This is a genomic window from Muricoccus nepalensis (genome assembly GCF_006438825.1).
Taxonomy (GTDB): domain Bacteria; phylum Pseudomonadota; class Alphaproteobacteria; order Acetobacterales; family Acetobacteraceae; genus Roseomonas; species Roseomonas nepalensis.
Map to the genome: position 1 here is coordinate 1 of NZ_RCZP01000036.1, position 53,781 is coordinate 53,781.

Below are 53,781 nucleotides of genomic sequence, written 5' to 3' on the forward strand. Positions count from 1 at the left end.
CGGCGCCAACGTCCCTGACACCGTGCTGTTCGAACGCTTGTTCCTGGCCGCCTTCGCGGTCCTGGCTCGCATTGGCACGGTCCTCGCGGACAAGGGCTACGACGCCGAGCGGCACCGCGAGCTCTGCCGCAAGTTCGGTGTCAAACCGTGCATCCACAAGCGCGGACGGGCACCCGGGTCAGGTCTGGGCAAGTGGCGCTGGCCAGTGGAGCGCACCAACGCCTGGCTGCTGGAGAACAGGCGACTGGCCCTGCGCTACGACCGCTGCGGCTTCATCATCCAGTCCCTGCTCCAGACCRCATGCATATTCCTGGTTGCAGGACGCCTCGCTCAGGAATTCTGAAAACCGCCCCTAAGGATCGCGGTGCGGCCAGCGTGCTGGTTGCCGGACGCGTCGCGACAGACCGGACACGCTGCCCGCCGCAGCGACGCGCGAGGGAGCGAACAATTCAAGGAAGCGCTGAACCATGATGCTGCTCCAACTTCTAAGTACCTAAATTAAATCACCATATTGTTATCTATCGGTCAGCATCCCATGCACCACCGGAACATTGTCGAATACACAACTTACGGTTTGTAGATCCGAATGTTCTCATCTTCTCCCACAACCCACGAACACATCTCCGCCTAGATACATCCTATTCTAAGAGTAATTTTCACCTATTTTCTCATAAATTGGATTAGTTGCCCGAGCAACCACTCTAAGTAGTAATTCTAAATTGTTGTCTCAAAATTTGGTTAAGCTACAACTCCCCGAAGACGCAGCCAGCACAACTGCAGGACTGATTCGGGAAGCCACAATGAACAGGTTCGCTGTACTTGCCTCTGCTTGTCTTTTGTTAGGCTTCACGGCGACGCATCAAGTCCTCGCACGCGACCTCGTCTACCAGCCGGTCAATCCCTCATTCGGCGGCAGCCCGCTGAACGGATCCTATCTCCTTGGGCAAGCTTCCGCGAACAACGCCCGCTTCAACGAAAGCCCCGACGCTAAACGCCAGCGCCGGCAGCAGGAGGCCTTCAGCCTCTCCAACGACCCGGCGGCGCAGTTCCAGCGGCAGATCACGTCCAGCCTCCTGAGCCAGATCGCCTCCACCGTCGGCCAGCAGATCCTCGGCGAGAACGCCCGCGACAGCGGCCAGTTCTCCGTCGGCGGGACCTCCGTGGTGTTCAACCGGGTCGGCGGCCAGATCGTCATCGACATCAACGAGGGAGCGACCGGCGGGCAGACGCGCGTGACCCTGCCGGTGCCGAACTTCTGATCCATGGCGACGCTCCGTTCCTTCGCGGCGGCCTCGTGCCTGCTCGCGCTCGCCGCCTGCGGCACCGCCCCCGCCACGATGCTCGCCGAAAGCCCCACCCTGGGGCGGCGGACGGAGACGGTGGACAGCCTGCGCTCCCTCCCCGGGCCGAAGAGCCAGCTTGACGTCGCGGTGTTCAGCTTCCTCGACCAGACGGGGCAGCACCGGCCGAACAACAACTTCGCCGAGTACTCCTTCGCGGTCACGCAAGGCGGGGCCTCGATCCTTATCAACGCCCTCATGGAAGCCGGCCGCGGCAGCCGCCCCTGGTTCCGCGTGGTCGAGCGCAACCGCGTCGCCGACCTCTTCCAGGAGCGACAGATCATCCGCGCCAACCGCGCGGAGAACATGGGTCCGGACGGACGCCCCCTGCCGCCCATCGGCCCCCTCCGCAACGCGGGCCTGATCGTGACGGGCGGCATCATCGCTTACGACAGCAACGTCCTGACCAGCGGCTTCGGCGCCAGCTACCTCGGCATCGGCGCCTCCACGGAGTACCGCCGCGACAGTGTCTCGGTCTTCCTCCGCGTCGTCTCCGTGCTGACCGGCGAGGTGCTGGTCAGCGTCACCACGGACAAGACGATCTACAGTGTCGGCCTGCAGGGCGGCGCCAACCGCTACGTCGGCTTCAACCGCCTGCTGCAGATCGAGGGCGGCGTCACCACCAACGAGCCCCGCCAGCTCGCTGTCCGCCAGGCCATCGAAAAGGCCGTCCACGCCATGATCGTGGAGGGCGCGAGCAGAGGCTTCTGGGGCTTTGAGGACGAAGCACAGGGTCGCGAGCTGGTCCGTGAGTACGAGACCACGCGCGACGGACAGATCCCACCACGGGCCACCGCCGACTCTCCTCCCGGCGGAGCAACAGCCCGTGGCGGTGCATGACAGGAGGAAATGTGAAATGTCCAAAACGAAAGACCCCAGAATGAAGAAGATCCTTCTCGCCGGCGTGGCCGCGTTCGGCCTGTCCTTCGGCGCCATGGCGGCGGACAACTACGCCTCGATCGACCAGGTCGGCACCTCGAACAACAACGTCCAGTCGCAGACCGGGATCAACGGCCGCTTCGAGGCGACGCAGAACGGCACCTCGAACAACAACAACCAGCAGCAGACCGGCAACAACAACCGTGGCCGGGTCGAGCAGACCGGCACGAATAACTTTGCGGGTCAGACGCAGTCCGGGTCGAGCAACAACGGCAACGGCACCGGCTTCGGGTGGGGTGCCTTCGTCCGGCAGAACGGCGTAAGCAACGTCGCCGTGCAGAATCAGAGCGGCAACGCCAACCAGGCCCGCGGCTACCAGAGCGGTGACCGCCAGTCCCTGTCGCAGACCCAGAGCGGCAGCGAGAACAACGCCTACTCCGATCAGGCCAACTCGACGAACAGCAGCGTGACGCAGAGCCAGAGCGGCACGGCCAGCCGCGCCATCGCCTACCAGGGATCGGCGACCAACAGCAGCATCTCGCAGACCCAGAACGCCGGCTCGAACAACTACGCCTACAGCCAGCAGTACTTCGGCAACAACATGCAGGCGTCCATCACGCAGACGGGCAGCAATCACGTCGCCGTCACCGATCAGAGCGGCAGCAACCTGACGGCCATCGCGACCCAGAGCGGTGTCGCCAACTTCTCCAGGCAGACCCAGCGCTGAGTCCTGGCAATCGGCGGGGGAGGGGAATACCCTCCCCCGTCATCTACGCGGAGGTTGTCATGAAGAAGCTCCTGCTCATGCTGGCCTCTGGCCTGGCAGGACCGGCCGTGGCTGCCGATACCCCCGTCTCCACCGACCAAGCCACCCAGCGCATCATCTCCCGCGCCGGCGGCGGGCAGGTCTCCGACATTACTCAGCAGGGCACGGGCAACTGGGGCGAGACGAACCAGAACGGCACCAACAACACCGCCCGCATCCTCCAGCAGGGCGCGGGGAACACGTCCATCATCACGCAGAGCGGCAGCAACCTCTCGGCCGAGAGCCTGCAGACCAACGGCGCCGGGGTGCGGATCGACCAGTCGGGCTCGGCCGGCGGCATCCGCGTGCAGCAGAGCGGACCAGGCGCCGGCGCCGCCTCCATCTTTTCCTCCGGAGCCCCCGCCACTGTCACCGTTCGCTAGGGCCGCGCTCGCCCTCCTCCTCGCGCTTCCCGCGGGCACGGCTGCCGCCCAGGCCAGCCGCGAGCCGACGGACAGCCGCCGCCTCGCGCCCGCCGCCCGCCCGGCCCCTGCCGCCACGCCCCGCGGCGGCGGCGATGTCGCGCCGCAGCGCTTCATCCCGCCGGGCATCCGGCAGTTCCTGAACGACCGGCGGATCGACCCCCTCACCCGCGCCTTCCTGATGGACCTCGCGGGCAAGCGGCAGGAGGACTGGACCTTCGCGGACTACCAGCGCGTCATCGTCGTGGTGCCCAGCCTCACCGAACTGATGATCCCGACCCGCGTGCTGAGCGAGTTCTACGAGTTCATCAACCTCGACCCCACCAGCCTCTTCGACCCCCAGCTCGGCGCCTCCTGGCAGGCGACCTCTACGGCCTTCGACCCGCGCAACCTGCGCAACCGCCGCTGCTTCTACCTCCGCAACCTCGCGCAGTCAGACCCGGAATCGGTGAAGCTCACCGACCTCCTGAACTGCGGCGACGCGCGGGACGACTGAGCGCCGCGCCCGGCTACCCGAAGAGGAAGTCCCCCGCGCCGAGCGAGGCCAGCGACAGGCCCGCCACCGTCAGCACGTCCCCGGCGGGGGAGGTGATCACCACGTCCGCCCCCACCTGAGCGCTAGCCGCCAGCAGCGACGCCAGGTCGGCGAAGCTTCCGGCCTGGAACTGGATCACGTCCCGGTTCCCCGCCACCCGCCCGAAGTCCTGGATCACGTCCGCCCCCCATCCCGCCCCGAAGACGAAGCGGTCGTTCCCGGCTTCCCCGAAGAGCCGGTCGTTCCCCGCCCCGCCCAGGATCACGTCGGCCCCCGCCCCGCCGGCGAGAAGGTCGTCGCCGTCGCCCCCCTCGAGGATGTCGTTGCCGGCGTCGCCGCGCAGCACGTCGCGGCCCTCCTCCCCCCGCAGGAGGTCGTCGCCCTCGCCGCCGAAGAGCAGGTCGTTGCCCACGCCGCCGAGGAGGGTGTCGGCGCCGCCCCCGCCCGCGAGCGTGTCGTCGCCGGCCTCGCCGCGGAGGTAGTCGTCGCCGGCCTGCGCGTCGAAGAGGTCGGGGCCGCCGCCGAAGAGCAGGTCGTCCCCGTCGCCGCCCAGAAGGGTGTCGCCCCCCTCCCCTCCCGTGAGCACGTCGCGCCCCGCCCCGCCGTTGGCGATGTCGTCCCCCGCGCCGGCGTGGATGACGTCAGCCCCGTCGCCGCCCGTCAGCAGGTCCCCGCCCTCCCCGCCGGCGAGGAGGTCGTCCCCGGCCTCCCCTGCCAGCATGTCGTCCCCCGCCTCCCCCCGCAGGTGGTCGTTGCCGTCGCCCCCGAAGGCGACGTCGGCGCCGTCGCCGCCGAGGAGCTGGTCGTGGCCCACGCCGCCGCGGAGGGTGTCGCCGCCCGCGCCGCCGCTCAGCGTGTCGTTGCCGTCGCCGCCGTCGGCCACGTCGTCCCCGTCGCCCGCCTCGATCAGGTCCGCCCCGTCGCCGCCGTCAATCCGGTCGGCCCCCACGCCCCCGGCGAGGAAGTCCGCCCCCGCGCCGCCGGACAGGCTGTCGTCGCCCCCGCCGCCGAACAGCGTGTTCGCGCCCGCGTCCCCCGCCAGCGCATCCGCGAAACCCGAGCCGACGACCCGCTCGACGCCCGCGAGGGCATCGCCCGCCGCGTCGCCCCCGCTCCCCGTGCCCGCGAGCAGGTCCACCGCGACGGCGGCGGGGGAGGCGCCGTAATCCGCGGTGTCGGTCCCGCTACCGCCGTCCAGAAGGTCCGCCCCGGCGCCGCCCGCCAGCGTGTCGTCGCCCGCGCCGCCGGCCAGCGTGTCGTCGCCACCCCCGCCCGAGAGGAGGTCGCCGCCGCCGCCGCCGTCGAGCCGGTTCGCCGCCGCGTCCCCGGTGAGGGTGTCCGCGAGCGCGGTGCCGACGATGTTCTCGACGCCCACAAGCTCGTCGCCCGCCGCATCGCCGCCGCTCCCCGTGCCCGCGAGCAGGTCCACGGCGACGTCGGAGAGGGAGGCGGCGTAGTCCACGGTGTCCGATCCCGCGCCGCCGTCGAGCCGGTCCGCCCCCGCGCCACCCACCAGCCGGTCGTCGCCCGCGCCGCCCGAGAGGGTGTCGTCACCCTCGCCGCCGAGCAGCGCGTTCGCGTCGGCATCCCCTGTCAGCACGTCCCCGAAGGCCGAGCCCAGCAGGTCCTCTATGCCGACCAGCACGTCGCCCGCCGCCTCGCCGCCGCTCCCCGTGCCGGCGAGCAGGTCCACCACCACCCCCGCTGGGGCCGTGCGGTAGTCCGCCGCGTCGATGCCGCCGCCGCCGTCCAGGAGGTCCGCCCCCGCGCCACCCGCCAAGGTATCGTTCCCAGCACCGCCGGACAGGCTGTCGTCCCCGCCGTAGCCGCGAAGCACGTCGTTCCCGCTGCCGGTCGCCAACGCGTCGCCGAGCGTGCCGCCCGCCATCAATTGGTTCCCGGTTCCCGCCGAGAAGTCGAACTTCACGCTGATCAGCGAGGGCTGGGCGGGGCCGGTGACGTCGAGCGAGATGCCCAGCACACCGGTGCCGAGGATGTAGGAGAAGCGGTCAAGGCCCCGCAGCGCCTCGTTCTGGAGCACGTCGGCCACATCGCCGAGCACGAAGGCGTCCGACAGCCCGAAGCGGTTCGCAAGGAGCACGCCCAGGTTCATCAGGTTGCCGCCACTGGCCGGGTCGAAGTCGCGGCCGATCGTGTAGCGGAAGGTGCCAGGCATGGGTCGTTCTGTCCTCTCGCCCGGCGTTCTTGCCGGGGCGCGCCCGCGGCACGGGTGCCGCCGGGGGAGGCTAGCCGCCCAATGGTAAACATTCCGCCCACGCTCCGCCGGTGCAGGCCGCCCCGCTCAGGGCGCGCGGCAGGCGAAGCTCTCGGCCCGCGCGGGGTCGCCGCCCCCGAAATGCGGGTAGGCTGGGTAGCGGCAGAGGGGACGCGACGCCGCGCCGTCCGCCGTGGTTTGAACCAGCGGCCCCGGCGGCGTGCCCCCCTCCACCCAGGCGTCGAGCACGCCGAGCAGGTCCACGAAGCCCGGCAGCGCCCGGCCCGTCGCCACGTCGGTCGCAATGCCCGAGTGGTTCGCGCCGTGGTGCAGGTAGAAGCGCGCGATGCCGTCCACCGCCTCGCCGCCCAGGCGCGCGCGCACCGCCTCCCAGTAGGCCATGCCCGCGCCGGGAGACTGGGCGTAGTCGGCCATGTGCTCCTTCAGCAGCAGCCGCCCGCCGCGGCGCGCGAAGGCGGAGAGGTCCGGGTCGGTCGCGTCCATCACGGCGGAGAGGCGCCGCGCCCCCTCCGCGAAGTCGGCCATCGCGAAGCGGGCGGGGTCGTAGCTCGCGTCGCGCGCCAGGAAGTACCGGATCGCGCCGTTGCCGTAGTACCACTGCCGCGACTGCACCGCGGGACTCGGCAGGGGGAAGCGCGGCGCCTCGGGGCCGGTGGTCCAGGCGTTCATCCCGTCCGGCTGCGCCTCGCCCCCGATCGGCGCGCCGGGATAGGCGGCCAGGCCGTTCGCCAGCGCCATCCCGTACTCGTAGGGCGCGCGGTGGGTCTCGAGGAAGCGCACGGACGCCTCGCCGAGGCATCCTTCCGTCGCGCCGCCGGCGCAGAGAAGGCTGCGGGGCGAGAAGGCCGCGCGGCAGGCGGGCTGGTTCGACACCACGCCGTCCGCCAGCCCGTCGAGCGCGTCGCAGGCGGCCAGCGTCGCGTCGTGCAGCCGCCGGACCGCGTCGGGCGAGAGCCAGGCGCCCTCGCGCTGCATCTGCCCGCCGCGCGTGCCGAAGCCTTGCAGCCCCACCCAGTTGATGACCGGCACGGAGGAGACCACGCCGTCGTAGCGCTCCGGGTAGCGCTGCGCGACCAGCAGCCCCTCCCGCCCGCCTTCCGAGCTGCCGTAGTAGTAGACCCGCGCCGGCGCGCGCCCGGCGACGCGCCGCATCACCGCCGCCGCCGCGTCGCGCACCTTCGGGTAGGCGGCGTGGGTGAAGTTCTCCAGCGCCTCGTCGTCTAGGGCGAAGGCCTGGATCTCGACGCCCGGCACGTTCTGGTGCCCGCTGTCCGTGCCGAAGGTGGCGAAGCCGCGCGACAGGGGATGCGGCGCCTGCGGCGGGTTCTCCCGGAGCTGCGCGAGCCCGGTGATGAGCACGCCGTTGAAGCCGCCGCCGCCGTACTGCACCGCGCGCCCGTTCCACTCCTCCGGCAGGTTCACCTGGAAGACGATGGGCGGCGAGGCCGGCTGCCGCGGCTCGACGCGGCCGAGCACCTCGCAGCGCGCCGGCAGGTCGGCGTTGCCGGCAATCGGCGACGGACCCGCGGCGATCCGCCGCGCCGCCGTGACGGTGACGCCGCCGGAGGGAAGGCCGATCTCGCCCGCGGGGATCGTCGCCCCGGCCAGCGCCTCGCAGGGCGACTGCGCCGCTGCCGCGCGCGGCGCGAGCGCCGCCAGCACCGCGAGCGCGAGCGCCATCCTTCCCGAACCCGGCCTGTCTCTCATGGTCGTCCTCCCGCCCCTTGCACGGCCGGCGCTCCGCCGCGCGGCTCCCCAGCCACGCGAAGTCTGCGGCCTCCCGCCGCCCCCGTCCATCGGGACGCCGGGCCGGGCTAGAGCGAGCTCCCCCCGCAGACGACGATCTGCTGCCCGGTGATCGCCCCCGCCTCGGGGCCGAGGAGGAAGGACGTCAGCGCCGCGATCTCCCCGGGGTCGATCAGCCGCCCGATCGGCGGCAGGCGCGGCGCGACGCTCGTGCGGCCGGGGTCGCGCAGCATCGGCGTGTCCGTCGCGGCCGGGGCCACCACGTTCACCGTGATGCCGCGCGGCGCCAGCTCCGCCGCCCAGGAGCGCGCGAGCCCGACCAGCGCCGCCTTGCTCGCCGCATACTGGCTGCGCCCCGCCGCGCCGAAGGCCGTCCGGCTGCCGACGAGCACCACCCGCCCGCCATCCGCCATCCCCGGCACGAGCGCGTCCGCCAGGCGGGAGGCGACCTCGACGTGCAGCCGCCACATCGCGCCGCCCGCCTCCGGGTCGAGCGCGCCGAGCGGCGCCGTCCGCATGAAGCCCGCCGCGTGGACGATCGCCGTCGGCCGCAGCCCCTCCAGCGCCGGCGCCAGGGCGGCGGGGTCGAGCAGGTCGACCGCCCGGTGCGAGAAGCCCGGCCCCCGCCCGCCGGGATCGGTCCGGCTGAGCCCGGTCACCGCCCATCCCTCCCGCAGCAGCCGGTCGGCGATGGCCGCGCCGATCCCGGAGCTCGCCCCCGTCACCACCGCGTGCCGCGGCCCCCCGGTCCCGTCCGTCATGCTTCCTCCTCCCTCCCGGCGCTTGCTTCGTCCTTGACACCGGTCCGGCGCCCCCCTTAGACGGACCAGCGTTTCCGAACAAGTGAACGCATTCCGATCAAACCGACCGGCGGCATCAAAAGCCGTGGGCGCAGGAGGGGGAGGACGGCTTGAGCGAACAGGCAGCCCGGCCATGGCCGGCGTCCCGAGACGCCTCCCCGGAGAACCCGAAGAACCAGGTGCAGTCGGTCGCCAAGGCCTTCGCGGTCCTGCGCGCCTTCGGCAGCGACCTGCCGGAGCTGACGGTGGCCGAGGTCGCGGCCCGCACGGGGCTCGACCGCGGCACCTCCTTCCGCCTTGTCCATACCCTGGCCGGGCTGGGCTACCTGCGCGCCGCGCTGGACGGGCGGCGCTTCCGACTGACGCTGAAATGCCTCGAGCTCGGCTTCGCCGCCCTCTCCGCCGGCGACCTCGCGGGCCACGCGACGCCCCTCCTGCGCGAGCTCGTGCCCGGCATCGCCGAGGCCGCCTCGCTCGGCACGCTCGAGCGGGGCGAGGTCGTCTACCTCGCGCGCGTCGAGGCCGGCATGGAGCGCGGCGGCCTCGTGCGGCGCCCGGGCACGCGCATCGGCGCCTACGCCACCGCCCTCGGCCAGGCGATCCTCGCCTGGCTCCCGCGCGAGGAGCAGCTCGCCGAGCTCGGGCGCGTGGAGCGCGTGAAGCTCTCCGAGCGCACGCTGACCGGCCTCGACGAGCTGCTCGACCGTCTCGCCGAGGTGCGCGCGCGCGGCTACGCGGTCTCGGACGGCGAGAACGCCTACGGCCTGCGCACCGTCGCCGCCCCGGTGCTCGACGCCGCCGGCCGCCCGGTCGCGGGCGTCAGCCTCACCGTCGGCGGCGGCCGCGTCGGCACCGCGGAGTTCATCGCCCGCGCCGCGCCGGAGGCCCGCCGCGTCGCGGCCGAGCTGGCCGAGGGGCTCCGCCTCTCCCTCGGCGCCGTCGCCGTCGCGCAGGGATCGCGATGAGCGCCCCCTCCCCCCAAGGAAAGCACCCGCGCATGAAGCCGCGTCACCTCGCGATCACCATGGGCGATCCCGCCGGCATCGGGCCGGAGATCATCGTCAAGGCCTGCCGCGCCCTCGGCCCGCGCCTGGCCGCCGGCGAGCTGCGCCTGCTGGTCATCGGCAGCGGCGCCGCCCTCGAGCGCGCCCGCGCCGCCCTCGCGCCCGAGCTGCTCATCCCGGAGGCGACGGGCGATGCCGCCGGCTGGCCGGACCTCTGCTTCCTCCAGGCGGGGCCCGAGGGCGCGCCGATCGAGCCCGGCGTCCTCTCCGCCGACGGCGGCCGCTTCGCCTATCTCGCGGTCGAGCACGGGGTGCGCCTCGCCCTGGCGGGCGAGGTCGGCGCCATCGTCACCGCGCCGCTGAACAAGGAGGCGATGAACAAGGCCGGCCACCACTACGCCGGCCACACGGAGATGCTGGCGACGCTGACGGGCGTGAAGGGCTCCGTCATGCTGCTCGCGCACGGCAACATGCGCGTCAGCCACGTCACCACGCACGTCGCGCTGCACGACGTGCCCAAGCGCCTGACGCCCGAGCGCCTGCGCCTCGTGCTCGACCTCACGCACGGGGCGCTGCGGGCGCTCGGCATCGCGGAGCCGCGGATCGCGGTCGCGGCGCTGAACCCCCATGCCGGCGAGGGCGGCCTCTTCGGGCGCGAGGACATAGACGTGTCCGAGCCCACCATCGCCCGGGCGGTCGCGGACGGCCTGCGCGTCGTCGGCCCCGTGCCCGGCGACACGGTCTTCGTGAAGCTCCGCGCCGGCCAGTACGACGCGGTCGTCGCCATGTACCACGACCAGGGGCACATCCCCGTCAAGCTCCTCGGCTTCTCCGTCGACCCCGCGACGGGGCGTTGGGAGGCGCTGTCGGGCGTGAACATCACGCTCGGCCTGCCGATCATCCGCACCTCGGTCGACCACGGCACCGCCTTCGACATCGCGGGCCGGGGCATCGCCAGCGAGCGGAGCCTCATCGAGGCCATCGAGTACGCCGAGCAGCTCGCCGCCAGCACACTCGCCACCAGCAAGGTCGCCGCATGAACAGCCTTCTCAGCCCCATCGAGATCCAGCGGCCCGCGAGCCTCGAGTTCGGCGCCGGCCTCGTCGGCGCGGTCGGCCGCTGGGCCGCGGCGCGCGGCATCGCGCGCAGCCTCGTCATCGCGACCGGCCCCACCGCCGCCCGCGCCGCCCTGCTCGGCCTGCCCGGCGAGGTCGTCGTCTTCGGCGACGTGAAGCCCGAGCCCGACATCCCCAACCTTGAGGAAGCGCTGGCGCTCGCCGAGCGCGTGCGGCCCGAGCTCGTCGTCGGCTTCGGCGGCGGCAGCGCGATGGACCTCGCCAAGCTCGTGGCCGTCCTGCCCGGCACCGGCCAGTCCATCCACGACGTCGTCGGGCCCGAGAAGGTGCTCGGCCGCAAGGTCGCGCTCGTGCAGGTGCCGACCACCTCCGGCACCGGCAGCGAGGCCGGCACGCGCGCCCTCGTCACCGATCCCGCCACCCGCAACAAGCTCGCGGTGCAGAGCCGCCACATGATGGCCGACCTGGCCGTCGTGGACCCCGACCTCACCGTCACCGTGCCGCCCGCCGTCACCGCGGCGACGGGCGTCGACGCCCTCGCCCACTGCGCGGAGGCCTTCACCAGCCGCCGCGCCCACCCGCTGATCGACCTCTACGCGATCGAGGGCATCCGCCTCGTCGGCCGCTACCTCACCCGCGCGGTCGCGGACGGGGAGGACCGCGAGGCGCGAGCGGGCCTCTCGCTCGCGTCCCTCTACGGCGGCTTCTGCCTCGGCCCCGTGAACACGACCGCGGGCCACGCCGTCGCCTACCCGCTCGGCACGCGCCACCACATCGCCCACGGCCTCGCCTGCGCGGTGATCTTCCCGCACACCCTCGCCTACAACGCGCCCGCGGTGCCCGAGAAGACCGCGCTCGTGCTCGAGGCGCTGGGCGCCCCCGCCTCGGCCGACCCGCGGGCGGTCGCGGAGATCACGCTCGACTTCTGCCGCGAGCTCGGCATCGAGATGCGCCTGTCGCGCCTCGGCGTGCCCGAGGACGACCTGCCGGCCATGGCCACGGAGGCGCACGCCATCCGCCGCCTGCTCGACAACAACCCGCGCGACATCAGCGAGAGCGAGATCCTCGCCCTCTACCGCGCCGCCTACTGACCCGCCCGCCAGGAGAGAACGCCGTGACCGACACCACGGGGCTGATCGACCGGCCCGAGACCCTCGCCGCCGCGCCCGGGGACCCCGGCCGCACCGAGGCCTTCATCCCCACGCCCTGCGTGCAGAACCACGCCTCCTTCCTGATGCCGCTGCGGGGAGGCGACCTCGGCTGCGTCTGGTTCGGCGGCACGCAGGAGGGGGTGCCCGACATCGCCGTCCACTTCTCCCGCCTCGCCCCCGGCGCCAGCCGCTGGTCCCCCGCCGAGCGCCTGTCGGACGACCCCGCGCGCTCCGAGCAGAACCCGCTTCTCTTCCCGGCGCCGGACGGGACGCTCTGGCTGCTCTGGACCGCGCAGATCGCCGGCAACCAGGACACCGCCCTCGTCCGCCGCCGCGTCTCGACCGATGACGGCCGCAGCTGGGGCCCGGTCGAGACCCTGTTCCCGGAGCAGCCGGGCTTCGGCACCTTCATCCGCAACCCCATCGTGGTGACCGGGCGCGGCGACTGGCTGCTGCCGATCTGGCGCTGCACGAAGCCGCCCGTCGGCGCCTGGACCGGCGACCTCGACACGAGCTCCGTCATGCTCTCCTCGGACGGCGGCGCGACCTGGGCGGAGCACGCGGTGCCCGACAGCACGGGCCTCGTCCACATGAGCCTCGTCGACCTCGGGGGCGACCGCCTCGTCGCCTTCTTCCGCAGCCGCTGGGCCGACTGGGTCTACGCCAGCCGCTCCGCGGACGGCGGCCGGAGCTGGTCCGCGCCCGAGCCGACGGCGCTGCCGAACAACAACTCCTCCATCCAGGCCACCCGTCTCGCGGACGGCGGCATCGCCATCGTCTTCAACGATTCCAGCGCGGCCGACGCGACGGGCCGCCGCCTCTCGCTCTACGACGACATCGGCGGCGACGAGGTGGCCCCCCTGACCGAGCGCAGCGCCTTCTGGGGCGCCCCGCGCGCGCCGATGAGCATCGCGATCTCGGACGACGAGGGCCGCACCTGGCCCCACCGGCGCAACCTGGAAGTAGGGGACGGCTACTGCATGACGAACAACTCGAAGGACCGGCTGAACCGCGAGTTCTCCTACCCCTCCGTCTGCGAGACGGCGGACGGCGTCCTGCACGTCAGCTACACCTACTGGCGCCAGGCCATCAAATACGTCCGCACCAGCGCGGCCTGGGTGCGCGGAGCGGCCCGGTGAGCGCCGCCCTGCACCCGCGCGGCGTCTTCTGCGCGGCGCTGACCCCGCTCGGCGAGGACCTCGCCCCCGACCACGCCCGCTTCACCGCCCATTGCCGGCGGCTGCTGGAGGAGGGCTGCGACGGCATCGCCCTCCTCGGCACGACGGGCGAGGCGAACTCCTTCTCGACCGGCGAGCGCCAGGCCCTGCTGGAGGCCGCCGTGGCCGCCGGCATCGCGCCCGAGCGCCTGCTGCCCGGCACCGGGGTCGCCGCGCTGACGGAGACCGTCGCCCTCACCCGCCACGCCCTCTCGCTCGGCGTGACCACGGTCGTGATGCTGCCGCCCTTCTACTACAAGGGCGTGTCCGACGACGGCGTCTTCGCGAGCTACGCCGAGGTGATCGAGCGCGTGGCGGACCCGCGGCTGCGCGTCGTCCTCTACCACATCCCGCAGTTCTCCGCCGTGCCCCTCACCTTCCCGGTGATCGAGCGCCTGCGCGAGCGCTTCCCCGGCACCTTCACGGGCATCAAGGATTCCGCCGGCGACCTCGCGCACATGGAAGCGCTGGTGGAGCGCTTCCCGGGCCTCGCGGTGCTCGCCGGCGCCGACCCGCTGATGCTGCCGCTTCTCCGCCGCGGCGGCGCGGGCTGCATCACCGCGACCTCGAACCTCGTCGCCGCCGACCTGGCCTTCGTGTTCCGCCACTTCAGCGACCCCGCCCGGGCAGCGGAGGTGGAGGCCGCCCAGGCGCGCGTCGTCGCGGCGCGGAACCAGGCCTCGCGCTTCGCGCAGATGGCCTCGCTGAAGACTTTGCTCGCCGCCCGCCTGGACGACGCGGGATGGACCCGGATGCGCCCGCCCATGCTGCCGCTGCCGGCCGAGGAGGCCGCGGCGCTTCTCGCCCCCTGAACCCCGCCACCGACGCACGCCACCCCGGCCCGCAGAGGCCGGTCCCGAGGAGGAACACCATGCTTCGACGCCACCTGCTGACGGCCACCGGCGCCGGGCTGCTCGCCGCGCCCGCGGTCCGGGCCCAGGCCCCCTGGCCCAACGGCAAGCCCATCCGCGTGATCTGCCCCTGGCCGCCCGGCGCCGCCAACGACACCCTCGCCCGCCTGCTCGGCGCCCGCCTGCAGGAGAAGCTCGGCGCGACCGCGGTGGTCGAGAACCGCACGGGCGGCGCGGGGCTCGTCGGCACCAACGCCGTGCTGGGCGCGACGCCCGACGGCTACACGCTGCTCGCCTCCGCCTTTAACACGGCCGTCATGCCGATGGTCCTGCGCGGCGCCAACTTCGACCCGCAGACCGACCTCGAGGTGGTCGCCCGCACCGCCCGCGCGCCGCTCGTCATGGTCGTGAGCGGCTCGCGCCCGGAGAAGACGCTGGCCGAGGTGATCGCCTCCGTGAAGGCGAAGCCGCAGGAGTGGAACATCGCCATCTCCTCGCTCGGCTCGGCCGGGCACCTGGCGACGATCGAGTTCAACCGCCGCACGGGCCTCGACCTCAACATGGTCAACTACCGCGGCACCCAGCCGGCGCTGACCGACCTCATGTCGGGCAGCACGCAGCTTCTCATCGACCCCAGCTTCGCGCTGCTGCCCGCCGCCGGCGACGGCAAGATCCGCGCGCTCGGCATCGCCGCCCCGCAGCGCTCGAGCCTGGCCCCCGACGTGCCGACGATGGGCGAGGCCGGGCTGCCCGGCTACGAGTTTCAGTCCTGGTACGGCGTCTGGGCGCCCAAGGGCACGCCGGCCGAGATCTGCGCCCGCGTCAACGCGATGATGCAGGAGACGATGCGCGAGCCCGCCATAGTGCAGCGGCTGAGCACCCAGGTGCTGGAGCCCGTGACCGAGAGCATCGAGGACACGCGCCGCTTCATCGCGAGCGAGGTCACCCGCGCGCGCGAGCTCCTGCGGAGCGTGAACTACCAGCCTGAATAGCTCCCGCCGGCGCTGGCGTTCCGCGCCGGCGCCGCCATATGCCGCCCTCCCCGGAAGGAATGGAGGACCGGCGATGAGTGAGCTGCCCGAACTGCCGGCCGAGGCCTTCCGCAAGGCCGACGCCACGCCCGACGGCCTGTTCTACCGCGAGCCGCGCTTCGTCACGCATATCGACGACGCGGCGATCGAGGCCGTCACCGCCCTCTACCGCCGCGTCCTGCCGCCCGGCGGCGTCGTGCTGGACCTCATGGGAAGCTGGGTGAGCCACCTGCCGCCGGAGGTGGAATACGCCGAGGTCATCGGCCACGGCATGAACCCCGAGGAGCTCGCGGCGAACCCGCGCCTCAGCCGCTGGTTCACCCAGGACCTGAACGCCGACCCCGTCCTGCCACTCCCGGACGCCAGCGTCGACGCCGTCACGGTCTGCGTCTCTATCCAGTACCTGCAGAAGCCCGTGGCCGTCCTGCGCGAGGTGGCGCGCGTGCTCCGGCCGGGCGGCGCCGTGGCCGTCACCTTCTCGAACCGCTGCTTCCCGACCAAGGCCGTGTCCATCTGGCGCATGCTGGAGGGGGCGGAGCAGTGCCGCCTCGTCGCCCTCTACCTCGAGCGCGCCGGCCTCGTGGACATCGAGGCCGCGGCCCTGCGCCCGGAGGGCGTCGCCGACCCCCTCTGGGCCGTGACCGGCCGCGCGCCGCGCGCGGCGGGTTCCTGAGGGGGCGCCCGCCGCGCCGCGGCCCCTCCCGGCCGCCGCCTAACCTGTTCGCGGGACCCCGCCGGCCCGCCGGCGCCCTGCCTCCACCCGCCGGCCGCCGCCCCAGAGCGCGGCGGGGCGCCCGACCGGCGGCCGCCACTCGCCCCGCTTGCGCGCCGCCCAGCCGTAGCGGTGGTCTCCCTCCAGCAGATGAAGGTGGTCCCGCAACCGGTTCCGGCCGAGCCATTCCAGGGCCGCCTCCAGCTCCGCCAGCCCCATCTCCGCCCGCGGCTTGCCGCCGAGCGCGCGCTTGAGCGCCGCGTTGTAGGCGTGGAACAGCCCGGCGCCGCGAGGGGCCACGGGAACAGGGGCGACCGAGACCCCCTTCCCGCCCTCCTGCGCGTCCTCCACCGCCTGCCCCGCCACCAGTTCCGCCAGCCGCTGGCGCAGCCGCCGCTCGGCGACGGAGGGCGGCTCCAGCAGCTCGCCCTGCGGGTCCGGCTCGCGCGCGGCGGCGAGGCCGGCGGCGAGGTCCGGGCCGGGCTGCAGCGTGCTCAGCCGCAGCGCCAGCGCGTTGCTCTCCAGGGGCACGATCCCGTGCCGCTCCCGCGCCTCCGCCATCTCCTCCTCCAGCCACCCGGGAAGGGCCAGCCGCGCCTGGCGGGGCGGATGGGGCGGCTTCGCCCGCGTGCCCTGCTCGCGCTCCATCCGCCAGCGAAAGCGCGCGAAGAGGGGGTCGTCCGGGTGGTAGACCAGTGCGCGCTGTCGATCGTAGGGCCCGGCGTTCGGGTCCACCCGCGTCGCCCGCGCCACCATCTGCTCGAGCCAAGGGCGCGAGCGCACATGCGTCAGCGCCGCCACCACCGCCACCTCCGGCGCGTCCAGCCCCTCATAGGCCATGGCGACCGTGACGAGCACGGAGGGCTCCGCCGTCAGGCGGAAGGCGGCCAGCGTCTCGTGCGCGCCCTTCTCGTCGGACACGGCGAGCGCCATGCTGCCCGCCTGGGACGCCGGCACCCAGCCGCGGAGGATGTCGAGGTAGCGCCGCGCCTGCACCTGGTCCGGCGCCACCACCAGCAGCTTGCCCAGGCCCCGCGTGGCGCCGGGGCCGAGCAGCCCCCGCCGCTCCGCCCGCAGCCGCCGTGCCGCCTCGAAGGACCGGCGCAGCAGGGCGCCCGCGAAGCCCGTGCGGAGCGCGGTGAAGAGCGCGGGCCGCGTGGACTCGTTCGGCGCCACCGCGCGCAGCCGGTGCGGGCCGAGGCGCGGCCGCTCCCCGCCGCCCTCGGGCTCGGGGCCGAGCCAGGCGGATTCCCCGTCCAGCGCGCCGAAGGCCACCGGCAGCACCGCGCGCTCGGCCAGCGCCCGCGCGCGGCTGTAGCCCACCACCGCCCAGCCCGGTGCCGCGAGGTCCACCTCCTGCCGCCCGCCCCCGCCGCCGCTCGTGCGGTAGGGCAGCCAGAGGATGCGCCGCCCGTCCGCCCGCTCCAGCGTGCCGGACAGCAGCAGGCGCGCGCCCGCGCAGGCCAGCAGCGGCTCGATCGCGGCCGACCAGGCGGCGGAGGCCTCGCCCTGCGGGTCCCCCCCGCCCGCCCCGTCCCCCTGGCCGAGCGCCGGCAGGTGGTGAACCTCGTCCACCACGATGAGGTAGCGGTGCGCCCGGAAGGCCGCGAGGTGAAGGTCCGGCGCCGCCGCGATGCCCTGGTAGGTCGTGACGTAGCCCGCGAGCCCCCGGCAGGGATCGCCCGGCAGGTTCTCCGCCGCGCGCACGGAGAGATCGTGCCCGAGCGCCGCGCGCCAGGCGGGGTCGGCGAAAGCCTCCTCGGCCTGCAGGCGCAGGCTGTCCCGCGGCACCACCCAGCAGACCCGCTCGCAGAGCCCCGCCGCGATCAGCGCCCGCGCGGCGATAACCGGCAGGAGCGACTTGCCGCCCCCCGGCGTCACCGCCGCCAGGATGTCCCGCACCGCGCCGGCCTCCCCGGATGCTATCGCCGCGACGATGGTGGCGACCTCGCGCTGGTGGCTGCGAAGGGGGCGCATGGGCAAGCGGCGGGGTTCCTCGGCGGAAGAAGACGCCGCAAGACCCTGATTCGGGTCGAAGTCTTTGTCGAGAAAAGATCGCTAAATTAGTTGATCAACTCATCAGATTTTTGGGCAGGCGGTCCCGCGACCGTCGCGCGCCCCTCGCCCCGGGATCGTTTCCGCCCGTGCTTCGCCGATCCAGGCGTTCCGTCCGCGCCGCTTCCGCGCGCGCAAGCCCTCCTGTAAGCCCGGCCGCATGACAGCGGACCCGAACAGCCTCCCCGCCCCGGCGGCGAGCCCCGCCCGGCGCGGCGCGGCGGAGGCGTCGGGCGTCGACATCGCGCCGCTCGCCGGCCATATCGGCTTTCTCCTGCGCCTCGCGCAGCAGCGCATCTTCGACGAGTTCCACCGCCGCTTCGGCGCCCTCGGCCTCACGCCCGGGCGCTACGCCGTGCTGGCGGTCCTCGCCGCAAACCCGGACATCCGCCAGGTCGCCATTGCCAACGCGCTGCAGATCAAGCCGCCCAACATGGCCGTGCTGGTCGCGGCGATGGAGGCGGACGGCCTCCTGCAGCGGCGGCTCGACGCCAGCAACCGGCGGGCGAACATGCTGCGCCTGACCGAGAAGGGCGCCGCCCTCTACGCCGGCGTCGCCGGCGAGATCCGCGCGATGGAGGAGGAGTTCGCCGCCCGCTTCTTCCCGGACGGGCGGGACTCCCTCGTCGCCGCCCTCAGCCGCATCCTCGACGCCTGAGCCGGCGGCCGGGCGCGCCGCGCATTCCGCTTGCCTTCGCCCGCCGCGGCCGTATTGTTATGGTTAATAACATAACGGGTCCGGGAAGATGATGGGAACGTCCGACGCCGCCGATGCGTCCGCCGCGCGCCCGGGCGACGAGGCCGGGGCGCTCGTCACCTACGAGCTGCGCGGCGCCGTCGCCTGGATCGCGCTCAACCGCCCCTCCAAGCGCAACGCCATCAACGACCGCCTGCTGGACGCGCTCGGCGCCGCGATCGCCCGCGCGGCCGGCGAGGCCCGCGCCGTGGTCCTGCACGGGAACGGCCCCTGCTTCTCCGCCGGCCTCGACCTCGCCGAGCACCGCGCGCGCTCGGCCGAGGAGGTGTTCCACCATTCCCGCGGCTGGCACGCGACCTTCGCCGCCGTCCGCCGCGGTCGCATCCCCGTGGTCGCCGCCCTGCACGGCGCGACGGTCGGCGGCGGCCTGGAGCTCGCGGCCGCCTGCCACCTCCGCGTTGCCGACAGCACGGCCTTCTTCGCCCTGCCGGAGGGCCAGCGCGGCATCTATGTCGGCGGCGGCGCCTCGGTCCATGTCGCCCGCCTGCTGGGCGCCTCCCGCATGGCGGACATGATGCTCACCGGCCGCGTCCTCGACGCCGACGCCGCCGAGCGCGGGGGACTGGCCAACTACGTCGTCCCCGCCGGGGAGGCGCCGGCGAAGGCCGGGGAGTTGGCGGAGCGGATGGCCGGCATGGCCCCGCTGACCGTGCTCGGCGTGCTGCACGCGCTCCCGCGCATCCAGGACATGAGCGAGGAGGACGGCCTCTTCGTCGAGAGCCTCGTCGCCGCCCTCGCCCAGACCGGGCCGGAGGCCGCGGCGCGCCTCGCGGACTTCGTGGAGAAGCGCGGCGCCAAGGTGGCCGGCCCCGGCGCCTGAGCGAGCCGCGGCGCGACAGCTAACGGAAGAAGCCGCGCGGCACCCGCCGCGACGGCTGCGCGAGGGAGGGCCGCACCATGGGCGAGAGCGTCGCCGCCAGCGCCGGGCCGGAGGGGCCAGGAACGGGACCGGTCACGGGGCCGGAGACCGGCTGGATCCCCGATTTCCACGTCTTCTCCGAGCCCCGCGTCCTCGTGGAGAGCGACCCCGATGGCGGCTGGCTCGTCCGCTCCGGCACGCCGCTGCCGGCCTATGTCCCGCTGCTCACCCGCCACGTCTTCGCCTGGGCGGAGCGCGCGCCCGACCGGCCCTTCCTGCGGCAGCGCGGGGGGGGCGGCGCCTGGCGCGGCGTGACCTATGGGGAGGCCGCCGAGAGCCTCCGCCGCATCGGCGCCGCCCTCCTCGCCATGGGCCTCGGCCCCGAGCGCCCGGTCGCCGTGCTCTCGGGCAACACGGTGGAGCACGCGCTGATCGGCCTCGCCGCCCAGGCCGTGGGCGTGCCCTACGCCGCGGTCTCGCCCGCCTATTCCCTCGCCGACACCTCCCTGGGCAAGCTGCGGCACGTCCTCGCCAAGCTGACGCCCGGCCTCCTCCACGTCGACCGGGCCGCCCCCTTCGCCGCGGCCCTCGCGCTCGATGAGGCAAGCGGCGCCGCGGTCTTCGCGACCGACCCCGCCGGGGTGGAGCGCGCCCGCCCCTTCGCCGACCTCCTCGCCGCGCCCGCCGGGGCCGCGACCGAGGCGGCGATGGGGGGCGTGGACCCCGACGCGCCCGCGAAGATCCTCTTCACCTCCGGCTCGACCGGCATGCCCAAGGGGGTGGTCGCCACCCACCGCATGATGGCCGCGGCCCAGGAGCAGGTGGCGGAGGCCTGGCCCTTCCTCCGCCACGAGCCCCCGGTGCTGCTCGACTGGCTGCCCTGGAACCACGTCTTCGGCAGCAGCAAGAACCTGAACATGATCCTCCGCCACGGCGGCACGATGTGGATCGACGACGGCCGCCCGGTCCCCGGCGGCTTCGAGCGCACGCTCGAGAACCTGCGGGAGGTCTCGCCGACGATCAGCTTCAACGTGCCCAAGGGCTACGAGCTGCTGATCCCCCGCCTCGAGGAGGACGCCTCCCTCGCCCACGCCTTCTTCGCGCGCCTTCGGATCATGTTCTACGCGGGCGCCGCCCTCGCCCCCCCGCTCTGGCGCCGCCTGGAGGCGCTGGCCGCGGCGCACGGGCCGAAGGACGGCGTGCACATGGTCTCCTCCTGGGGGCTGACGGAGACGGCGCCCTCCATCTCCATGGTCCACGCGGCCCGCGCCGCGGTCGGCTGCGTCGGCACGCCGCTTCCGGCTGTCGAGATCCGCCTCCTGCCCGACGGCGACAAGCTCGAGGCGCGGGTGCGCGGCCCGAACGTCACCCCCGGCTACTGGCGCGACCCCGAGGCCACCGCCGCCGCCTTCGACGAGCGCGGCTTCTTCCGCACGGGCGACGCGCTGCGCTGGGTGGACCCCGCGAACCCCGCCGCCGGCTTCATCTTCGACGGCCGGCTCACGGAGGACTTCAAGCTCTCCACGGGCACGCGGGTGAACGCGGGCGCGATCAAGATCCGCGCGCTCTCGGCCCTGGCCCCCTGGGTGCGCGACCTGCTGGTGGTCGGCGAGAACCGGGAGGAGATCGGCCTCCTCCTCGTGCCGCACCACCACGGTCTCGCGGAGCTCGACACCCCCGCGCTCGCGGAGGGGGTCGCGGCGGCGCTGCGACCCCTGAACGAGGGCGCCCCCTCCTCCCGCCGCATCGCCCGCGCGCTGTTCCTGCGCGAGCCGCCCTCCCTCGCGGCCGGGGAGATCACGGACAAGGGCTCGCTCAACCTCCGCGCCATCCTCCGCCGCCGCCCGGAGGCGATGGAGCGGCTCTTCGCCGACGACCCCGAGGTCATCCGCCCGTGACGGCACGCGCCTGAGCATGGACGCGTCCGCGACCCTCGCCCTCCTGCTCGCCGCGGTGATCGACGGCGCAGAGGCGCGCCCCGACGCCGAGGCCACCGCCGCCATCCTCGAGGGCGCGGCCCGCTTCGCCGCCGAGCGCCTGGCCCCCCTCGCCCCCGTGTCGGACCGCGAGGGCTGCGCGCTCGCCGGGGGCCGCGTCCGCACCGCGCCCGGGCACGCCGAGGCCTGGCGCGACTTCGCGGCGGAGGGCTGGGCCGGGCTGACCGCGCCGGCGGAGGCCGGCGGCAGCGCGCTCCCCCTCGCGCTCGCCAGCGCGGTGCAGGAGCTGACGGACGCGGCGCACCCCGCCTTCGGCATGCTCGCCATCAACGCCCGCTGCGCCATCCGCCTGCTGGAGCGCCACGGGCCGGAGGCGGTCCGCGCCGCCTGGCTGCCGCGCCTCGCCGACGGAAGCTGGGCGGCCACGATCGCCATCTCCGAGCCCGGCGCCGGCTCCGATGTCGGCCGCCTCCGCACCCGCGCCGAGAGGGGGGCGGACGGCACCTGGCGCGTCACCGGCGAGAAGTGCTGGATCTCCTTCGGCGACCACGACCTCGCGGCGCGGATCGGCCACTTCGTCCTCGCCCGCCCCCGCGGCGCGCCGCCCGGCACGCGCGGCCTTTCCCTCTTCCTGGTCCCCTCCAACCGGGAGGACGGCGCCCGCAACGGCGTGGCGGCCCTGCGCCTCGAGGAGAAGCTCGGCCTGCACGGCTCCCCCACCTGCACCCTCGCCTTCGAGGACGCCGAGGCGATCCTCATCGGCGAGGTGGGGCGCGGCCTGCCCACCCTCTTCGCCATGATCACCGCCATGCGCCTCGGCGTCGCCGTGCAGGGCGCGGCCGTGGCCGGGGCCGCGGCCGGCCTCGCGGAGGGCTACGCCCGCGAGCGCCTCCAGGGCGGCGACCCCGCCGCGACGCCCGTCCCCATTGCCGCCCACGCCGAGGTGCGCCGCCTCCTCCTCGCCGCCCGCGCCGCCACCGAGGCCGTGCGCCTCATCGCGCTCCAGGCCGCGGCCTGGGTGGACGCGGGCGATGCCGGGGACGCGGCCGCCGCCGCGCGCGCCGCCCTCCTCCTGCCCGTCGCCAAGACCCTCGGCGCCGAAGCCGGCTTCGACAACGCCCACCGCGCCATCCAGGTCCTCGGCGGCGCCGGCTACGTGCGCGACTGGCCGGCGGAGCGGATGCTGCGCGACGCCCGCGTCTTCGCCCTCTACGAGGGCACCACGGCGATGCAGGGCCTCGACCTCCTCTTCCGCCGCACCCCGGCCGCCGACGGCGCGGTGCTGCGCGACACGCTCGCGCAGCTCGCCCCCGCCCCGGACCTCGCCGCCCTCGTGCTCGACACCGCGGCCGCGCTGGCGGAAGCCACGCCCCGCGCGCGGGAGGGCGCCGCCGTGCCCTTCCTGCGCCTCGTCGGCCTCGCCGCCGCCGACGGGCTGCTGCGCCGCGCCGCCGCCCGCGCCGGGCCGCTCGCGCCCCGCTACGCGGCCCTCGCCGCCTTCCACGCCGCCGAGGCCGGGTCGCGCGCCGCCCTTCTCGCCGCCCGCTGCCGCCGCGCCGACCTCGACGCGGCCTACGACGCCGCCTTCGAGCCCTGAGGAGAAACCATGGACCTGCAAGGCATCGCCGCCCTCGTCACCGGCGGCGGCTCCGGCCTCGGCGCCGCGACGGCCGAGGCGCTCGCCGCGGCCGGCGCCCGCGTCGCCGTCATGGACCGCAACGCCGAGGCCGCGCGCGCCGTGGCCGCGCGCATCGGCGGCACCGCCTGCGCGGGCGACGTGACGCGGGAGGAGGACGTCGCCGCCGCGCTGGATGCCGCCGGCGCGCTCGGCCCGTTCCGGCTCGTCGTCTCCTGCGCGGGCATCGGCACCGCGAAGCGCCTCGTCGGCCGCGACGGCCCGCACCCGCTGGAGGGCTTCACCCGCGTCATCGCGGTCAACCTCACCGGCACCTTCAACGTCATGCGCCTCGCCGCCGCCCGCATGGCCGCGGTGGAGCCCGGGGAGGAGGGCGAGCGCGGGCTGGTGCTGAACACCGCCTCCGTCGCCGCTTATGAGGGCCAGGTCGGGCAGGTCGCCTATTCCGCGAGCAAGGGCGGCATCGTCGCCATGACGCTCCCCGCCGCGCGGGAGCTCGCGCGCTTTGGCATCCGCGTGAACACCATCGCCCCCGGCCTCATCGAGACGCCGCTGATGGGCGAGCTGCCGGAGGAGGCGCGCGAGGCCCTGGGCAAGCTCCCCCTCTTTCCCCGCCGCCTCGGCCGCCCCTCGGAATTCGCGGAGCTCGTCCTCGCCGTCGCCCGCAACCGCCTGCTGAACGGCGAGACCATCCGGCTCGACGGCGCGCTGCGCCTCAGCCCGCAATGAGCCGCTTCGTCGCCGACGCGGTGGAGCGGGCTCAGCTTCCCGTCGCCATCCTCGGCGGCTTCCTCGGCAGCGGGAAGACGACGCTGCTGAACGCCCTTCTCCGCCACCCGGCGATGGCCGGCACCGCGGTGGCCATCAACGAGTTCGGCGAGGTGCCGATCGACCAGCACCTGGTGGAGGCGGATTCCGGCGCGGGCCCGGACCGCACCGTCACCATGGCGAACGGCTGCCTCTGCTGCGACCTCTCGGGCGACCTCGAGGGCGCGGTGATGCGCATCTTCGCCCGCCGCGAGTCCGGCGCCCTGCCGCGCTTCGACCGGATGCTGGTGGAGCCCTCCGGCCTCGCCGACCCCGCGCCCATTGCCCAGGCCCTGCTGCGCAACCCCGTGCTGTCCCGCGTGCTGCGGCTCGACGCGATCCTCGCGACCGTCGACGCCGCCTTCGGCGCGGGCCAGCTCGCCCGCCACCCCGAGGCGCGCGCCCAGGTCGCGCTCGCCGACCGGCTGCTGCTGACGAAGACCGACCTCGCCGACCCCGCGCCGCTGCGCGCCGCGTTGTCGCGCCTGAACCCCCTCGCCCCCGTGGCGGACATCCGCCACGGCGCCGCCGAGCCCGCCGCCCTCTTCCCCGCCCGCTTCCTCGGCACGCCCGGCGCGCCCCCGCCCGTCGTCGAATGGCTCGACGCCCAGCCGCACGGCCCGGCCCCGGCGCACGACCACGCGCACGCGCACAGCAAGGGCGCGTGCGCCCTCTCCCTCGTCTCCGACGCGCCGCCGGACTGGGCGGTCTTCGACGCCTGGTTCCGCCGCGTGCGCATCGAGGGCGGCGAGCGGCTGCTGCGCGCGAAGGGCCTCATCGGCGTGCCCGGCCAGCCCGGCCCGGTCGTCGTGCAGGGGGTGCAGCACGTCCTGCACCCGCCCGTGGCCCTGCCCGCCTGGCCCGCCGGCGACCGGCGCTCCCGCCTCGTCCTCATCACCGACGGCCTCCCCCACGCGCCGCTCCGCGCGGGCTGGGACGCCCTCTTCCACGCCGCCTAGAGAGAGGAGCGCCCGATGCGCGCCATCGACGTCCACGTCCACCCGATGGACGAGGCCTATGTGGAGGCCAGCGCGCCCTTCGTGCCGGCCACCCGCCGCATGTTCGGCGACCGCTTCGACGCGCGCCCCGACGACGTGATCGCGGACGACTTCCGCCGCGACGACACCCTCGCCATCCCCATCGCCTGGGACGCCATGGCGGGCGCGGGCGGCGCCGTCTACGGCAACGACCGCCTCGCCGCCCTTTGCGCCGCCTACCCCGACGTCTTCCTGCCTGGCTGGGCGGTGGTGGACCCCTGGCGCGGCCGCTCGGGCCTGGCGGAGATCGAGCACGCCATCCGCGACCTCGGCCTCATGGGCGTGAAGTACCAGCCGCCCGTGCAGGGCTTCGCGCCCTCCGACCGGCACTTCTACCCCATCTGGGACCTGCTGCAGGACCTCGGCGCGCCCGCGCTGATCCATTGCGGCACGACCGCCATCGGCTCCGGCGAGCCCGGCGGCCTTGGCTTCAAGCTCTCGCACGGGCGGCCGCTCCACATCGACGAGATCGCGGCCGACTTCCCGCGGCTGAACATCGTCGCCGCCCATCCCGGCTATCCCTGGACGGAGGAGCTGATCGCGGTCGCCCTCCACAAGGGCAACGTCTCGATCGACATCTCCGGCTGGGGGCCGAAATACTTCCCCGCCGCCCTCAAGCACGACATGCAGCGACGCCTGCAGGACAAGGTGATGTTCGGCTCCGACTACCCGGGCTGGTCGCCCGGCCAGACGCTGGACGAGTGGGAGATGCAGGGCCTGCGCCCGGGCATTGTGGACAAGCTCTTCCGCGACAACGCGCGCCGCATCCTCAACCTCGACGCCGCCGTCGCGAAGGCCGAGGCCGCCCGCGCCGCGCGCGAGGCCGCGACCTGACGAGGGGGGCAAGCGGGGGCGGATCCCGCTTCATCCGCCGCCCGCCCTGGCCTAGCCTCCTCCCCCACCCTCAAGGATGAGCGCCATGTCCCCCGCCCTCCCTCGCCGCGCCCTCCTCGCCGCCGCGGGCGCCGCGCTGGCCCTCCCGCACGCGATGGCGCAGCCCGCGTCGGGATCGCCCATAGGCATCATCGGCTCCGGCCGCCTCGGCGGCACGGTGGGCACCCTCTGGGCGAAGGCCGGGCACCCCGTCCTCTTCTCCTCGCGCAACCCGGACCGGCTGAAGGAGCTGGTGGAGGCCGCGGGGCCCAACGCCCGCGCCGGCACCCCCGCCGAGGCCGCCGCCTTCGGCGCGGCGCTGCTGATCGCGGTGCCCTACGGCGCGCTGGAGGCGGTCGGGCGCGACCTCGGCCCGGCGCTGGCCGGCAAGGTGGTGCTCGACGCCTGCAACGCGGTCGCCGCGCGCGACGGCGCCGTCGCGCAGGTCGCGGCGGAGCGCGGCATCGGCCTTACCTCCGCCTCCTTCCTGCCGGGCGCGCGCCTCGTGCGGGCCTTCAACACCCTCGGCTCGCGCGTGCTCGCCGAGCAGGCCCACCGCCCGGGCGCGCCCGTCGCTATTCCCCTCGCCGGCGACGACGCGGGCGCGCTGGAGGCCGCCTCCGCCCTCGTGCGCGACGCGGGCTTCGAGCCGGTGGTCGTCGGGCCCCTCGCGCGCGCCTCGGACTTCGCGATGGGCGCCCGCGGCTACGGCAAGGTCGTCCCCGCCGCGGAGCTGCGCGGGATCCTCGGCCTGCCGGGCTGAGGGGCCGCCCCGCCGCGCCTAGTGCAGCCGCGCGGCCTTGAGGAAGCGCTGCCGGTCGCCGGAGGCGACGGTGACCTCGAAGCGGTCTCCCTCCCGGTCCACCGTGAGCGGCACGTCCACCCCGGCCTCGCCGAGCGACCAGACCGCGCGGAAGAAGGCGGGCAGGTCGGCCACGGGCCGCTGCGCCACCGCCAGCACCAGGTCCCCCCGCCGCAGCCCCGCCCGCGCCGCCGGCCCGCGGGCGGCGGTGGAGAGGATGACGACCTGCCCCGCGTCGCCGCTGACCGAGAGCCCGAGCCAGGGCCGCGGCGGCCGGTCGGCGCGGCCGAGGGTGAGCATCTCGTCGAGGATGGGCGTCAGCAGGTCGACCGGCACGCTCATGTTGAGCACCCGCACCTGCCCGTCCCCGGCGTCGTGGCCGAGCTGGAGGGAGCCGATCCCGATCAGGCCGCCGTCCGGCCCGATGACCGCGCCGCCGCTCCAGCGGGGATGCGCGGGCGCCGTGAACAGCGCCTCGTCGAGAAGGTACTCCCAGTAGCCCGCGAACTCCTGCCGCGCGACGACCCGCCCGGCCAGCGCGCCCGCCCGCCCGCCCGCGCCGGCGAAGACGATGTCCGCGCCCACCGGCACCTCGGCCGGCGCGCCGAGCGCGAGCGGCGGCACGCCGAGCTTGCCGAGCGCCTGCACAAGCCCGAAGCCCGTCACCTGGTCGTAGCCGAGCACGTGGCCCGGCACGGCCCGCCCCTCCCCCGTCGTCAGCCAGACATCCTCCGCCTCGGTCACGAGGTAGCCGATGGTGAGGAGAAGCCCGCTCTCGCGGATCAGCACGGCGTTGCCGATGCGCTCCGTGCCCAGCGTGCCCGCGGTGAAGGCATCCTCGGGCACGCGCGCGCGCAGCGCGACCACGGCGGAGAGCGCGCGGTCGAGATCGTAGGGGTAGTCGCCCGCCCGCGGCTGCAGCGAGGGCGGCACGTCCCTGCCCTCCGGGCCTTCTGCTGGCGCCATTCTTCCCGCTCCCCGACGTTGCGCGCCCCCGGACCGCGCCCCGGCGGCGCCCCAGCCCGGCATCGGCCGGAATCCTGGGCGGAATCGCCGGGCGTGTCACCCGCGATGCCGTCCCCAAGGGGCCGAGCGGGGCGCAGGGCGGGAACGCGCCGCCCGCGGCCGCGAAGGCGGGCCCCGGCCCTCCTCAAGCGAGCGTGATCACCCCCGCGGAGAGCGCCGGGTCCCGGCACGGCGGTTGCTCCGCGCGGCCCATCCCGGCCCGCCCCGTTTGCCGCGAACCGCCCCGCGGGTAGAACCCGCCCACAGCCAGACCGGAGTTCCCCGAGTGGACCGCTTCTTCGAACTCGCCGCCCGCGGCACCACGCCCCGCCGGGAGGTGATCGCCGGCCTGACGACCTTCCTCACCATGGCCTACATCATCGTCGTCAACCCGCAAATCATGGCGACGACGGGCATCGACGCGGGGGCCGCCTTCGTTGCCACCTGCCTCGCCGCCGCGATCGGCTGCGCGCTGATGGCCTTCCTCGCGAACCTTCCCATCGCCCTCGCGCCGGGCATGGGGCTGAACGCCTACTTCGCCTTCGCGGTCGTCGCCGGCATGGGCATCCCCTGGCAGGTCGCGCTCGGCGCGGTGTTCCTCTCGGGCATCCTCTTCTTCCTCGTCTCGATCGCCGGCTTCCGGGAATGGCTCATCAACGGCATCCCGATGTCGCTGAAGCTCGGCATCGCCGCCGGCATCGGCTTCTTCCTCGGGCTGATCGGCCTCAAGAACCTCGGCCTCGTCGTCGGCAACCCGGCGACCCTCGTGGCGCTCGGCCCCGTCACCACCGGGCCGGTGCTGCTCGGCAGCGCGGGCTTCGTGCTCATCGCGGGGCTCGTCGCGCGGCGCGTGCCCGGCGCCATCCTCATCGGCATCGTCGCGACCGCGCTGGCCGGCATCCCCTTCGGCCTCACCACCCTCAACGGCGTCGTCTCCGCGCCGCCCTCCCTCGCGCCCACCTTCCTGCAGATGGACCTCCTCGGCGCGCTCAGCCTCGGCGCCGCGCAGGTGGTCGCCACCTTCTTCATGGTGGACCTGCTGGACAACGCGGGCACGCTCATCGCCACCACCCACCGCGCCGGCCTCATGCGCCCGGACGGCTCCGTGCCGCGCCTCGGCCGCGCGCTGATGGCTGACAGCGGCGGCGCCATGATCGGCGCCGTGCTCGGCACCTCGACCACCGTGAGCTACATCGAGAGCGCGGCCGGCATCCAGGCGGGCGGGCGCACGGGGCTGACGGCGCTCACCGTCGGCGTGCTCTTCCTCCTCGCCCTCTTCCTCGCGCCGCTCGCGACCGCCATCCCGGCCTTCGCGACCTCGCCGGCCCTCATCTTCGTGGCCTGCCTCATGGCGCATTCCCTGAAGGACCTCGCCTGGGACGACCCGACCGAGTACCTGCCGGCCATCCTCGGCGCGATGGCCATGCCCTTCACTTTCTCCATCGCGACGGGCATCGGCCTCGGCTTCATCGCCTACGCCGCCATCAAGGCCGTCGCCGGGCGGGCGGGCGACGTGCACGGCGCGGTCTGGCTGATCGCCGGGCTCTCGGCGCTGAAGTTCGCCTACGGCTGAGCCGGCGCGCCGCGTCCCCGCCGGGGGCGCGGCCCTACTCCGCCCCGCGCAGCGCCCGCCAGGCCGCGACGAAGCGGCGGGCCTGCACCCCCACCTCCTCCGCCGTCGCGCCGGGCTTGTAGAGGGCGGAGCCGAGGCCGAAGCCCGCCGCGCCGGCCGCGACGAACTCCGCCATCCCCTGCGGCACGATCCCGCCCACCGGCAGGAAGCGCGTGCCCCTGGGGAAGACGCTCAGCATCGCCTTCAGCACGCGCGGGTTCAGCAGCTCCGCGGGAAAGAGCTTCAGCGCGTCCGCCCCGCTCGCGAGCGCCGCGAAGCCCTCGGTCGCGGTCGAGACGCCGGGCACGCAGAGCAGCCCGGCCGCCTTCGCCGCGCGGATCACCGCGGGGTCGGCGTGCGGCATGACGACGATGCGCCCGCCGGCGGCCGCGACCTCCGCGACCCGCTCGGGCGCGGTCACGGTGCCGGCGCCGACCAGGACCTCCTCGCCGAACTCCCCGGCCAGCGCCCGGATGCTCTCGAGCGGGCGGGGCGAGTTCAGCGGCACCTCGATGATCGAGAAGCCGGCCTCGACCAGCGTGCGCCCGATCGGCAGCACCTCCTCCGGCGTCACGCCCCGCAGGATGGCGACCAGCGGCAGCCGGTCCATGTAGGATTGCAGGATCAAGGAAGGGTCTCCGCTCCAGCGGCCGGGCCGCGCGTCAGCCCCGCCCGTTCGGCAATGCGCCACAGGCCCGCCGCGGCGGTGTCGCCGGGCATCCCGGCCCCCGCCACGCCGAAGATCGCCAGCGCCGTCTCGTAGCGCGCGCAGAGGGCGGCGTCCCCGATCAGCGCGATCGAGCCGGCGTGCCCGGCCAGGCCGCCGCGCAGCTCGTCGCCGATCAGCAGGCCCGAGAGGTAGTCGAGGCTCGCCTCGGGCGGCAGCCCGCCCGTCAGCACGAGCGCGCGCGCCGAGAAGAGCAGCGGCGAGAGCGAGGCGCCCTCCGCGCGCAGCGCCGCGACGCCGCGGGCGAAGGCCTCGCGCGCCACGTCGTCCGGCGGCGGCGGGTCCTCCTCGCGCACGAAGCGGCCGAGGATGGAGTGGCGGCGCAGCACCGCGAAGAGCTCGCCGGTCATGTAGGTGTCGAAGCGCCGGATGCGGCCCTCCGCGACCTCCACCCACTTGGAATGCGTGCCGGGCAGGACGAGCAACCCGCCGCCGCCCTCCGGCAGCGCGCCGGCGATCTGCGTCTCCTCGCCGCGCATGACGTTCGGCGCGTCGCCCCGCTGCACGACGCCCGGCACGATGTGGAGCCCCGCGCCCGGCACGGGCACCAGCCCGCGCGCCAGCTCGTCGAGCCCCGCCGGCACGGGCGCGTAGGGCGCCTCGACCCAGCCCTGCGCGCTGCCGATCATCCCCGCCGCGATCGCCGGCAGGCCCGGCCAGCGCGCCCGCCAGTCGCCCGCGGCCTTCGCGAAGGCGCCGGCGAAGTCGCCGCCCTCCACCTGCATGATGCCGAGCGGCAGGCGGCGGGTGTCCAGCACCGCCCCCCCGTCCCCCAGCAGGTAGGAGCGCAGGGACGAGGTGCCCCAGTCGAGCGCGATCAGGCGCGGCGCGTCGTCGGTCAGGGCGGCCTCCAGGTGATGCGGCGCGGGACCTCGGCCCGGCTGGTAAGGTTAGGGCGCGCCGCCCTAGGCTGGAAGGCCCGGGCCCCGCCGATGGGGTCCCGGAACGACCCGCGCAGGAGCCCCGCATGCCCATGAAGGCCATCATCCCCGCCGGCTCCGGCAAGCCGATCGCGCCCTATTCCCCCGGCGCCATGGCGGACGGCGTGCTCTACGTCTCCGGCACCCTGCCCTTCGACCGCGACAACAACGTCGTCCATCCCGGCGACGCCGGCGCCCAGGCGCGGCACGTGCTGGAGCTCATCAAGTCCGTCGTCGAGGCCGCCGGCGGCACCATGGCCGACGTCACGATGAACCACATCTTCGTCACGGACTGGGCGAACTACGCGGCCGTGAACGCCGTCTACGCGGAGTACTTCCCGGGCGACAAGCCCGCCCGCTACTGCGTCCAGTGCGGCCTGGTGAAGCCCGAGGCGCTCGTCGAGATCGCGACCGTCGCGCATATCGGCCGATGAACTACGAGGTCACGGGCAAGCCCGGCGCGGAGGCGGTCGTCCTCTCCGCCGGCCTCGGCGGCGTCGCCGCCTTCTGGGCGCCGCAGCGCGCGGCGCTGGAGGAGCATTTCCGCGTCGTCGCCTTCGACCAGCGCGGCACCGGCCGCAACGCCGCCGACCTGCCGGAGGGCTACGCCATCGCCGACATGGCCGACGACGTGGCCGAGGTGCTGGACCGCGCCGGGATCGCGCGCGCCCACCTCGTCGGCCACGCCCTCGGCGGCCTCGTCGGGCTCGAGCTCGCCCGGCGCCACCCGGCGCGCCTCGGCCGCCTCGTCCTCGTGAACGCCTGGGCGAGGGTGGAGCCGCATTCCGAACGCTGCTTCGACATCCGCCTCGGCATCCTCGCGTCGCAGGGTCCCGCCGCCTATGTCGCGGCCCAGCCCCTCTTCCTGCACACCGCGCCCTACATGGCCTCGAACGCCGCCCGCCTCGACGCCGAGATCGCCCACGGCACCGCGCATTTCCAGGGGGAGCGAAATCTCCGCCTCCGCATCGCCGCGCTCCGCGCCTTCGACGCGCGCCCGGACCTCGCGCGCATCGCGGCGCCCACCCTCGTCACGGCGTCGCGCGACGACCTCCTCGTGCCCTGGACGGCCTCGGAGGCGCTGGCCGCGGGCCTGCCGGACGCCCGGCTGTGGATCGCCGAGACCGGCGGCCACGCCTTCACCGTCGAGCAACCCGAGGCCTTCAACCGGGCCGTCCTCGACTTCCTGGGAGCCCCCGCATGAGGACCATCCTGATCGCCGGCGCCTCCCGCGGCCTCGGGCGCGCGCTGGCGGAGGAATACCTGGCCCGCGGCTGGCACGTCGTCGCAACGGTCCGCGACCCGGCCGCGCTGCGCGACGCGCCGCCGGGTGCGCTGGAGGTGCACACGCTGGACACGACCGACTGGGCCGGGGTCGACGCCCTCGCCCGCCGCCTGGAGGGCCGCCGCCTGGACCTGCTCTTCGTCAACGCCGGCATCGCCGACGACAAGCGCCCCATCGGCGCGGTGGAGCCCGAGGTCTTCACCCGCCTCATGCTGACCAACGCCCTCGCGCCGCTGCGCCTGGTCGAGCGGCTCGTGCCGCTCGTGCCGCGGGAGGGCACCGTCGCGGTCATGTCCTCCGGCCTCGGCAGCGTCGCCGGCAACGGCTCCGGCGGCTGGGAGGCCTACCGGATGAGCAAGGCGGCGCTGAACACCGGCCTGAAGAGCCTCGCCATCCGCCGCGCCGCCGAGGGCCGCACCTACATCGCGGCCGCCCCCGGTTGGGTCCGCACCGACATGGGCGGCGAGGGCGCGGCGCTCTCGGTCGCGCAGAGCATCCCCCGCGTGGCGGAGATGCTGGAGGTCCGCCAGGGCACCGGCGGCGTCGCCTTCGTCAACTACGACGGGCAGGAGCTGCCCTGGTAGGCGCCCCTCAGCCCACCCCGGCGCGCCGAAGCTCCGCCGCCAGCCGCCCCGTGAGGAACAGCCAGGCCATCCGCAGGTCCGAGCCGAGCGACCAGAGCGGGTGGGTGAAGGTCGCGGGCCGGTTGCGCTCGACCAGCATGTGGCTCCCCCAGGCGAAGAGGTAGCCGCTCACCACCCCCGCCAGCACCAGCCAGCCCCGCCCCGAGAGCAGGCCGCCGAGGAGGAGCGCGACCCCGACCGCCGTGCCCGCGACGTGCACGGCGCGCGTCACCGGGCTCGCGTGCTCGCGCAGGTAGTGGGGCCAGAACTCGGCATAGCTCGAGAAGCGCTCGCTCATCGTCCTCTCCTCCCGGCGGCGCCCAACCCGGCGGGGCGCCCCTCTTGCGACGCGCGGGATTGACGGGCACGGGGTAAGGAGCAGCCTCCGGTCCCTCCCGTCCCCCATGCAAGCCCCCGCCGCCTTCCTTCCCTTCCGCCATCCTGCCTTCCGCACCCTCTGGCTCGCCACCCTGGTGAGCAACATCGGCGGCTGGATCCAGAGCACCGGGGCGGGGTGGCTGATGACCTCGCTCTCGCCCTCGCCGGTCATGGTGAGCCTCGTGCAGGTCGCCTCCCTCCTGCCGGTCTTCCTCTTCGCCCTGCCGGCGGGGGCGCTGGCGGACATCATGGACCGCAAGCGCTTCCTGCTGGGCACGCAGCTCTGGATCTTCGCCACCGCCCTCGTCCTCTGCGGCCTGACGGCGGCGGGGCTGCTCGGCCCCTGGGGCCTGCTCGCGCTCACCTTCTGCATCGGGATCGGGGCGGCCGCGAACTTCCCGGCCTTCGCCGCCACCACGCCCGAGCTCGTCCCGCGGGGCGACCTCGTGCAGGCGATCGTGCTCAACGCCATGGGCTTCAACCTCGCCCGCGCCATCGGCCCCGCGGTCGGCGGCGTGGTGCTGGGCTGGGCGGGGGCGCAGGTCGCCTTCGGCCTCAACGCCGCCTGCTTCCTCGTCCTCATCACCGCCCTCTTCCTCTGGAAGCGCGTGCCGGAGGTCGAGACGACGCCGAAGGAGCGGCTGCTGCCGGCCATCCAGAGCGGCGTGCGCTACGTCCTGGCCAGCCCCGTCATGCGCGGCGTCATCATCCGCTCCACCCTCGCCTTCTTCGCGGGCTCGGCCGTCTGGGGCCTGCTGCCGCTCATCGTGCGCTTCCGCCTCGGCCTCGGCCCGGCCGCCTTCGGGCTCATGCTCGGCGCCATGGGGGTGGGGGCGGTGGCCTGCAGCTTCTTCCTGCCGGCGCTGCGCAACCGCCTGTCGCGCTCGGACACGGTCGTCGCCTGCACCTGCGGGGTCGGCATCGCCATCATCCTGCTCGGCCTCTCCCGCCACTGGGCGCCGGCGGGCTTCTCCATGCTGCTCTACGGCGCGGCCTGGCTGGGGATGACCTCCACTCTCTCGGCCTCCTCGCAGCTCGCGGCGCGGCCCTGGGTCAGGGCGCGGGCCATCGGGCTGTTCCAGGTCTGCACCTTCGGGGCGCTGGCGCTCGGCTCGACGCTCGCCGGCATCGGCGGCGAGTTCATCGGCATCCCCGCCACCCTCCTCGCCTTCGGCGCCGCGAGCATCGCCCTCGCGCTCCTCACCCGCCACCTGCCGCTGGAGGCCGCCCCCGTCGCGCCCCCCGCCGCCCACCTGACCGAGCCCCTGCCGGAGGCGCCCGACCCCGACCTCCTCCCGGCGCTCCGGGGGGACGAGGGGCGGGTGCTGGAATCCGTCCGCTACGCCGTGCCCACCGCCTCGCGGAGCGCCTTCCTCGCGGCCATGGCGGAGGTGCGCGGCGTGCGGCTCCGCGCCGGTGCCATCGTCTGGCGCCTCTACGAGGACGTGGCCCATCCCGAGCGCTACGTGGAGCTCTGGGCCGTCGGCTCCTGGACGGACCACCTGCGCGAGCAGGCGCGGCTGAGCGAGGCCGACCACGCCATCCTCGCCGCCGCCGTCGCCTTCCAGATCGAGGGCACCCAGCCCGAGGCGGAGCGCTTCGTGCAGCTTCCGGTCTGAGGGACCGCGCGCAGGCTGACGGGGACGGCGGCCGCCTCAGGCCATCGCCAGCGCCTGGGCGAGGTCCGCCACCAGGTCGTCCGGGTGCTCGACTCCGATGGAGAGGCGGATGGTGGATTCCAGGACGCCCATGCGCTCCCGCACGGCGGCGGGCACGCCCGAATGGGTCATGCTCGCCGGCAGGCTCGCCAGGGATTCCGTGCCGCCCAGGCTGACCGCCAGCTTGAAGATCTGCAGCGCGTTGAGGAACCGGAACGCCGCCTCCTGGCCGCCCGCGATGTCGAAGGAGAAGGTCGAGCCCGCACCGGTCGACTGCGCCGCCGAAACCCGCGCGGCGGCCGAGCCCGGTGGGTTGAAGGGAAGGTAGTGCACCTTCGTGACCTTCGCGTGCTCGCGCAGGAATTCGGCCACGACGTGCGCGTTCCGGTCGGCGCGCTCCATGCGCAGGCTGAGCGTCTCGAGCGAGCGCCCGAGCATCCAGCAGGAATGCGCGTCGAGCTGCGTGCCGATCGCCCCGCGCAGCACCCGGATGGGCTTCATCACCGCGCGCGAGCCCATGGCGGCGCCGGCGATGAGGTCGGAATGGCCGCCCACGTACTTCGTCAGGCTGTAGAGCGAGACGTCCGCCCCGTGCTGGAGCGGGCGCTGGAACACCGGCCCGAGCATGGTGTTGTCGCAGGCGATCACCGGGACATGGCCCTGCCGCTCGCCGATGAGCGCGGCGACCCGTCGCATCACGGCCAGGTCCACCACGTTGTTGGTCGGGTTGGCAGGCGTCTCCACCAGGATCATCGAGACGCGGCCCTTGCGCAGGGCCCCTTCCGCCGCCGCCCGCACCACCGCCTCGTCCAGCCCGTCCTCGAAGCCCGCCGCGCCGATGCCGAAGGGAAGGAGGGTCTTGGTCAGCAGCGTTTCCGTGCCGCCGTAGAGCGGCTGCGAGTGGAGCACCACGTCGCCCGGGCGCATGTAGGCCAGCAGCATGGTCGAGATGGCCGACATGCCCGACGAGAACAGGGCGCAGTTCTCCGCCCCCTCGAACACCGCGAGCCGGTCCTCCACGATCTCGCTGTTGGGGTGGTTGAAGCGCGAGTAGACCAGCCCCGCGCTCTCGCCGGGCGGCAGCTCCTTCCGGCCCGACACCACGTCGAAGAAGTCGCGCCCGTCCTCGGCGGTGCGGAACACGAAGGTCGAGGTCAGGAAGACCGGCGGCTTCACCGCCCCCTCGGACAGGGCGGGGTCGTAGCCGTAGTTCATCATCTGCGTCTCGGGATGGAGCAGATGGTTGCCGATATGGGTTCTCTTGGAGTGCTTGGGCGTCGGCGTGGTCATGGCTTCCCCTTCCCCTGTTCAACGGCCGGCGCTCCAGCCTCCGGGATCGCCCTCCGTTGCGGTACCGCGCGGGAAGGTTCGAAGGCTCGGCATCGCCCGCACCCTGTCCCGGGCGGTCGCGCGAGCCCCGGCGGCCCCGCCCGGCGCCGGCGGCGAGGGCGTCGAGCCGTCCCCGCCGCGCCCTCTGGCTCACGCCAGCGGCGGCGTGACCCGCACCGAGAGGTCCGGCAGCCCCTGGATCTTGCAGAGCATGACGTCCCCGGCCACCACCGGCCCCACGTTCTCGGGCGTGCCGGAGTAGATGATGTCGCCCGCCTTCAGCTCGAAGGCCTCGGACAGCTTCGAGATCTGCTCGGCCACGCTCCAGATCATGTTCTTGAGGTCGGAGCTCTGCTTCACCGTCCCGTTCACCGCGAGCGAGATGGCGCCGTCCTTGAAGTGCCCGACGCGCTCGACCGGGTGGATCGGCCCGATGGGGGCGGAGCGGTCGAAGCTCTTGCCGATCTCCCAGGGCTTCTTCTCGTCGCCGAGCGCCCGCTGCAGGTCGCGCCGCGTCATATCGAGGCCCACCGCGTAGCCGTAGACATGGTCCAGCGCCCGGTCGATCGGGATGTTCCGCCCGCCCGACTTCAGCGCCGCCACCAGCTCCACCTCGTAGTGGTAGTTCCGCGTCAGCGGCGGGTAGGGATGGTCCCCGACCGTCCCCGGCGCGACGAACTGGATCGCGTCGGTCGGCTTCTGGAAGAAGAAGGGCGGCTCGCGGTTGGGGTCGGACCCCATCTCGCGCGCGTGGGCGGCGTAGTTGCGGCCGATGCAGTAGATGCGCCGCACCGGGAAGCGCATCTCGCTGCCGGCGACGGGAATGGTGGTCGGCGGCACCTCGAAGAGGGTGCGCGGCCCGCTCGCCACCTGCGCCGCGGCCTCGCCCGGCGCCGCCACCAGGGCGGCCCCCATCCCGGCGGCGCCCAGGGGAAGCGCGGCGCCCAGCACCGCCCGACGGTTCGTCGTCATGATCGTTCCTCCTCTTCGTTCCCAGCCCGGGCCCTGCCCCGGCCGCTCCCGGCCAAGCCTAGCACGCGCCCGCCGGCGGGCCAGCGCGCGCCCCGCCCGCCCGGGGCCATGCGGCCCGCTCAGCCCAGCAGCGCGGCGGAAACCTTCACCCCCCCGCCGGCATTCGCCTTCCCGAGCGCGGGACGCGTCCCAGATCGATCCCGCCCCGGTCAAACCAACCCAGGAGCCCGCCATGGCCAAGACCCAGTCCGACAAGCCCCGCCTCGAGACCCGGAACGACACGCCCGGCAACGCCAAGGCCGTCAGCATCGCCACCCTGAACGCCGTGCTGGCCGACACGATCGACGCCACCAACGCGACCCGCCAGGCCCACTGGAACGTCAAGGGCAGCCACTTCTACGGCCTGCACAAGATGTTCGAGGAGTTCTACGGCCTCCTCTCGGAGCAGTCGGACGAGCTGGCCGAGCGCGCCGTACAGCTCGGCGGCATCCCGGACGGCACCACCCAGGGGGTCGGCGCCCGCACGCGGATCTCGGCCTACGACGCGAACCTTCTCGACGGCCTCGACCACTGCCAGGCGCTGGCCGAGCGCTACGCCCAGCTCGCCAAGAACCTGCGCGAGGGCATCGACACCACCGACGAGGCCGGCGACGCCGACACCTCCGACCTGCTCACCCAGGTCTCCCGCGTCGTCGACAAGTCCCTCTGGATGATCGAGGCCCACCTGCAGGGCAAGAACTAGCGCAGGAACGGAGCCCGTCGCGGCCCTGAGGTAACACCCCCGCCGCCGCGGCCCGCAAGGGTTACGGCGGCGGTTGCATATGGCCCCCCGCATGGCTATTTTGGGCCAGGGGACCAGAACAAGTCATGAACGATCTCTTCGGCGGACGCCCCAAGGGCCTCGCCCCGCAATCCTACTCCGCGGCCGACATCGAGGTGCTGGAGGGGCTCGAGCCCGTTCGCCGCCGCCCCGGCATGTATATCGGCGGCACGGACGAGAACGCGCTCCACCACCTCGCCTCCGAGGTGATCGACAACGCCATGGACGAGGCGGTGGCCGGCCACGCCGACCGCATCGAGGTCACGCTTGAGCCCGACAACTGGCTGACGGTGCGCGACAACGGCCGCGGCATCCCGGTCGACCCCCACCCGAAGTTCCCCAAGCTCTCGGCGCTGGAGGTAATCCTCACCACCCTCCACTCCGGCGGCAAGTTCTCGGGCAAGGCCTACGACACCTCGGGCGGCCTGCACGGCGTCGGCTCCTCGGTCGTCAACGCCCTCTCCGAGCGCATGGACGTCGAGGTCGCGCGCGACCGGACCCTCTTCACCCAGAGCTACTCGCGCGGGAAACCGCTGGGCAAGCTGAAGAACGCGGGCCCCGTCCACAACCGCCGCGGCACCACCATCCGCTTCCGGCCGGACCCCGACATCTTCGGCAAGCAGCTGTTCCTCGCCCAGCGGCTCTACCGCTTCTGCCGGTCCAAGGCCTATCTCTACAAGGGCGTGGAGATCCGCTGGTCCTGCGACCCGCGCCTCATCAAGGACGAGACCCCCGCCCAGGCCACGCTGCACTTCCCGGGAGGGCTGACCGACTACCTGGCGGCGGCGATCGACGGAAAGCCCGCCGTCATCCCCACCCCCTGGGCGGGCGAGACGACCTTCCCGGGCGGCGCCGGCCGCGCGGAGTGGGCGGCCACCTGGCTCGAGCAGGGCGAGGGCTTCCTCTCGACCTACGCCAACACCATCCCGACCCCCCAGGGCGGCACCCACGAGGCCGGCTTCCGCGCGGCGCTGGTGAAGGGCCTGCGCGCCTATGGCGAACTCCGCAAGGAGAAGCGCGCGGCGACGGTGACGGCCGAGGACCTCTTCGGCGGCCTCGCCGGCATGGTCTCCGTCTTCGTGCGGGAACCCCAGTTCCAGGGCCAGACGAAGGACAAGCTCACCTCCCCCGAGGCCGCGCGCCTCGTCGAGGCGGGGCTGCGCGACCACTTCGACCACTGGCTGACCGGCGACACCCGCAACGCCGACAACCTCCTCTCCTGGGCGATCGAGCGCGCCGAGGAGCGCATCCGCCGCAAGGAGCAGAAGGACACCCCGCGCAAGACCGCGACGCGCCGGCTCCGCCTGCCCGGCAAGCTCGCCGACTGCTCCTCCGAGAACGCCGAGACGACCGAGCTCTTCCTCGTGGAGGGCGACAGCGCCGGCGGCTCCGCCAAGCAGGCGCGCGACCGCGTGACTCAGGCCGTGCTGCCGCTCCGCGGCAAGATCCTGAACGTGGCGTCGGCCAGCACCGAGAAGCTCCGCGGCAACCAGGAGCTGCGCGACCTCGTGGAGGCGCTCGGCTGCGGCATCGGCGACCGCTTCGACCTCGCCCGCCTCCGCTATGGCCGCATCATCGTCATGACGGACGCCGACGTGGACGGCGCGCACATCGCGGCCCTGCTGATGACCTTCTTCTACAAGGAGCTTCCGGCCCTGGTGCGGGAGGGCAAGGTCTTCCTCGCCCAGCCCCCGCTCTACCGCCTGCAGCACGGCGCGAAGTCGATCTACGCCCGCGACGACGCCGACCGCGAGCGCATCCTCAAGCGCGAGTTCAAGGCGAACCAGAAGGTCGAGGTCAGCCGCTTCAAGGGCCTCGGCGAGATGCCGCCGGCGTCGCTGAAGGAGACGACCATGGACCCGAAGAAGCGCACGCTCCTCCGCGTCGTCCTCCCCCCGGAGGCGCGGGCGGAAACCGCCGAGCTGATCGAGGCCCTGATGGGCCGCAAGCCGGAGCTCCGCTTCCGCTTCATCCAGGACAACGCCTCCAAGCTCGACGAGGCCGAGGTGGACGTCTGACCCGCCGCCCCTGAAGGCCCCCTTGCCCGCCCCCGGACCCGCGTCCATCCTCCCTCGAGAGGAACGGGCAAGAGGGTCGGGAACGATGCCGCAGGAAATGCGCGCGGAGGTGCTCGTGGTCGGCAGCGGGCCGGTGGGCATGACGCTGGCCATGGACCTCGCCTCCCGCGGGGTGGACGTCGTCGTCGCCGAGCGCCGCGCGCCCGGCGAGCCGCCCAACGTGAAGTGCAACCACGTCTCGGCCCGCTCCATGGAGGTGTTCCGCCGCCTCGGCGTCGCAACCGCCGTCCGGGACGCGGGCCTGCCGGCCGACTTCCCGAACGACTGCGCCTACCGCACCACCGCGACCGGCCTCGAGCTCTCCCGCATCCCCATCCCCTGCCGCCGCGACCGCTACACCGCGACCGGCGGCCCCGACACCTGGTGGCCCACCCCGGAGCCGCCGCACCGCATCAACCAGACCTTCCTCGAGCCCGTCCTCTTCGCCCACATGGCGGCCACCCCCGGCATCCGCGTGCTGAACCGGGTCGTCGTCGAGGAGTTCGCCGAGGACGCGGAGGGCGTCCGCGCCACCCTCGCCGGAGCCGAGGACGGGGATTGCTTCACCGTCCATTGCCGCTACATCGTCGGCTGCGACGGCGGCCGCTCCACCGTGCGCCGCGGCATGGGCGCGAAGCTCGAGGGCACGCCGGTCGTCCAGCGCGTCCAGTCCACCTTCATCCGCGCGCCCGACCTTATCGAGAGGATCGGCGAGCCCGCCTGGATGCTCCTCTCCCTCAACCCCCGCCGCTGCGGCACCGTCGTCGCCATCGACGGGCGGGAGGAGTGGCTCGTCCACAACCACCTGCACGAGCACGAGACGGAGTTCGACACCGTCGACCGGGACTGGGCCATCCGCACCATCCTCGGCGTCGGCCCGGACTTCCGGTACGAGGTGATCAGCCAGGAGGACTGGGTCGGCCGCCGCCTCGTCGCCGACCGCTTCCGGCAGGGCCGCGCCTTCCTCTGCGGCGACGCGGCCCATCTCTGGATCCCCTACGCCGGCTACGGGATGAACGCCGGCATCGCCGACGCCGTGAACCTCGCCTGGCAGCTCGCCGCCGTCCTGCGCGGCTGGGCCGGCGAGGCCATGCTCGACGCCTACGAGGCGGAGCGGCGCCCGATCACCGAGCAGGTCTCCCGCTTCGCCATGGGCCACGCCCTCGCCATGATGAGGCAGCGGGGCGGCGTCCCCGCCAACATCGAGGACCCCGGCCCCGAGGGTGACGCGGCCCGCGCACGCCTCGGGCAGGAGGCCTACGACCTCAACGTGCAGCAGTACTGCTGCGGCGGCCTCAACTTCGGCTACTTCTACCCGCAATCCCCGGTCATCGCGCATGACGGGGCGGAGCCGCCGCCCTACACCATGGCCGACTTCACCCCCTCCACCGTGCCGGGCTGCCGCACGCCGCATCTCTGGCTCGCGGACGGCCGCTCGCTGCTCGACGCCATGGGGCCGGGCTACACCCTCCTCCGCCTCGACCCCGCGCTCGACGCAAGTGGGCTGGAGGCGGCCGCGGCGCGGGCGGGCATGCCGCTGCGGGTGCTCGACCTCGACCCGGCGGCGGCCCGGGCGGCCGGCTACGACCACGCCCTCGTCCTCTCGCGCCCGGACTGGCACGTCGCCTGGCGCGGGAACGCCCCGCCCGCCGACCCGTCCGCGCTGGTCGACCGCCTGCGCGGCGCCGCCCCCGCCGCGCGCCGCCTGGCGGCCTGAGCCACCGGCGAAGAGGGAGCCCATGATGGACACGCCACGCCCCTGGCCGCGTCGCGCCGCCCTCGGCGCCCTCGGCGCCGCCCTCGCGGCCCCCCGCGCGCGGGCCCAGGGCGCCTTCCCCAGCCGCCCGATCCGCCTCGTCGTCACCTTCCCGCCGGGCGGGAGCAGCGACGTCATCGGCCGCATCCTCGCGCCCCGCGTGGAGGCCCGGCTCGGCCAGCCGCTGGTCATCGACAACCGCCCCGGCGCCGGCGGCAACATCGGCATGGACGCTGTGGCCAAGGCGGCGCCGGACGGGCACACGCTCGGCGTCGGCGCGGCGGGGGCGCTGGCGGTGAACCCCAGCCTCTACCCCTCCATGCCCTACGACGTCGCGCGCGACCTCGCGCCCGTCACCCTCCTTGCGGGCATCCCCTTCGTCCTCGTCGCCAGCCCGCGCCTCGGCCTCCGGACCCTGCCCGACCTCCTCGCCGCCGCCCGCGCCCGCCCCGGCGCGCTGACGGTCGCGCACGGCGGCAACGGCACGGCCATGCACCTCTCGACCGAGCTGCTGAACCAGATGGCGGGGCTGCGCACGGAGGGCGTGCCCTTCCGCGGCAGCGCGCCGGCGCTGACCGCGGCGGTGGCGGGGCAGACCGACCTCGCGATGGTCGACCTCACCTCCGTCAGCGGCCTCGCGGGCACCGATCAGGTCGCCCTTCTCGGCGTCACCACCGCGCGGCGCATCGCCGGCCTACCCGAGGTGCCGAGCTTCGCCGAGGCGGGCGTGCCCGGCTACGAATCGATCGGCTGGTTCGGCCTCGTCGCCCCCGCCCGCACGCCGCCCGCGGCCGTCGCGGCCCTCAACGCCGCCTTCACCGCGGCGCTCCGCGAGCCCGAGACCGTCTCGCGGCTCGAGGCCATCGGCATCCTCGCCCAGCCCGGCACGACCGAGGAGTTCGCCGCCTTCATCCGCGACGAGACGGCGAAATGGGCGGGCGTGATCCGCGCCGCCGGCACGAAGGTGGAATAGCGCGCCGCCGGCGTGACGGTGGAGCAGCGCGCCGCCTCAGGCCTTCGCGCGCTTCCCGCCGGCCCGCTTCTCCTTCTTCAGCCCCGCCAAGAAGGCCAGCACCGCCGCCTCCTCCGGCCGCAGCGCCTCGAGGTCGTCCCGCAGCTCCTCCTCTGCCCGCTCGGCCATCTCGAGCACGAGCTTGCCCTCCATGTAGCCGTCGAGCAGGTCGGGGTGGACGTAGCACTTGCGGCAGACGGTCGGCGTGTTCCCGAGCCGGGACGAGACCCGCTCGATCGCCGCCCGGATGTTGCGCTTGGCCGCCGCCTGGCTGTCGAAGGCCTCGAACTCGCGCAGCGCCAGCGCGGCCATCACCGTCCCGGCCCAGGTGCGGAAGTCCTTCGCGGTGATCTCGCGCCCCGAGACCTCCCGGAGGTAGTCGTTCACGTCGCCCGAGGTCACGTCGTGCAGCGTGCCGTCCTCCGCGGGATAGGCGAAGAGCTCCTGCCCCGGCAGGTCCTGGCACTCCCGCACCACGCGCGCGACGCGCCGGTCCTGCAGGCCGAGCTTCCAGGTCTTGCCGCTCTTGCCCTTGAAGGCGAAACGCATCGTCTCGCCCTTCACGGAGACGTGCCGATTGCGCAACGTGGTCAGCCCGAAGGAGCCGTTCTCCTTCGCGTAGTCGTCGTTGCCCACGCGGATAAGCGTCGTCTCGAGCAGGCGCACGACCGTCGCCAGCACCTTCTCCCGCGCCAGGTCGCGGCGCCGGAGGTCGGCCGCGACGCGCGCGCGGATGGCGGGCAGCGCTGCCGCGAACTCCGCCATGTGCTCGTACTTCGTCGCGTCACGCGTCTCGCGCCAGCGGGGATGGTAGCGGTACTGCTTGCGCCCGCGCGCGTCGCGACCCGTCGCCTGGATGTGCCCGTTGGCCTGCGGGCAGATCCAGACCTCCGCGTAGGCCGGCGGGATCGCGAGCGAGCGGATGCGCTCGAGCGTCGCCTCGTCGCGCACCGGCTTGCCCGCGGGGTCGCGGTAGGCGAAGCCATCGCCCTCGGGGTGGCGGGTGATGCCGGGCCGGGTGTCGTTCACGTAGCGCAGCCCGGCGGCCCGCGCGGCCTCCCGCGGCTCGACGATGGTCCCGGCCGCGGTGTCGTCGCGGTCGTCGGCAAGGCTGGCGCTGGTCATGGGCTCGGCTGTTTCCTCGGCCAGAATAAAGCCGCGGACCACCCCCCGGTTTCCGCCAAGGGGCCGCCGGTTTAACCGATTCGTATCGAAACCGGCGAATGCTGCGGGGAAACAAGGATCGATCCATGCCGCCGGACAACGCGCCCGAGACCCCCCCCAAGGATGGCCGCCTCGGCCGCCGCCTGCTCGTGCTTCGCCTCGCCGGCATCGGCACGGCCAGCGCGGCCCTGCCGGGCTGCCTCGCCGCCCCGCCCGGCTACCCCGCCGGCCCGGTCCTGGCCGCGACGGACGCAGACCCCTCGGACGGGGTCGGCCACGGCGGGCACCGCCGCGTCTACGCCCCGGGCCGCTCGGCCACCGACGCCGATCCCTCGGACGGCGTCGGCCAGGGCGGGTACCGCCGCCCCTACGCCACGGGGCGTGCGGGCACCGACGCCGATCCCTCCGACGGCGTCGGCCACGGCCGCTTCGGCCCCTCCCCCTCCTACCGCGGCCCCACGGACAACGACCCCTCGGACGGCCCGGGCCGCGGCCGCGGCACCTACCGCACGCCGTCCCGCCGCGCCGTCAGCGACAACGACCCGTCGGACGGCGTCGGTCGCGGCCGCGGCTGGCGCTGACCCTCCCGGGGCCCGCCCGATGCCGCCGACCCTGACCGAGTGGGCCTTCCGCCTGGCCTTCGCGCCCCTCGAGGTCGAGGACGCGCTGGCCCTCCGGGAGGGCACCGCCTGGCGCCACTTCCCCGCGGAGGCCCCGGACCGCTACCGCGACCTCTGCAGCGTCGCCGCGCTCGACGCCTATCTCGCGGCCGGCGCCCGCACGCCGCCCGTGACCATGGCCGACAGCGCCCGCAACGGCAGCGCCTCCGTCCCCGCGGAGGAGTTCGCGCGGGACGATGGCCGCATCGACCCCCACCGCCTTTTCCGCCGCTTCGACGCGGGGGCGACGCTCGTGGTCTCGCAGTTCCACGAGGCCCACCCGCCGCTCGCCCGCTTCTGCCGCGGGCTGGAGAAGTTCTTCCTCCACGCGGTGCAGGCGAACGTCTACCTCACCCCCGCCGGCGCGCAGGGCTTCAAGACGCATTTCGACACGCACGACGTCCTCGTCCTGCAGGTGAGCGGCGAGAAGCGCTGGCGCCTCCTCGCCGGCCAGCCCCTCCCGCTGCCCACGCGCCGCACCCCCTGGGACAGCGGCCTCTACGCCGCCGCCGGCGCGGCGGAGGAGGTCACGCTCCGCCCCGGCGACGCGCTCTACGTTCCCCGCGGCACCCTGCACGACGCCGCGGCGCAGCCGGCGGGCGAGCCCTCGCTGCACGTCACGATCGGCCTGCTGGAACCCTGCTGGGCCGACCTCCTGCACGACGCCGTCGACCTCCTGGAAGCCGAGCACCCCGCGCTGCGCCGCAGCCTCCGCAGCTGGCGCATCGGCGAGGCGGAGGGGCCGCTCGCCGACGCCGCCGCCGCCCTCGCGCCGCTCGCCGAGCCGGCGCTGATGGAGCGCGTCCTGCTCCGCTTCCTCGACCGCCTCTCCGCCGACCGGCCGGCCCTGTCCGGCCGCGGCCTCGTCGCCCCCTCGCCCGGGCCTGACGACCCTCTGCGCACGGCCGAGACCGTGCTCCACCACGTCGCCGCCGGGCCGGAGGGCGGCGCGGCGCTGCGCTGGGGCGGAGGCGCGATCCCCCTCTCGCCGGACGAGCTGGAATGGACGCAGCGGCTGGCCGAGGGCGCGACGCCCGCCTCGCTCAGCGAGGGCGCGCTGGCCTTCTGCCGGCGGCTGCACGCGGCCGGCCTGCTCGTCGCGCCGGCGGCCGCCCCGTCGCCGGCCTAGTTGCCGACGCGCCCCCAGGCGCGCTGGCCGTTCCGCGCTGGGCAGGCGCAGGCGTCGCCCGCCGCGAGCGGCCGGTCCAGCGGGCAGACATAGGCCCCCGCGTAGCAGGCCTGCCCCGCCGGGCGCGGCGCGGCATAGGCCGGGTAGGGCGGCGGATAGGGCGGGTAGGGCGCGGGATAGGCCGGGAAGGGCGGCGCGTAGTAGGCCGGCGGCGGGTAGGGATAGGGGTAGGCCGGGTAGACCGGGACGCCCACCCCGAAGCCCAGGAAGACGCCGCCCCGCGCCTCCGCCGGGCCGGCGGGGAGAAGCGCCGACGCCGCCAGCGCCGACGCCGCCAGCGCCGACGCGAGGAGGATGCGGCCGACCGTGCTCATCCCGTGGAGATAGGGCGCGCCCCGCGGCGCTTGAAGGGCCGCCTCAGCCGAGCCAGTCGCGCAGCAGCGCCGTGACGGCCCTCCGGCGTTTCCATGCTCGGCAGGTGCCCGCAGCCCGGCACGAGGTGGAGCGCGGCGCCCGGGATCCCCGCCGCGATCTCCCGCGCGAGCTCCGGCGGGGTGAGCACGTCCTCCTCTCCCGCCACGACGAGCGTCGGCACGGCGATCCCGGCGAGGTCGCCCCGCGAATCCGGCCGCCCGAGAATGGCCTCCTGCTGGCGCAGGAAGGCGTCCCGCCCCACCCGCTCCGCCATCGCCATCACCTCCGCCGCCAGCGGCCCGTTGAGGTTCGCGGGGTGGAGCAGGCGCGGCAGCAGCCGGGGCGTGACCCCGCGGAAGGCGCCGCGCCGCGTCAGCGCCATCAGCCCGCGCCGCTGCCGCGCCGCCTCCGGCGTGTCGGGGCGGGCGGAGGTGTCGAACAGCGCCAGCCGCTCCACCCGCGCCCCCGCCTGGCGCATCACCTCGAGGGCGACGTAGCCGCCCATCGACAGCCCCGCGAGCGCGAAGCGCCCGGGCATCGCCGCCACCGCCCGCGCCGCCATGGCGGCGAGGCTCGAATCGAGGGTGAGGTCGGCGACCACCGGCGCGGCCCGGTCGGCGAGGCCCTCCACCTGGTCGCGCCAGAGCCGGTCGTCGCAGAGCAGCCCCGGCAGGAGGAGAAGTGGCGTGCGGTCCATGACCCGTGCTAGTCACCCCTCCGGGGCCGCGCAACCGCCGCCTGCCGGCCGCGCGCCGCCCCCTCTCTCCTTGCATCCCGGCCGTTGCGGGCGCATATCGCGCGCGAGCGGCTGCGTGCCGTGCGTCCGCGCTGCGGGCGCGGCACGCCGGACCACCGGCTGGGCGCATCCGGCACGCCGCCCGCGCCCGACCCGAGGGCCCCCGGCCCGACATCGCGGCCAGGGCCCATCCGCCCGACTTTCGCCCCACCCGCCGCACCGGCCGATGGGGGCACAGGAACCCACGCTTGACCAACCCCGCGACCGACCACGACCAGACCCCCGCCGGCAACGCCTCCCCGCAGGACCGCGCGCCCGAGACGCAGCCCGAGGGCGGGGCCACCGGCTCGATCCAGGGCGCCGCCGACGGCGACCCGGTGGGCGAGGGCAGCGCCGCCGGCTTCGCCGCGGAGCCCGCCGCCTTCTCTTCGGCCGACCCCGTCGAGGCCCTCCCGGCCGCGCCCGAGGCGGCCACCGCCGAGGCGCCGGAGGGCACGCCCGACCCCGCCGCGGTCGACATCCGCGCGATGGAGATGGGCGAGGCCGCCGAGGCCGGCCGCGACGAGCCGGAGGCGTCCGACGAGGACGAGGAGGAGGACGACTCCGCCGAAGACGACGAGGACGAGGCGCCGGAGGACGACGAGGAGGACGGCACCCGCCCCGTCACCTTCGCCGATCTCGGCCTCTCCGACCCCATCCTCCAGGCCGTGGCCGAGGCCGGCTACGTCCACCCGACCCCGATCCAGGAGCAGGCGATCCCCGTCGTGCTCATGGGCCGCGACGTCCTCGGCTGCGCGCAGACCGGCACCGGCAAGACCGCCGGCTTCACCCTGCCGATGCTCGACATCCTCGCGGGCTCCCGCGCCAAGGCTCGCATGCCGCGGAGCCTCATCCTGGAGCCGACGCGCGAGCTGGCGCTGCAGGTCGCCGAGAACTTCGTGAAGTACGGCAAGCACCTCACGCTCACCCACGCGCTGCTCATCGGCGGCGAGAGCATGGACGAGCAGAAGGCGGTGCTCGAGAAGGGCGTGGACGTCCTCATCGCGACGCCGGGCCGCCTGCTCGACCTCTTCGACCGCGGCCGCATCCTGCTCGCGGACTGCAAGGTCCTCGTCATCGACGAGGCCGACCGCATGCTCGACATGGGCTTCATCCCGGACGTCGAGCGCATCGTCTCCATGCTGCCGAAGCTGCGCCAGACGCTGTTCTTCTCGGCGACCATGGCGCCCGAGATCCGCCGCCTGGCCGACGCCTTCCTGCAGAACCCGCGCGAGATCACCGTCTCCGCCCCGGCCTCGGTCGCGACCACCATCACGGCCGGCCTCGTCTGGGTGCAGGAGCGCGACAAGCGCGAGGCGCTGCGCCGCCTCATCAAGAGCCAGCAGGTGCAGAACGCGCTCATCTTCTGCAACCGCAAGGTCGACGTCGACATCCTCTACAAGAGCCTCAAGCGCCACGGCTTCAACGTCGGCGCGCTGCACGGCGACCTCGCGCAGTCCATGCGCTTCGCGACGCTCGAGCGCTTCAAGAACAACGAGCTCCAGCTCCTCGTCTGCTCGGACGTCGCGGCGCGCGGCATCGACATCGGCGGCCTGTCGCACGTCTTCAACTTCGACGTGCCCTTCCACGCCGAGGACTACGTCCACCGCATCGGCCGCACGGGCCGCGCCGGGCGCGAGGGCCACGCCTACACCCTCGCCACCGCCGACGAGGCGAAGGCGGTGGCGGCGGTGGAGACCCTGACGGGCCGTCCCATCCCGCCGATGACGATCGACGGCCTCGACCCCGTCTCCGCCGAGGAGATCCAGGAGGGGCTGAAGTCCTCCCGCGGCCGCGGACGCGGCGGCGCGCGCGGGGCCCGCGACGCCGGTCGCGGCGAGCGCGGCCGCGCCGAGCCGCGGCGCGAACGCGGCGGCGAGGCCGGGCGCGACCGCCCGCGCCGCGACGCCGCCCCCCGCCCTGCGCGCGAGGAGGCCGCGCGGCCGGCCCGCGAGGAGGAGCGCGCCCCCCGTGAGGCCGCCGCCCGCGAGGAGCGCGCGCCGCGCGAGGACCGCGCCCCCCGTGACGCCCGCGGCCCGCGCGAGGACCGCGGCCGCGGCCGCGAGGACCGTTCGCGCGACGACCGGCCACGCGACGACCGGCCCCGCGATGACCGGCCCCGCGATGACCGGCCCCGCGACGACCGGGAAGGCCGCCGCGAGGGCCGCTCCGGCGACCGCGTGCTCGACGAGGTGAACCGCGACGCCGGCCGCGAGTGGTCGCAGGAGGAGCGCGCCCGCGAGGAGCGCCCCCGCCGCGACGACCGCCCGCGCCGCGAGGCCTACCGCCACCGCCCCGACGACCTCGGCCCGCCCGTGGTCGGCTTCGGCGACGCGACCCCCGCCTTCATGCTCATCCCCGTGCCGCGCCCCCGCCGGCACGCCGACGAGGCCGAGGCGGCCTGACGATCCCGTGGGGAGGGGCACGCGCCCCTCCCCCGGCATGGCGCATCCCTGGCCCCTTGGGGCAGGATGAGCCGGGCAAGGATCGCTTACGCGAACGGCTAGAGAGGAACGCAGAGATGAACGTCGTCACCCAGGTCATGCCGGAGGCCCCGCAGGTCCGCGTCCAGAGCAAGATGGGCAGCTTCGTGTGGGACGACGCCCTCCTGCTGGAGGAGCAGCTCACCGAGGACGAGCGGATGATCCGCGACGCCGCGCGCGAGTTCTGCCAGTCCAAGCTCATGCCGCGCATCCTCATGGGCAACCGGCAGGAGCACTTCGACCGCGAGATCATGAACGAGTTCGGGGAGATGGGCTTCCTCGGCGCGACGCTGGACAGCCACGGCTGCGCGGGCGTCGGCTACGTCTCTTACGGCCTCATCTCGCGCGAGGTCGAGCGCGTGGACAGCGGCTACCGCTCCGCCTTCTCCGTGCAGTCCTCGCTCGTCATGTTCCCGATCCACGCCTTCGGCTCCGAGGAGCAGAAGGACAAGTTCCTGCCCAAGCTGCGCACCGGCGAGTGGGTCGGCTGCTTCGGGCTGACCGAGCCCGACGCCGGCTCCGACCCGAGCTCCATGCGCACCCGCGCGAAGAAGGTGGACGGCGGCTACCTTGTCTCCGGCTCGAAGACCTGGATCACCAACTCCCCCATCGCCGACGTCTTCGTGGTCTGGGCGAAGGATGACGAGGGACTGCTGCGCGGCTTCATCCTCGAGAAGGGCATGAAGGGACTCACGGCGCCGAAGATCGAGGGCAAGATGTCCCTCCGCGCCTCCACCACCGGCATGATCATGATGGACGAGGTCTTCGTGCCTGAGGAGAACCGCCTGCCGCACGTGAAGTCCCTCAACGGCCCCTTCTCCTGCCTCAACCGCGCCCGCTACGGCATCGCCTGGGGCGCGCTCGGCGCCGCCGAGTTCTGCTGGCACGCGGCCCGCGAGTACACGCTGAACCGCAAGATGTTCGGCAAGCCCCTCGCCCAGACGCAGCTTATCCAGAAGAAGCTCGCGGACATGCAGACCGAGATCACGCTCGGCCTGCAGGGCGTGCTGCGCCTCGGCCGCCTCTTCGACGAGCACAAGGCGGCGCCGGAGATGATCTCCCTCATGAAGCGCAACAACTGCGGCAAGGCGCTCGACATCGCCCGCGTGTCCCGCGACATGCACGGCGGCAACGGCATCGTCGACGAGTACCACGTCATCCGCCACGTCATGAACCTCGAGACGGTGAACACCTACGAGGGCACCCACGACGTGCACGCCCTCATCCTCGGCCGCGCCCAGACCGGCCTCAACGCCTTCGGCTGATCCCGCGAGGGACACGACCGGAAGGGGCGGCTCCTCGCGGGGCCGCCCCTTCTCTTTTCAGGGACACCCCATGCGCCTGACCATCGAGGCCATCGGCGCCGCCGGCGACGGCATCGCGCACGACGCGGCGCGCCGCCCCGTCTTCGTGCCCTTCACCCTGCCCGGCGAGGTGGTCGAGGCCGAGCCCGGCCCCGCCCGCGGCGAGGGCCGGGCCGCGACACTGTCAGCCGTCGAGACCCCCTCGCCCGACCGCGTCGTGCCGCCCTGCGCCCATTTCGGCACCTGCGGCGCCTGCGTCGTGCAGCACTGGGCGGACGCGCCCGTGGCCGCCTGGAAGGCCGCCCGCGTCGCCGAGGCCCTCGCCCGCGGCGGCTTCCCGGGCGTCGCGGTCGCGCCCGCCGCCGCCAGCCCGCCGAACAGCCGCCGCCGCGCCGACCTCGCCATCCGCCGCGGGGCGGAGGGCATCACCATCGGCTTCCACGCCCGCGGCGCGGCCGATCCCTTCGACATGCGGGAATGCCACGTCGTCGACCCCCGCATCCTCGCCCTCGTCGCGCCGCTCCGCGCGCTGATGACCCGCGTCGCCGCCCTCCACCGAGCGGGCTCGGCCATGGTGAACCTCCTCGACAGCGGCCCCGACCTCTGGCTCCGCACCGACGGCCCCCTCGCCGTGAAGGACCGCGCCACCCTCGCCGCCTTCGCGGGGCAGGCCGGGATCTCCCGCATCGCCTGGTCGCGCGAGGGAACCCGCGACGCGCCCGAGATCGCCGCCCAGGACGGCCCCGCCGCCGCGCTCCTCGCGGGCAACCTCATCCCCGTCGCCCCCGGCGCCTTCCTGCAGGCGACGCGGGAGGGCGAGGCGGCGATCGTCGCGGCCGTGCTGGACGGCCTGCCGCGCCGGATGCCCGGCAAGCCCCGCCTCATCGAGCTGCACGCCGGCTACGGCACCCTCTCCCTGCCGCTCTCCGCCCGCGGCCGGGTGGACGCCTACGAGGGGCTGCCCGAGGCGGTCGCCGCCCTCAACGCCGCCGCCGGCCGCGCGGGCGCGCGCATCAAGGCCACGCGGCGCGACCTCGCCCGCCAGCCCCTCCTGCCGGCCGAGCTGAACGGCGCCGCCGCCCTCGTGCTCGACCCGCCTTTCGCGGGGGCGGCGGAGCAGGCGGCCATCCTCGCCCGCTCCGCCATCCCGCGCGTCGTCTACGTCTCCTGCAACCCCGCGGCCCTCGCGCGCGACCTCGCCGCCTTCGCCCGCTCCCCCGGCTGGCGCGTCGAGCGCGCGGTCGCGATCGACCAGTTCCTCTGGTCCGCCGGGGTCGAGGCGGTGGTCACCCTCGCGCGCGGCCCTTGACCGCGGACGCGCCATCCAAAACTGTTGCCAACCGACAAGGGAACGCACCGATGGATCGACGCACGCTGATCGCGACCGGGCTCGCCGCGCCCGCCCTCCTGGCCACGGCCCGCGACGCCGCGGCCCAGGCGGCGCCCGCCCCGGCCCCGGCCGCGCCCCCCGGCCTCGCCCCGGCCCAGGCGCCTGGCTTCTACCGCTTCCGCGTCGGGCAGTCGCTCGTCACCATGGTGCATGACGGGCAGGCCGTCCGGCCGGACCCGACCCAGGGCTTCGTGCGCAACGCCTCGCCCGAGGAGGTCGCGGCCTCCATGCGCGCCCAGGGCCTCGACCCCGCGCGGCTGGTGAACCCCTTCACCGTGACCGTCCTCCGCACCCCCCGCGGCACGGTCATGTTCGACACCGGCAACGGCCCGCAGACCGCGGCCGACAGCCGCGTCGGCCAGCTCGGCGCGAACCTGGCCGCGGCCGGCATCGACGCCGGCTCGATCGACATGGTCGTCTTCACCCACTTCCACGGCGACCACGTCGGCGGGCTGCTCGACGGCGCCGGCAACGCGGCCTTCCCGCGCGCCCGCATCCTCGTGCCCGAGCGCGAATGGGCCTTCTGGATGGACGAGGCCCAGGCGAGCCGCGCGCCCGAGGCCATGCGCCCCGCCTTCGCCAACGTCCGCCGCCGCTTCGCCCCCTACGACGGCAAGGTCGAGCGCGTGGCGGACGGCGCCGAGATCCTGCCCGGCCTGCGCGCCATGGCGACCCCCGGCCACACGCCCGGGCACACCTCCTACCACCTGTCCGACGGCAGCGATCAGGCGATGATCCTCGGCGACCTCACCTCGCGCCCCGAGTTCAACCTGACCAACCCCGGCTGGCACGTCATCTTCGACATGGACCCGAACGGGGCCGAGGCCACGCGCCGCCGCGTCTTCGACCGCGTCGCCGCGGACCGGATCCGCTGCGCCGCCTACCACTGGTCCTTCCCCGCCAACGGCACGGTCGTGAAGGACGGGAACGGCTACCGCCTGGCGCCGGCGGAGTGGTCGAGCGTCCTCTGAACGCCGCGCCGCCGCGGGGCGCCCGCGCGGTCTCCCGCGGCGGTCGCCCCGGCCTTGACCGGCCGCGGCGCCGTCAGGCCGGCACCGGCTGGTGCAGGGCGACGATCTCCTCCGTCAGCCGCTCCACCGGCATCTCCGCCTCCACCGCGCCCGCCTGCATCGCGGCCTTCGGCATCCCGTAGATGAGGCAGCTCGCCTCGCTCTGCCCGTAGGTGCGCGCGCCCGCGCGCCGCATCTCGAGCAGCCCGGCCGCCCCGTCCCGCCCCATGCCCGTGAGAATGAGGCCGACGGCGTTGGCCCTCGCCACCCGCGCCACCGAGCCGAACAGCACGTCGACCGAGGGCCGGTGCCCCGAGACGGGCGGCCCGTCGTGCAGGCGGCAGGCGTAGTGCGCCCCGGTGCGCGCCAGCTCCAGGTGGCGCGAGCCCGGCGCGATGTAGACGTGCCCCGGCAGGATCCGCCGCCCGTCCGTGGCCTCGATCACCGTCACCGCGCACTGCGCGTCGAGCCGGCGCGCGAAGGACGAGGTGAAGCCCGCCGGCATGTGCTGGGTGACAAGAATCGCGGGCGCGCTCGCCGGGAGGCGGGTCAGCATGCGCTGCAGCGTCTCCACCCCGCCGGTCGACGCGCCGATCGCGACGACCCGCCCCGCCGTCGAGAGCCGCGGGTCCACCGTCAGCAACGACGGCGCCGCCGGCTCCTCCCGCCGCGCCCGCGGCCGGGCCTGGGCCGCGAGCTTGACCTTGGCGACGAGCTCCGCGCCGAGCTCC

50 protein-coding genes are annotated in these 53,781 nt (G+C 74.5%); 36 read left to right on the forward strand and 14 right to left on the reverse strand.

Annotation, left to right across the window (positions count from 1 at the left end):
- From EAH89_RS23825 to EAH89_RS23850, 6 genes are all read left to right on the forward strand, one after another.
- Positions 1–343: transposase (locus EAH89_RS23825; protein ID WP_140886211.1), on the forward strand; the 343-nt coding region annotated here is incomplete at its 5' end.
- Positions 344–800: 457 nt separating this feature from the next.
- On the forward strand, positions 801–1,259 hold the full coding sequence (locus EAH89_RS23830; RefSeq protein ID WP_140886212.1) for a curli assembly protein CsgF: 459 nt from the start codon (positions 801–803) through the stop codon (positions 1,257–1,259).
- 3 nt (positions 1,260–1,262) lie between these two features.
- The gene (locus EAH89_RS23835) at positions 1,263–2,180 is read left to right on the forward strand and encodes a CsgG/HfaB family protein (protein ID WP_140886213.1); all 918 of its coding nucleotides are present in this window, start codon (positions 1,263–1,265) and stop codon (positions 2,178–2,180) included.
- A gap of 40 nt (positions 2,181–2,220) precedes the next feature.
- Positions 2,221–2,946, forward strand: coding sequence for a hypothetical protein (locus EAH89_RS23840; RefSeq protein WP_140886214.1), 726 nt, complete (start codon positions 2,221–2,223; stop codon positions 2,944–2,946).
- A gap of 59 nt (positions 2,947–3,005) precedes the next feature.
- Positions 3,006–3,407, forward strand: coding sequence for a hypothetical protein (locus EAH89_RS23845; RefSeq protein WP_140886215.1), 402 nt, complete (start codon positions 3,006–3,008; stop codon positions 3,405–3,407).
- Positions 3,408–3,627: 220 nt separating this feature from the next.
- A complete protein-coding gene (locus EAH89_RS23850) occupies positions 3,628–3,942 on the forward strand; it encodes a hypothetical protein (protein ID WP_140886216.1) in 315 nt (104 codons plus the stop codon).
- A 13-nt stretch (positions 3,943–3,955) separates the two neighbouring features.
- Here the strand turns inward: EAH89_RS23850 and EAH89_RS23855 are convergent, their stop codons facing one another.
- The 3 genes from EAH89_RS23855 to EAH89_RS23865 form a co-directional block, all read right to left on the reverse strand.
- Positions 3,956–6,157 carry a calcium-binding protein gene (locus tag EAH89_RS23855; RefSeq protein WP_140886217.1) on the reverse strand — a complete coding sequence of 734 codons (2,202 nt, stop codon included), beginning with the start codon at positions 6,155–6,157 and terminating at the stop codon, positions 3,956–3,958.
- A 126-nt stretch (positions 6,158–6,283) separates the two neighbouring features.
- Complete coding sequence (locus EAH89_RS23860; RefSeq protein ID WP_161993730.1) at positions 6,284–7,897, reverse strand: tannase/feruloyl esterase family alpha/beta hydrolase; 1,614 nt, start codon at positions 7,895–7,897, stop codon at positions 6,284–6,286.
- Between the two features lie 134 nt (positions 7,898–8,031).
- Positions 8,032–8,724 (reverse strand): SDR family NAD(P)-dependent oxidoreductase, encoded by a 693-nt coding sequence (locus EAH89_RS23865; RefSeq protein ID WP_140886219.1) that lies wholly within the window; start codon positions 8,722–8,724, stop codon positions 8,032–8,034.
- 149 nt (positions 8,725–8,873) lie between these two features.
- Between EAH89_RS23865 and EAH89_RS23870 the strand changes: the two genes are divergently transcribed.
- From EAH89_RS23870 to EAH89_RS23900, 7 genes are all read left to right on the forward strand, one after another.
- Positions 8,874–9,728, forward strand: coding sequence for an IclR family transcriptional regulator (locus tag EAH89_RS23870; RefSeq protein WP_140886220.1), 855 nt, complete (start codon positions 8,874–8,876; stop codon positions 9,726–9,728).
- A 32-nt stretch (positions 9,729–9,760) separates the two neighbouring features.
- Positions 9,761–10,807, forward strand: coding sequence for a 4-hydroxythreonine-4-phosphate dehydrogenase PdxA (pdxA, locus tag EAH89_RS23875; protein ID WP_140886221.1), 1,047 nt, complete (start codon positions 9,761–9,763; stop codon positions 10,805–10,807).
- Complete coding sequence (locus EAH89_RS23880; RefSeq protein ID WP_140886222.1) at positions 10,804–11,934, forward strand: iron-containing alcohol dehydrogenase; 1,131 nt, start codon at positions 10,804–10,806, stop codon at positions 11,932–11,934. Before pdxA ends, EAH89_RS23880 begins: the two co-directional genes overlap by 4 nt.
- A gap of 23 nt (positions 11,935–11,957) precedes the next feature.
- Entirely contained in the window at positions 11,958–13,133 is a 1,176-nt protein-coding gene (locus tag EAH89_RS23885) for a sialidase family protein (RefSeq protein ID WP_241667181.1), read from the forward strand.
- Positions 13,130–14,023: a dihydrodipicolinate synthase family protein gene (locus EAH89_RS23890; protein WP_140886223.1), complete on the forward strand. Its 894-nt coding sequence runs from the start codon at positions 13,130–13,132 to the stop codon at positions 14,021–14,023. The genes EAH89_RS23885 and EAH89_RS23890 overlap by 4 nt, the downstream gene beginning before the upstream one ends.
- A 59-nt stretch (positions 14,024–14,082) precedes the next feature.
- Complete coding sequence (locus EAH89_RS23895; RefSeq protein WP_140886224.1) at positions 14,083–15,054, forward strand: Bug family tripartite tricarboxylate transporter substrate binding protein; 972 nt, start codon at positions 14,083–14,085, stop codon at positions 15,052–15,054.
- Between the two features lie 73 nt (positions 15,055–15,127).
- The gene (locus tag EAH89_RS23900; protein WP_140886225.1) at positions 15,128–15,766 is read left to right on the forward strand and encodes a methyltransferase domain-containing protein; all 639 of its coding nucleotides are present in this window, start codon (positions 15,128–15,130) and stop codon (positions 15,764–15,766) included.
- A gap of 39 nt (positions 15,767–15,805) precedes the next feature.
- Here the strand turns inward: EAH89_RS23900 and EAH89_RS23905 are convergent, their stop codons facing one another.
- Complete coding sequence (locus tag EAH89_RS23905) at positions 15,806–17,782, reverse strand: DEAD/DEAH box helicase (RefSeq protein ID WP_140886251.1); 1,977 nt, start codon at positions 17,780–17,782, stop codon at positions 15,806–15,808.
- Between the two features lie 238 nt (positions 17,783–18,020).
- Here EAH89_RS23905 and EAH89_RS23910 point away from each other — a divergent pair, with 238 nt between their 5' ends.
- The 8 genes from EAH89_RS23910 (at position 18,021) to EAH89_RS23945 (ending at position 26,529) form a co-directional block, all read left to right on the forward strand.
- Positions 18,021–18,518, forward strand: a complete 498-nt coding sequence (locus EAH89_RS23910) for a MarR family winged helix-turn-helix transcriptional regulator (protein WP_140886226.1) — start codon at positions 18,021–18,023, stop codon at positions 18,516–18,518.
- A gap of 88 nt (positions 18,519–18,606) precedes the next feature.
- Positions 18,607–19,437: a crotonase/enoyl-CoA hydratase family protein gene (locus EAH89_RS23915; protein ID WP_241667182.1), complete on the forward strand. Its 831-nt coding sequence runs from the start codon at positions 18,607–18,609 to the stop codon at positions 19,435–19,437.
- 77 nt (positions 19,438–19,514) lie between these two features.
- Positions 19,515–21,374: a feruloyl-CoA synthase gene (locus EAH89_RS23920; RefSeq protein ID WP_140886227.1), complete on the forward strand. Its 1,860-nt coding sequence runs from the start codon at positions 19,515–19,517 to the stop codon at positions 21,372–21,374.
- Positions 21,375–21,390: 16 nt separating this feature from the next.
- A complete protein-coding gene (locus tag EAH89_RS23925; protein WP_140886228.1) occupies positions 21,391–23,010 on the forward strand; it encodes an acyl-CoA dehydrogenase family protein in 1,620 nt (539 codons plus the stop codon).
- A gap of 9 nt (positions 23,011–23,019) precedes the next feature.
- Positions 23,020–23,778, forward strand: a complete 759-nt coding sequence (locus EAH89_RS23930; RefSeq protein WP_140886229.1) for an SDR family NAD(P)-dependent oxidoreductase — start codon at positions 23,020–23,022, stop codon at positions 23,776–23,778.
- Entirely contained in the window at positions 23,775–24,815 is a 1,041-nt protein-coding gene (locus EAH89_RS23935; RefSeq protein WP_140886230.1) for a CobW family GTP-binding protein, read from the forward strand. The genes EAH89_RS23930 and EAH89_RS23935 overlap by 4 nt, the downstream gene beginning before the upstream one ends.
- A 15-nt stretch (positions 24,816–24,830) precedes the next feature.
- A complete protein-coding gene (locus EAH89_RS23940; protein ID WP_140886231.1) occupies positions 24,831–25,727 on the forward strand; it encodes an amidohydrolase family protein in 897 nt (298 codons plus the stop codon).
- Positions 25,728–25,812: 85 nt separating this feature from the next.
- The gene (locus EAH89_RS23945; RefSeq protein ID WP_140886232.1) at positions 25,813–26,529 is read left to right on the forward strand and encodes an NADPH-dependent F420 reductase; all 717 of its coding nucleotides are present in this window, start codon (positions 25,813–25,815) and stop codon (positions 26,527–26,529) included.
- Between the two features lie 18 nt (positions 26,530–26,547).
- On the opposite strand, the gene EAH89_RS23950 is transcribed toward EAH89_RS23945, so the two are convergent.
- Complete coding sequence (locus EAH89_RS23950) at positions 26,548–27,501, reverse strand: S1C family serine protease (protein WP_241667183.1); 954 nt, start codon at positions 27,499–27,501, stop codon at positions 26,548–26,550.
- Positions 27,502–27,859: 358 nt separating this feature from the next.
- Between EAH89_RS23950 and EAH89_RS23955 the strand changes: the two genes are divergently transcribed.
- Entirely contained in the window at positions 27,860–29,146 is a 1,287-nt protein-coding gene (locus EAH89_RS23955) for an NCS2 family permease (protein WP_140886234.1), read from the forward strand.
- Between the two features lie 34 nt (positions 29,147–29,180).
- Here the strand turns inward: EAH89_RS23955 and EAH89_RS23960 are convergent, their stop codons facing one another.
- Together EAH89_RS23960 and EAH89_RS23965 are read right to left on the reverse strand one after the other, a co-directional pair.
- Positions 29,181–29,813 (reverse strand): 2-dehydro-3-deoxy-6-phosphogalactonate aldolase, encoded by a 633-nt coding sequence (locus EAH89_RS23960; RefSeq protein WP_456306532.1) that lies wholly within the window; start codon positions 29,811–29,813, stop codon positions 29,181–29,183.
- A complete protein-coding gene (locus EAH89_RS23965; RefSeq protein WP_277753888.1) occupies positions 29,810–30,766 on the reverse strand; it encodes a 2-dehydro-3-deoxygalactonokinase in 957 nt (318 codons plus the stop codon). The genes EAH89_RS23960 and EAH89_RS23965 overlap by 4 nt, the downstream gene beginning before the upstream one ends.
- Before the next feature lie 113 nt (positions 30,767–30,879).
- Between EAH89_RS23965 and rutC the strand changes: the two genes are divergently transcribed.
- Genes rutC through EAH89_RS23980 form a run of 3 tightly spaced genes read left to right on the forward strand, consistent with a single transcriptional unit; the run spans position 30,880 to position 32,701 of the window.
- Positions 30,880–31,266 (forward strand): pyrimidine utilization protein C, encoded by a 387-nt coding sequence (gene rutC / locus EAH89_RS23970; protein ID WP_140886236.1) that lies wholly within the window; start codon positions 30,880–30,882, stop codon positions 31,264–31,266.
- Entirely contained in the window at positions 31,263–32,036 is a 774-nt protein-coding gene (gene rutD, locus EAH89_RS23975) for a pyrimidine utilization protein D (protein ID WP_140886237.1), read from the forward strand. The genes rutC and rutD overlap by 4 nt, the downstream gene beginning before the upstream one ends.
- Complete coding sequence (locus tag EAH89_RS23980) at positions 32,033–32,701, forward strand: SDR family NAD(P)-dependent oxidoreductase (protein ID WP_140886238.1); 669 nt, start codon at positions 32,033–32,035, stop codon at positions 32,699–32,701. The genes rutD and EAH89_RS23980 overlap by 4 nt, the downstream gene beginning before the upstream one ends.
- 7 nt (positions 32,702–32,708) lie before the next feature.
- On the opposite strand, the gene EAH89_RS23985 is transcribed toward EAH89_RS23980, so the two are convergent.
- Positions 32,709–33,038 (reverse strand): DUF962 domain-containing protein, encoded by a 330-nt coding sequence (locus EAH89_RS23985; RefSeq protein ID WP_140886239.1) that lies wholly within the window; start codon positions 33,036–33,038, stop codon positions 32,709–32,711.
- Positions 33,039–33,144: 106 nt separating this feature from the next.
- On the opposite strand from EAH89_RS23985, the gene EAH89_RS23990 reads away from it, so the two are divergent.
- Entirely contained in the window at positions 33,145–34,737 is a 1,593-nt protein-coding gene (locus tag EAH89_RS23990) for an MFS transporter (protein WP_140886240.1), read from the forward strand.
- A 36-nt stretch (positions 34,738–34,773) separates the two neighbouring features.
- Here EAH89_RS23990 and EAH89_RS23995 read toward each other — a convergent pair whose 3' ends face one another.
- Together EAH89_RS23995 and EAH89_RS24000 are read right to left on the reverse strand one after the other, a co-directional pair.
- On the reverse strand, positions 34,774–36,066 hold the full coding sequence (locus EAH89_RS23995) for a cystathionine gamma-synthase family protein (protein WP_140886241.1): 1,293 nt from the start codon (positions 36,064–36,066) through the stop codon (positions 34,774–34,776).
- A 189-nt stretch (positions 36,067–36,255) separates the two neighbouring features.
- Entirely contained in the window at positions 36,256–37,077 is an 822-nt protein-coding gene (locus EAH89_RS24000; protein ID WP_338325545.1) for a fumarylacetoacetate hydrolase family protein, read from the reverse strand.
- A gap of 232 nt (positions 37,078–37,309) precedes the next feature.
- Between EAH89_RS24000 and dps the strand changes: the two genes are divergently transcribed.
- The 4 genes from dps (at position 37,310) to EAH89_RS24020 (ending at position 42,683) form a co-directional block, all read left to right on the forward strand.
- Positions 37,310–37,819 (forward strand): DNA starvation/stationary phase protection protein Dps, encoded by a 510-nt coding sequence (gene dps / locus EAH89_RS24005; RefSeq protein WP_140886242.1) that lies wholly within the window; start codon positions 37,310–37,312, stop codon positions 37,817–37,819.
- A gap of 125 nt (positions 37,820–37,944) precedes the next feature.
- On the forward strand, positions 37,945–39,915 hold the full coding sequence (gene parE, locus EAH89_RS24010) for a DNA topoisomerase IV subunit B (RefSeq protein ID WP_140886243.1): 1,971 nt from the start codon (positions 37,945–37,947) through the stop codon (positions 39,913–39,915).
- An 85-nt stretch (positions 39,916–40,000) separates the two neighbouring features.
- Positions 40,001–41,671: an FAD-dependent oxidoreductase gene (locus EAH89_RS24015; RefSeq protein WP_140886244.1), complete on the forward strand. Its 1,671-nt coding sequence runs from the start codon at positions 40,001–40,003 to the stop codon at positions 41,669–41,671.
- A gap of 25 nt (positions 41,672–41,696) precedes the next feature.
- Positions 41,697–42,683, forward strand: a complete 987-nt coding sequence (locus tag EAH89_RS24020) for a Bug family tripartite tricarboxylate transporter substrate binding protein (RefSeq protein ID WP_206667659.1) — start codon at positions 41,697–41,699, stop codon at positions 42,681–42,683.
- 36 nt (positions 42,684–42,719) lie between these two features.
- Here EAH89_RS24020 and EAH89_RS24025 read toward each other — a convergent pair whose 3' ends face one another.
- Entirely contained in the window at positions 42,720–43,847 is a 1,128-nt protein-coding gene (locus tag EAH89_RS24025; protein WP_140886246.1) for a DNA topoisomerase IB, read from the reverse strand.
- 125 nt (positions 43,848–43,972) lie between these two features.
- On the opposite strand from EAH89_RS24025, the gene EAH89_RS31490 reads away from it, so the two are divergent.
- Complete coding sequence (locus EAH89_RS31490) at positions 43,973–44,467, forward strand: hypothetical protein (protein WP_161993731.1); 495 nt, start codon at positions 43,973–43,975, stop codon at positions 44,465–44,467.
- A 19-nt stretch (positions 44,468–44,486) separates the two neighbouring features.
- Positions 44,487–45,674 carry a cupin domain-containing protein gene (locus tag EAH89_RS24030; protein WP_161993732.1) on the forward strand — a complete coding sequence of 396 codons (1,188 nt, stop codon included), beginning with the start codon at positions 44,487–44,489 and terminating at the stop codon, positions 45,672–45,674.
- Here the strand turns inward: EAH89_RS24030 and EAH89_RS24035 are convergent.
- Both EAH89_RS24035 and EAH89_RS24040 read right to left on the reverse strand, forming a co-directional pair.
- The gene (locus EAH89_RS24035; protein ID WP_140886248.1) at positions 45,671–46,048 is read right to left on the reverse strand and encodes a hypothetical protein; all 378 of its coding nucleotides are present in this window, start codon (positions 46,046–46,048) and stop codon (positions 45,671–45,673) included. The two genes, EAH89_RS24030 and EAH89_RS24035, sit on opposite strands and share 4 nt — an antisense overlap.
- Positions 46,045–46,785: an alpha/beta fold hydrolase gene (locus EAH89_RS24040; protein ID WP_338325546.1), complete on the reverse strand. Its 741-nt coding sequence runs from the start codon at positions 46,783–46,785 to the stop codon at positions 46,045–46,047. Before EAH89_RS24040 ends, EAH89_RS24035 begins: the two co-directional genes overlap by 4 nt.
- A gap of 572 nt (positions 46,786–47,357) precedes the next feature.
- Between EAH89_RS24040 and EAH89_RS24045 the strand changes: the two genes are divergently transcribed.
- The 4 genes from EAH89_RS24045 (at position 47,358) to EAH89_RS24060 (ending at position 53,011) form a co-directional block, all read left to right on the forward strand.
- Complete coding sequence (locus tag EAH89_RS24045) at positions 47,358–49,268, forward strand: DEAD/DEAH box helicase (protein WP_408906320.1); 1,911 nt, start codon at positions 47,358–47,360, stop codon at positions 49,266–49,268.
- 137 nt (positions 49,269–49,405) lie between these two features.
- Positions 49,406–50,611, forward strand: coding sequence for an acyl-CoA dehydrogenase (locus EAH89_RS24050; RefSeq protein WP_170182849.1), 1,206 nt, complete (start codon positions 49,406–49,408; stop codon positions 50,609–50,611).
- Positions 50,612–50,681: 70 nt separating this feature from the next.
- The gene (locus EAH89_RS24055) at positions 50,682–51,959 is read left to right on the forward strand and encodes a class I SAM-dependent RNA methyltransferase (protein WP_194152364.1); all 1,278 of its coding nucleotides are present in this window, start codon (positions 50,682–50,684) and stop codon (positions 51,957–51,959) included.
- A gap of 50 nt (positions 51,960–52,009) precedes the next feature.
- Positions 52,010–53,011: an MBL fold metallo-hydrolase gene (locus EAH89_RS24060; RefSeq protein ID WP_140886249.1), complete on the forward strand. Its 1,002-nt coding sequence runs from the start codon at positions 52,010–52,012 to the stop codon at positions 53,009–53,011.
- A gap of 73 nt (positions 53,012–53,084) precedes the next feature.
- Here EAH89_RS24060 and EAH89_RS24065 read toward each other — a convergent pair.
- Positions 53,085–53,781 (reverse strand): chemotaxis protein CheB (locus tag EAH89_RS24065; protein WP_277753887.1); only part of this gene is annotated, 697 nt, incomplete at its 5' end.

What these genes read in the sequence shown, in the direction of transcription:
- EAH89_RS23830 (WP_140886212.1), top strand. Translation starts at nt 801, where the DNA reads ATGAACAGGTTCGCTGTACTTGCCTCTGCTTGTCTTTTGTTAGGCTTC.
- EAH89_RS23835 (WP_140886213.1), top strand. Translation starts at nt 1,263, where the DNA reads ATGGCGACGCTCCGTTCCTTCGCGGCGGCCTCGTGCCTGCTCGCGCTC.
- EAH89_RS23840 (WP_140886214.1), top strand. Translation starts at nt 2,221, where the DNA reads ATGAAGAAGATCCTTCTCGCCGGCGTGGCCGCGTTCGGCCTGTCCTTC.
- EAH89_RS23845 (WP_140886215.1), top strand. Translation starts at nt 3,006, where the DNA reads ATGAAGAAGCTCCTGCTCATGCTGGCCTCTGGCCTGGCAGGACCGGCC.
- EAH89_RS23850 (WP_140886216.1), top strand. Translation starts at nt 3,628, where the DNA reads ATGGACCTCGCGGGCAAGCGGCAGGAGGACTGGACCTTCGCGGACTAC.
- EAH89_RS23855 (WP_140886217.1), bottom strand. Translation starts at nt 6,157, where the DNA reads ATGCCTGGCACCTTCCGCTACACGATCGGCCGCGACTTCGACCCGGCC.
- EAH89_RS23860 (WP_161993730.1), bottom strand. Translation starts at nt 7,897, where the DNA reads ATGGCGCTCGCGCTCGCGGTGCTGGCGGCGCTCGCGCCGCGCGCGGCA.
- EAH89_RS23865 (WP_140886219.1), bottom strand. Translation starts at nt 8,724, where the DNA reads ATGACGGACGGGACCGGGGGGCCGCGGCACGCGGTGGTGACGGGGGCG.
- pdxA (WP_140886221.1), top strand. Translation starts at nt 9,761, where the DNA reads ATGAAGCCGCGTCACCTCGCGATCACCATGGGCGATCCCGCCGGCATC.
- EAH89_RS23880 (WP_140886222.1), top strand. Translation starts at nt 10,804, where the DNA reads ATGAACAGCCTTCTCAGCCCCATCGAGATCCAGCGGCCCGCGAGCCTC.
- EAH89_RS23895 (WP_140886224.1), top strand. Translation starts at nt 14,083, where the DNA reads ATGCTTCGACGCCACCTGCTGACGGCCACCGGCGCCGGGCTGCTCGCC.
- EAH89_RS23900 (WP_140886225.1), top strand. Translation starts at nt 15,128, where the DNA reads ATGAGTGAGCTGCCCGAACTGCCGGCCGAGGCCTTCCGCAAGGCCGAC.
- EAH89_RS23905 (WP_140886251.1), bottom strand. Translation starts at nt 17,782, where the DNA reads ATGCGCCCCCTTCGCAGCCACCAGCGCGAGGTCGCCACCATCGTCGCG.
- EAH89_RS23910 (WP_140886226.1), top strand. Translation starts at nt 18,021, where the DNA reads ATGACAGCGGACCCGAACAGCCTCCCCGCCCCGGCGGCGAGCCCCGCC.
- EAH89_RS23915 (WP_241667182.1), top strand. Translation starts at nt 18,607, where the DNA reads ATGATGGGAACGTCCGACGCCGCCGATGCGTCCGCCGCGCGCCCGGGC.
- EAH89_RS23920 (WP_140886227.1), top strand. Translation starts at nt 19,515, where the DNA reads ATGGGCGAGAGCGTCGCCGCCAGCGCCGGGCCGGAGGGGCCAGGAACG.
- EAH89_RS23925 (WP_140886228.1), top strand. Translation starts at nt 21,391, where the DNA reads ATGGACGCGTCCGCGACCCTCGCCCTCCTGCTCGCCGCGGTGATCGAC.
- EAH89_RS23930 (WP_140886229.1), top strand. Translation starts at nt 23,020, where the DNA reads ATGGACCTGCAAGGCATCGCCGCCCTCGTCACCGGCGGCGGCTCCGGC.
- EAH89_RS23935 (WP_140886230.1), top strand. Translation starts at nt 23,775, where the DNA reads ATGAGCCGCTTCGTCGCCGACGCGGTGGAGCGGGCTCAGCTTCCCGTC.
- EAH89_RS23940 (WP_140886231.1), top strand. Translation starts at nt 24,831, where the DNA reads ATGCGCGCCATCGACGTCCACGTCCACCCGATGGACGAGGCCTATGTG.
- EAH89_RS23945 (WP_140886232.1), top strand. Translation starts at nt 25,813, where the DNA reads ATGTCCCCCGCCCTCCCTCGCCGCGCCCTCCTCGCCGCCGCGGGCGCC.
- rutC (WP_140886236.1), top strand. Translation starts at nt 30,880, where the DNA reads ATGCCCATGAAGGCCATCATCCCCGCCGGCTCCGGCAAGCCGATCGCG.
- rutD (WP_140886237.1), top strand. Translation starts at nt 31,263, where the DNA reads ATGAACTACGAGGTCACGGGCAAGCCCGGCGCGGAGGCGGTCGTCCTC.
- EAH89_RS23980 (WP_140886238.1), top strand. Translation starts at nt 32,033, where the DNA reads ATGAGGACCATCCTGATCGCCGGCGCCTCCCGCGGCCTCGGGCGCGCG.
- EAH89_RS23985 (WP_140886239.1), bottom strand. Translation starts at nt 33,038, where the DNA reads ATGAGCGAGCGCTTCTCGAGCTATGCCGAGTTCTGGCCCCACTACCTG.
- EAH89_RS23990 (WP_140886240.1), top strand. Translation starts at nt 33,145, where the DNA reads ATGCAAGCCCCCGCCGCCTTCCTTCCCTTCCGCCATCCTGCCTTCCGC.
- EAH89_RS23995 (WP_140886241.1), bottom strand. Translation starts at nt 36,066, where the DNA reads ATGACCACGCCGACGCCCAAGCACTCCAAGAGAACCCATATCGGCAAC.
- EAH89_RS24000 (WP_338325545.1), bottom strand. Translation starts at nt 37,077, where the DNA reads ATGACGACGAACCGTCGGGCGGTGCTGGGCGCCGCGCTTCCCCTGGGC.
- dps (WP_140886242.1), top strand. Translation starts at nt 37,310, where the DNA reads ATGGCCAAGACCCAGTCCGACAAGCCCCGCCTCGAGACCCGGAACGAC.
- parE (WP_140886243.1), top strand. Translation starts at nt 37,945, where the DNA reads ATGAACGATCTCTTCGGCGGACGCCCCAAGGGCCTCGCCCCGCAATCC.
- EAH89_RS24015 (WP_140886244.1), top strand. Translation starts at nt 40,001, where the DNA reads ATGCCGCAGGAAATGCGCGCGGAGGTGCTCGTGGTCGGCAGCGGGCCG.
- EAH89_RS24020 (WP_206667659.1), top strand. Translation starts at nt 41,697, where the DNA reads ATGGACACGCCACGCCCCTGGCCGCGTCGCGCCGCCCTCGGCGCCCTC.
- EAH89_RS24025 (WP_140886246.1), bottom strand. Translation starts at nt 43,847, where the DNA reads ATGACCAGCGCCAGCCTTGCCGACGACCGCGACGACACCGCGGCCGGG.
- EAH89_RS31490 (WP_161993731.1), top strand. Translation starts at nt 43,973, where the DNA reads ATGCCGCCGGACAACGCGCCCGAGACCCCCCCCAAGGATGGCCGCCTC.
- EAH89_RS24030 (WP_161993732.1), top strand. Translation starts at nt 44,487, where the DNA reads ATGCCGCCGACCCTGACCGAGTGGGCCTTCCGCCTGGCCTTCGCGCCC.
- EAH89_RS24035 (WP_140886248.1), bottom strand. Translation starts at nt 46,048, where the DNA reads ATGAGCACGGTCGGCCGCATCCTCCTCGCGTCGGCGCTGGCGGCGTCG.
- EAH89_RS24040 (WP_338325546.1), bottom strand. Translation starts at nt 46,785, where the DNA reads ATGGACCGCACGCCACTTCTCCTCCTGCCGGGGCTGCTCTGCGACGAC.
- EAH89_RS24045 (WP_408906320.1), top strand. Translation starts at nt 47,358, where the DNA reads ATGGGCGAGGCCGCCGAGGCCGGCCGCGACGAGCCGGAGGCGTCCGAC.
- EAH89_RS24050 (WP_170182849.1), top strand. Translation starts at nt 49,406, where the DNA reads ATGCCGGAGGCCCCGCAGGTCCGCGTCCAGAGCAAGATGGGCAGCTTC.
- EAH89_RS24055 (WP_194152364.1), top strand. Translation starts at nt 50,682, where the DNA reads ATGCGCCTGACCATCGAGGCCATCGGCGCCGCCGGCGACGGCATCGCG.
- EAH89_RS24060 (WP_140886249.1), top strand. Translation starts at nt 52,010, where the DNA reads ATGGATCGACGCACGCTGATCGCGACCGGGCTCGCCGCGCCCGCCCTC.